The 53039-nt window shown below is 69.6% G+C and carries 53 protein-coding genes and 2 riboswitches; of the genes, 22 read left to right on the forward strand and 31 right to left on the reverse strand.

The annotated features are described in order from the left end of the window. From BM140_RS22405 to BM140_RS22450, 10 genes are all read right to left on the reverse strand, one after another. A partial coding sequence (locus tag BM140_RS22405; RefSeq protein ID WP_165616522.1) for a transposase occupies nucleotides 1-269 on the reverse strand: 269 nt, incomplete at its 3' end. Nucleotides 270-564: 295 nt separating this feature from the next. Next, nucleotides 565-1530 (reverse strand): quinoprotein relay system zinc metallohydrolase 1, encoded by a 966-nt coding sequence (locus BM140_RS22410; RefSeq protein WP_091951305.1) that lies wholly within the window; start codon nucleotides 1528-1530, stop codon nucleotides 565-567. Beyond that, complete coding sequence (locus tag BM140_RS22415; RefSeq protein ID WP_091951307.1) at nucleotides 1527-2324, reverse strand: quinoprotein dehydrogenase-associated SoxYZ-like carrier; 798 nt, start codon at nucleotides 2322-2324, stop codon at nucleotides 1527-1529. The genes BM140_RS22410 and BM140_RS22415 overlap by 4 nt, the downstream gene beginning before the upstream one ends. A gap of 14 nt (nucleotides 2325-2338) precedes the next feature. Next, entirely contained in the window at nucleotides 2339-2923 is a 585-nt protein-coding gene (locus BM140_RS22420) for a rhodanese-like domain-containing protein (protein WP_091951309.1), read from the reverse strand. Beyond that, on the reverse strand, nucleotides 2920-3477 hold the full coding sequence (locus BM140_RS22425; protein WP_091951311.1) for a cytochrome b: 558 nt from the start codon (nucleotides 3475-3477) through the stop codon (nucleotides 2920-2922). The genes BM140_RS22420 and BM140_RS22425 overlap by 4 nt, the downstream gene beginning before the upstream one ends. Next, entirely contained in the window at nucleotides 3474-3788 is a 315-nt protein-coding gene (locus BM140_RS22430; protein WP_131803934.1) for a hypothetical protein, read from the reverse strand. Before BM140_RS22430 ends, BM140_RS22425 begins: the two co-directional genes overlap by 4 nt. 8 nt (nucleotides 3789-3796) lie before the next feature. After that, the gene (gene pedF, locus BM140_RS22435; RefSeq protein ID WP_091951315.1) at nucleotides 3797-4258 is read right to left on the reverse strand and encodes a cytochrome c-550 PedF; all 462 of its coding nucleotides are present in this window, start codon (nucleotides 4256-4258) and stop codon (nucleotides 3797-3799) included. 61 nt (nucleotides 4259-4319) lie between these two features. Further along, complete coding sequence (locus BM140_RS22440; protein WP_091951317.1) at nucleotides 4320-4727, reverse strand: hypothetical protein; 408 nt, start codon at nucleotides 4725-4727, stop codon at nucleotides 4320-4322. An 11-nt stretch (nucleotides 4728-4738) separates the two neighbouring features. After that, a complete protein-coding gene (locus BM140_RS22445; RefSeq protein WP_091951319.1) occupies nucleotides 4739-5428 on the reverse strand; it encodes a pentapeptide repeat-containing protein in 690 nt (229 codons plus the stop codon). A 116-nt stretch (nucleotides 5429-5544) separates the two neighbouring features. After that, on the reverse strand, nucleotides 5545-7485 hold the full coding sequence (locus BM140_RS22450) for a PQQ-dependent methanol/ethanol family dehydrogenase (RefSeq protein ID WP_244535580.1): 1941 nt from the start codon (nucleotides 7483-7485) through the stop codon (nucleotides 5545-5547). A gap of 391 nt (nucleotides 7486-7876) precedes the next feature. Between BM140_RS22450 and BM140_RS22455 the strand changes: the two genes are divergently transcribed. After that, nucleotides 7877-8518 (forward strand): response regulator, encoded by a 642-nt coding sequence (locus tag BM140_RS22455; protein ID WP_091951323.1) that lies wholly within the window; start codon nucleotides 7877-7879, stop codon nucleotides 8516-8518. A 64-nt stretch (nucleotides 8519-8582) separates the two neighbouring features. Here the strand turns inward: BM140_RS22455 and BM140_RS22460 are convergent, their stop codons facing one another. From BM140_RS22460 to BM140_RS22485, 6 genes are all read right to left on the reverse strand, one after another. Continuing rightward, complete coding sequence (locus BM140_RS22460) at nucleotides 8583-8930, reverse strand: DUF3325 domain-containing protein (RefSeq protein ID WP_091951325.1); 348 nt, start codon at nucleotides 8928-8930, stop codon at nucleotides 8583-8585. Continuing rightward, a complete protein-coding gene (locus BM140_RS22465; RefSeq protein WP_091951326.1) occupies nucleotides 8927-10504 on the reverse strand; it encodes a PepSY-associated TM helix domain-containing protein in 1578 nt (525 codons plus the stop codon). The genes BM140_RS22460 and BM140_RS22465 overlap by 4 nt, the downstream gene beginning before the upstream one ends. Further along, nucleotides 10501-10803, reverse strand: a complete 303-nt coding sequence (locus BM140_RS22470) for an iron transporter (protein ID WP_091951328.1) — start codon at nucleotides 10801-10803, stop codon at nucleotides 10501-10503. The genes BM140_RS22465 and BM140_RS22470 overlap by 4 nt, the downstream gene beginning before the upstream one ends. 6 nt (nucleotides 10804-10809) lie before the next feature. Next, nucleotides 10810-13368 carry a TonB-dependent receptor gene (locus BM140_RS22475; protein WP_244535581.1) on the reverse strand — a complete coding sequence of 853 codons (2559 nt, stop codon included), beginning with the start codon at nucleotides 13366-13368 and terminating at the stop codon, nucleotides 10810-10812. 119 nt (nucleotides 13369-13487) lie between these two features. Then, nucleotides 13488-14438 carry a FecR family protein gene (locus tag BM140_RS22480; protein ID WP_091951330.1) on the reverse strand — a complete coding sequence of 317 codons (951 nt, stop codon included), beginning with the start codon at nucleotides 14436-14438 and terminating at the stop codon, nucleotides 13488-13490. A gap of 86 nt (nucleotides 14439-14524) precedes the next feature. Further along, nucleotides 14525-15031 carry an RNA polymerase sigma factor gene (locus BM140_RS22485; protein ID WP_091951332.1) on the reverse strand — a complete coding sequence of 169 codons (507 nt, stop codon included), beginning with the start codon at nucleotides 15029-15031 and terminating at the stop codon, nucleotides 14525-14527. A gap of 363 nt (nucleotides 15032-15394) precedes the next feature. Next, nucleotides 15395-15601: riboswitch (cobalamin riboswitch) on the forward strand. A gap of 178 nt (nucleotides 15602-15779) precedes the next feature. Here BM140_RS22485 and BM140_RS22490 point away from each other — a divergent pair. The 11 genes from BM140_RS22490 (at nucleotide 15780) to BM140_RS22540 (ending at nucleotide 29386) form a co-directional block, all read left to right on the forward strand. Beyond that, nucleotides 15780-17930 carry a TonB-dependent siderophore receptor gene (locus BM140_RS22490; protein ID WP_244535592.1) on the forward strand — a complete coding sequence of 717 codons (2151 nt, stop codon included), beginning with the start codon at nucleotides 15780-15782 and terminating at the stop codon, nucleotides 17928-17930. After that, nucleotides 17930-18673 (forward strand): ABC transporter ATP-binding protein, encoded by a 744-nt coding sequence (locus tag BM140_RS22495; protein WP_091951334.1) that lies wholly within the window; start codon nucleotides 17930-17932, stop codon nucleotides 18671-18673. The genes BM140_RS22490 and BM140_RS22495 overlap by 1 nt, the downstream gene beginning before the upstream one ends. Beyond that, nucleotides 18670-20064: a DUF3526 domain-containing protein gene (locus tag BM140_RS22500; protein WP_091951336.1), complete on the forward strand. Its 1395-nt coding sequence runs from the start codon at nucleotides 18670-18672 to the stop codon at nucleotides 20062-20064. Before BM140_RS22495 ends, BM140_RS22500 begins: the two co-directional genes overlap by 4 nt. Further along, nucleotides 20061-21548, forward strand: coding sequence for an ABC transporter permease subunit (locus tag BM140_RS22505; RefSeq protein WP_165616529.1), 1488 nt, complete (start codon nucleotides 20061-20063; stop codon nucleotides 21546-21548). Before BM140_RS22500 ends, BM140_RS22505 begins: the two co-directional genes overlap by 4 nt. 56 nt (nucleotides 21549-21604) lie before the next feature. Further along, nucleotides 21605-22738, forward strand: coding sequence for an acetyltransferase domain-containing protein (locus tag BM140_RS22510; protein WP_244535584.1), 1134 nt, complete (start codon nucleotides 21605-21607; stop codon nucleotides 22736-22738). A 101-nt stretch (nucleotides 22739-22839) separates the two neighbouring features. Further along, a riboswitch (cobalamin riboswitch) is annotated at nucleotides 22840-23037 on the forward strand. 123 nt (nucleotides 23038-23160) lie between these two features. Then, entirely contained in the window at nucleotides 23161-25161 is a 2001-nt protein-coding gene (locus BM140_RS22515; protein WP_244535585.1) for a TonB-dependent receptor plug domain-containing protein, read from the forward strand. Between the two features lie 7 nt (nucleotides 25162-25168). Beyond that, complete coding sequence (locus tag BM140_RS22520) at nucleotides 25169-26011, forward strand: ABC transporter substrate-binding protein (protein ID WP_091951388.1); 843 nt, start codon at nucleotides 25169-25171, stop codon at nucleotides 26009-26011. Next, nucleotides 26008-27054: a FecCD family ABC transporter permease gene (locus BM140_RS22525; protein ID WP_091951342.1), complete on the forward strand. Its 1047-nt coding sequence runs from the start codon at nucleotides 26008-26010 to the stop codon at nucleotides 27052-27054. The genes BM140_RS22520 and BM140_RS22525 overlap by 4 nt, the downstream gene beginning before the upstream one ends. Further along, nucleotides 27051-27866 carry an ABC transporter ATP-binding protein gene (locus BM140_RS22530; protein ID WP_091951344.1) on the forward strand — a complete coding sequence of 272 codons (816 nt, stop codon included), beginning with the start codon at nucleotides 27051-27053 and terminating at the stop codon, nucleotides 27864-27866. Before BM140_RS22525 ends, BM140_RS22530 begins: the two co-directional genes overlap by 4 nt. After that, nucleotides 27844-28809: a DUF6925 family protein gene (locus tag BM140_RS22535; protein ID WP_091951346.1), complete on the forward strand. Its 966-nt coding sequence runs from the start codon at nucleotides 27844-27846 to the stop codon at nucleotides 28807-28809. The genes BM140_RS22530 and BM140_RS22535 overlap by 23 nt, the downstream gene beginning before the upstream one ends. Continuing rightward, nucleotides 28802-29386: an AAA family ATPase gene (locus tag BM140_RS22540; protein ID WP_091951348.1), complete on the forward strand. Its 585-nt coding sequence runs from the start codon at nucleotides 28802-28804 to the stop codon at nucleotides 29384-29386. Before BM140_RS22535 ends, BM140_RS22540 begins: the two co-directional genes overlap by 8 nt. Nucleotides 29387-29833: 447 nt before the next feature. Here BM140_RS22540 and tehA read toward each other — a convergent pair whose 3' ends face one another. Next, on the reverse strand, nucleotides 29834-30862 hold the full coding sequence (tehA, locus tag BM140_RS22545; protein ID WP_091951350.1) for a dicarboxylate transporter/tellurite-resistance protein TehA: 1029 nt from the start codon (nucleotides 30860-30862) through the stop codon (nucleotides 29834-29836). A gap of 195 nt (nucleotides 30863-31057) precedes the next feature. On the opposite strand from tehA, the gene BM140_RS22550 reads away from it, so the two are divergent. Beyond that, nucleotides 31058-31888: an oxidoreductase gene (locus BM140_RS22550; protein WP_091951391.1), complete on the forward strand. Its 831-nt coding sequence runs from the start codon at nucleotides 31058-31060 to the stop codon at nucleotides 31886-31888. Nucleotides 31889-32015: 127 nt separating this feature from the next. Here BM140_RS22550 and BM140_RS22555 read toward each other — a convergent pair whose 3' ends face one another. From BM140_RS22555 to BM140_RS22590, 8 genes are all read right to left on the reverse strand, one after another. Next, nucleotides 32016-32981: an alpha/beta fold hydrolase gene (locus BM140_RS22555; protein WP_017482939.1), complete on the reverse strand. Its 966-nt coding sequence runs from the start codon at nucleotides 32979-32981 to the stop codon at nucleotides 32016-32018. Between the two features lie 198 nt (nucleotides 32982-33179). Next, a complete protein-coding gene (locus BM140_RS22560; RefSeq protein ID WP_017482940.1) occupies nucleotides 33180-34070 on the reverse strand; it encodes a LysR family transcriptional regulator in 891 nt (296 codons plus the stop codon). A gap of 118 nt (nucleotides 34071-34188) precedes the next feature. Then, nucleotides 34189-34551, reverse strand: a complete 363-nt coding sequence (locus BM140_RS22565) for a hypothetical protein (RefSeq protein WP_091951352.1) — start codon at nucleotides 34549-34551, stop codon at nucleotides 34189-34191. Nucleotides 34552-34580: 29 nt separating this feature from the next. Further along, nucleotides 34581-35045, reverse strand: coding sequence for a nuclear transport factor 2 family protein (locus BM140_RS22570; protein WP_091951355.1), 465 nt, complete (start codon nucleotides 35043-35045; stop codon nucleotides 34581-34583). Between the two features lie 85 nt (nucleotides 35046-35130). Further along, entirely contained in the window at nucleotides 35131-37194 is a 2064-nt protein-coding gene (locus BM140_RS22575) for a 2Fe-2S iron-sulfur cluster-binding protein (protein WP_017482943.1), read from the reverse strand. Between the two features lie 58 nt (nucleotides 37195-37252). Next, complete coding sequence (locus BM140_RS22580; RefSeq protein ID WP_091951357.1) at nucleotides 37253-37870, reverse strand: glutathione S-transferase family protein; 618 nt, start codon at nucleotides 37868-37870, stop codon at nucleotides 37253-37255. 174 nt (nucleotides 37871-38044) lie between these two features. Next, on the reverse strand, nucleotides 38045-38668 hold the full coding sequence (locus tag BM140_RS22585) for an isochorismatase family protein (RefSeq protein ID WP_012321606.1): 624 nt from the start codon (nucleotides 38666-38668) through the stop codon (nucleotides 38045-38047). A 167-nt stretch (nucleotides 38669-38835) separates the two neighbouring features. Then, the gene (locus tag BM140_RS22590) at nucleotides 38836-39702 is read right to left on the reverse strand and encodes a LysR family transcriptional regulator (protein WP_091951360.1); all 867 of its coding nucleotides are present in this window, start codon (nucleotides 39700-39702) and stop codon (nucleotides 38836-38838) included. 108 nt (nucleotides 39703-39810) lie between these two features. On the opposite strand from BM140_RS22590, the gene BM140_RS22595 reads away from it, so the two are divergent. Continuing rightward, the gene (locus tag BM140_RS22595) at nucleotides 39811-40557 is read left to right on the forward strand and encodes a pirin family protein (protein WP_091951362.1); all 747 of its coding nucleotides are present in this window, start codon (nucleotides 39811-39813) and stop codon (nucleotides 40555-40557) included. 274 nt (nucleotides 40558-40831) lie between these two features. On the opposite strand, the gene BM140_RS22600 is transcribed toward BM140_RS22595, so the two are convergent. Next, the gene (locus tag BM140_RS22600) at nucleotides 40832-41722 is read right to left on the reverse strand and encodes a LysR family transcriptional regulator (protein ID WP_091951364.1); all 891 of its coding nucleotides are present in this window, start codon (nucleotides 41720-41722) and stop codon (nucleotides 40832-40834) included. 102 nt (nucleotides 41723-41824) lie between these two features. Here BM140_RS22600 and BM140_RS22605 point away from each other — a divergent pair, with 102 nt between their 5' ends. Together BM140_RS22605 and BM140_RS22610 are read left to right on the forward strand one after the other, a co-directional pair. Next, entirely contained in the window at nucleotides 41825-42694 is an 870-nt protein-coding gene (locus tag BM140_RS22605; RefSeq protein WP_091951366.1) for an NmrA/HSCARG family protein, read from the forward strand. 41 nt (nucleotides 42695-42735) lie between these two features. Continuing rightward, nucleotides 42736-43209, forward strand: coding sequence for an AtaL-like protein (locus tag BM140_RS22610; RefSeq protein ID WP_091951368.1), 474 nt, complete (start codon nucleotides 42736-42738; stop codon nucleotides 43207-43209). Between the two features lie 196 nt (nucleotides 43210-43405). On the opposite strand, the gene BM140_RS26445 is transcribed toward BM140_RS22610, so the two are convergent. Together BM140_RS26445 and BM140_RS26450 are read right to left on the reverse strand one after the other, a co-directional pair. Further along, complete coding sequence (locus BM140_RS26445; protein ID WP_244535587.1) at nucleotides 43406-43729, reverse strand: helix-turn-helix domain-containing protein; 324 nt, start codon at nucleotides 43727-43729, stop codon at nucleotides 43406-43408. A gap of 63 nt (nucleotides 43730-43792) precedes the next feature. Further along, nucleotides 43793-44476 carry a GlxA family transcriptional regulator gene (locus BM140_RS26450; RefSeq protein WP_244535589.1) on the reverse strand — a complete coding sequence of 228 codons (684 nt, stop codon included), beginning with the start codon at nucleotides 44474-44476 and terminating at the stop codon, nucleotides 43793-43795. Nucleotides 44477-44574: 98 nt separating this feature from the next. On the opposite strand from BM140_RS26450, the gene BM140_RS22620 reads away from it, so the two are divergent. From BM140_RS22620 to BM140_RS22630, 3 genes are read left to right on the forward strand one after another with little or no spacing between them, the layout of a single operon-like run. Then, nucleotides 44575-44925 (forward strand): DUF3817 domain-containing protein, encoded by a 351-nt coding sequence (locus tag BM140_RS22620; RefSeq protein ID WP_091951393.1) that lies wholly within the window; start codon nucleotides 44575-44577, stop codon nucleotides 44923-44925. Beyond that, complete coding sequence (locus BM140_RS22625) at nucleotides 44922-45350, forward strand: CopD family protein (protein ID WP_165616530.1); 429 nt, start codon at nucleotides 44922-44924, stop codon at nucleotides 45348-45350. The genes BM140_RS22620 and BM140_RS22625 overlap by 4 nt, the downstream gene beginning before the upstream one ends. Nucleotides 45351-45363: 13 nt before the next feature. Next, nucleotides 45364-45594, forward strand: a complete 231-nt coding sequence (locus BM140_RS22630) for a hypothetical protein (RefSeq protein ID WP_091951372.1) — start codon at nucleotides 45364-45366, stop codon at nucleotides 45592-45594. Nucleotides 45595-45636: 42 nt separating this feature from the next. Here the strand turns inward: BM140_RS22630 and BM140_RS22635 are convergent, their stop codons facing one another. From BM140_RS22635 to BM140_RS22645, 3 genes are all read right to left on the reverse strand, one after another. Continuing rightward, nucleotides 45637-45882 (reverse strand): hypothetical protein, encoded by a 246-nt coding sequence (locus BM140_RS22635; protein WP_091951374.1) that lies wholly within the window; start codon nucleotides 45880-45882, stop codon nucleotides 45637-45639. Between the two features lie 205 nt (nucleotides 45883-46087). After that, a complete protein-coding gene (locus BM140_RS22640) occupies nucleotides 46088-47785 on the reverse strand; it encodes an FAD-dependent monooxygenase (protein WP_091951376.1) in 1698 nt (565 codons plus the stop codon). Further along, a complete protein-coding gene (locus BM140_RS22645) occupies nucleotides 47782-48294 on the reverse strand; it encodes a MarR family winged helix-turn-helix transcriptional regulator (RefSeq protein WP_244535590.1) in 513 nt (170 codons plus the stop codon). The genes BM140_RS22640 and BM140_RS22645 overlap by 4 nt, the downstream gene beginning before the upstream one ends. A gap of 383 nt (nucleotides 48295-48677) precedes the next feature. On the opposite strand from BM140_RS22645, the gene BM140_RS22650 reads away from it, so the two are divergent. The 3 genes from BM140_RS22650 to BM140_RS22660 all read left to right on the forward strand — a co-directional run. Then, nucleotides 48678-49877: a M24 family metallopeptidase gene (locus tag BM140_RS22650; protein ID WP_280142624.1), complete on the forward strand. Its 1200-nt coding sequence runs from the start codon at nucleotides 48678-48680 to the stop codon at nucleotides 49875-49877. Between the two features lie 256 nt (nucleotides 49878-50133). Next, a complete protein-coding gene (locus BM140_RS22655) occupies nucleotides 50134-52758 on the forward strand; it encodes a PAS domain S-box protein (RefSeq protein WP_244535591.1) in 2625 nt (874 codons plus the stop codon). A gap of 11 nt (nucleotides 52759-52769) precedes the next feature. Next, a partial coding sequence (locus BM140_RS22660) for a transposase (protein ID WP_165616522.1) occupies nucleotides 52770-53039 on the forward strand: 270 nt, incomplete at its 3' end.

A 53039-nucleotide genomic window follows, 5' to 3' on the forward strand; every position in this document is an offset into this window, starting at 1 on the left:
GAGGCGACGTCCGCCAGCACCTGCTTCTCCAGGGATAGATCCGCCACGAGGCGGCGCAACCGAGCATTCTCGCGCTCAAGATCCTTCATCTTCCTGGCTTGATCGACCTGCAGGCCGCCGTACTCCTTGCGCCAGCGGTAATAGCTCTGCTCGGAGATCTCTGCCTCCTTGCACGCCAACGCCAAGCTCTTGCCCTGGGCGGTCTGCACCTCGATCTGGCGCAGCTTCAGCACAACCTGCTCCGCGCTCGTCTTCTGACCTCGCCGCATGTCCGACTCCTTCAGTCCTGGCTGATCCTCTCAATCAGCCCGGTCCAAAGCCAGCCGGTCAGGTCAGAGTCTTGGCGGCCACAACATTCTGATGGTGGTTCGCATTAGCGAGGTCCCCTGGGCGATGTCGCTGCCCAGGGATGCCGGAAGCATCCGTGTCGGACTGGCACCAGATCGTTTCCAACATCGCGCATATGAGCCACTCCCAGGGTGGCCGCGGCTCGTGGGAATGGCTACGGACGCGCCCGAAGCCAACCTTGGACATGCTGGCTTTGAACTGCTGATTGGTCTCGGATCAAGCTTGAGTGCATCGCGGCAGGTCGCGACGCTCCAGGGCCGGCAGCAGGTGCATCACCGAGCGGGCGAACTCGTAGCGCACCACAGCGAGGCCGGTGGTCCAGTCCGGAAGCGGCTCGGCCATCAACTCGGTCACATCGAGCCCGCGGGAGAAGCCGTCGCCGATGCGTGCCTCGACCGTGTCGAGCCAGCGCCGCGTCTGATCGATGCCGCGGCGTCCGGCCTCGACCGGGCCATGGCCGGGGATCAGCAGGCGGTGATCGATCTCACTGAGCGTCGTGAGCGCGCCGCGCCAGCGCTCGGGATCGGCGTCGGGGGTGGTGGCGGCGCGGTCGAGGAAGACGAGGTCGCCGGGAAACAGCAGGCCGGAGGATTCCTCGAACAGGCAGAGATCCTCGCGGGTGTGGCCGGCAAGCGGCAGGATGCGGAAGCGGCGCTCGCCGATGGTCTCGACGCCCGCTTCCGCGACGCGGCCGGGCTCGGGCACGCCGGTGCCGCGCATCCAGTCGCCCGCGACCCGGTACATGCCGTTGGTAAGGTCGGTGCCGGCCCGCTTCAGGTCGCCGCGCAGAGCCGGTCCGCCGCTGACCGCGCCGGGATCGAAGGCGGTCGCGCCAAGCACGTGGTCGGCGTGGATATGGGTGAGGTAGACCTGCACCACTGGTTTGCCGGTCAGGCGCTCGGCCAGCGCCTTGAGCGCCGTGCCGTAGCGGTGCGAGGGGCCGGCATCGATCAGCACCGCGCCGTCGCTGGTGTCGAGCACGGTGATGTTGGCGATCGCCCCGCCATTGGCGCGGGTGATGGGTTCGGGAGCGCCGTAGATCGTCCAGACGCGGGGGGCGATCTCGACGGGGGCGAGGGGATAGGCGAGCGGCGCGGCCTCGGCCGGGAGCCAGGGCAGGGCGGCGGCGCAGAGCCCGAGGGCGAGGCCGGCGCGGCGGGTGAACGTGGTCTCCTGGCTCACAGCCGTCCCTCCTGGCCGGCGGACGCGCCTCGCGGGATCGGCACCCGCACCGTGAAGGTCGTGCCGTTGGTGTTGCGCGCGTTGAGCGTCAGGGCCTCGCCGGTCGCCGGGCGGTCCGGCAGGAGCGTCAGCGTCGGGTTGTCGGCCACCGGCTCCTGCAGGGTGAGGCGGGCCAGCACGGTGCCAGCGGCGTCGGACACGCTCAGTTCCTCGATCAGGAAGAGCGGGATGTTGGCGAGCATGCCGGTGTCCATCGGGTGGGTCATGCGCAGCCGAAGGCGAAGGCCGTCCACCTCGCTCCAGACCCGGGCGCGGGTCTCGCCGAGGCTCTTCCAATCGACCTTCTTCTCCACAACCGGCGGCACCGAGCAGCCGCCGCCTGCGGCGTCGAGATAGCGCCCACCGACATGCCAGACTTCGCCCCGGCGGACCGCGGCGCGGATCGGCGTGCCCTGCTCGATCTTCATGCGGAAGGCCACGAAGGGTTTGGCCGCCACCGGCTCCAGCCGCAGGGTCAGCGGAAATGGATTGAGGTCGGCGATGACGAGCACCTCGTCGGCGGACCCGAGCGCGCGGGCATCGACGGTCACCGGCACCTGGGTCTGATCCTCGGTGACGGGGGGCAGCACCACCTGCACCGCGTCGTCGAACACGGCGCTGCGCCCGCCAAGATAGCGCTCGGCCATGGTCGGCCAGAGCGGCGAATCGAGCGGGTCGCGGCTGCCGCTGGATCGGGCCGCCGTGCGGGCGAACGGCCGGTCGATCAGGGGCCTGAAGGGGGACAGGAAGGGCATCGCGGGGCCTCGGCTCAGCGGTCTTCGAGGGTCGGCATGGTGGGCGGAACGGGCGGTGGGACGGCCTCGACCAGCGGGCGCTCGGCCTCCGTCCAGCCGTCGGTGCCGTCGGCGAACCAGTAGAGGCGGGTGTAGCCCAGCGCGGCGGCGCGCTTGACCGCGTTCCACGACATCCAGCAATCGGCGAGGCAGAAGAACACGATCGCGCGCGCCCAGTCGCCCCCCGTGAGCCTAGCGAGATGACGGGCGAAGTAGGCGGCGAGCCGCGGTTCGAGCTGGCCGCGGCCGGTCTCGGGCAGCCACGTCGCGCCGGGAATGGTCTCGCGGCGATCGACGAGGCGCCACGCGCCGGTGGCCGGATCGGTGCCGCCGCGCTGGGGCATGGTGTCGATCAGCACCGCGCCCTCGTCCCGCAGGCGGTCGAGGGCGGGAAGATCGATCCGCGTCCCGCCCTCGACCGGGCGAGTCACCGGGGCGCGGTAGTTCTGCACCCGGTAGCCGGTGGCCTCGTCGCTGTCGAAGTCGGACGCCGGATCGGCCCGGGCGGCGCCCGCGAGGACGGCGAGAGCGAAGGCTGCGGCGAGGGCGGCGCGCCTCATCGCCCGCTCCTCCGGGTGAGGCCGAGGATGCGGGTGAGCGTGGCGTCGCGGTCGATCCAGTGGTGCTTGAGGGCCGCCGCCACGTGGAGCGCGAGCGCCGCGCTCAAAAGGAGCGCCAGCCCGTCGTGGAGGTTGGAGGCGACGGCGTAGAGCGTCTCGTGCTTGGCCTCGAACAGCTTCGGGATCAGCGGCAGCCCGAACACCGAGACCGGCCGGGCATAGGCGAGCGAGCGCAGGATGCCGGAGAGCGGCATCAGCAGCGTCGCCGCGATGAGGAAGACGTGGAGGAGAATCGCGCCGCGCCGCTCCCAGGGCGCGTGCGGCCCGGCGGGCACGGGAAAACCCTCGCGCATCCGCCACGCCACGCGGGCGAGCGCGGCGGCGAAGACGATGACGCCGACGGATTTGTGAATCTGGACGAGCGCGGTCTTGTCCGGCCCGCCCGGCACGGTGCGCAGCCAGAAGCCGAAGGCGAGCAGCCCGAGCACGCCCGCGCCGACGCCCCAATGCAGGCCGAGCGAGAGGCGGCCGGGCCAGGGCGCGGGGGCCGTCATCGCGCGAGCAGCCTCAGGTGGGGGAACTCGCGCTTGGCGGTGAGCAGGGTGCAGTCGCGCTCGTCCTCCGTGTCGGGGCAGACGATCTCGACCCCGTCGGGATAGTGGCTGACGTTCTCGCAGGTCGCGAGGAAGCGCTCGCGCAGGCGCGGATCGTCGGCGATCCGGGCGATGTCGAGCCCGGTCACCGTGCACTCCGTCTTCAGCATCAGCATGCGCCGGATCTGGTATTCCTTGACCTCGGCGCGCGCGGGCGCGGGCAGGAGCAGTCCTCCCGCCAGCGCGAGCGCCGAGGCCGAATGCGCGAGCATCCGCGCGATCAATTGATCTTGGCCGCGATGGCCGGGTCCTTGTCGGCCTCGCTTTCGATGTAGGTGCGGATCGCCCAGATCGCCTCCTGGCTCAGGATGTCGGCGAAGGGGGGCATGCGGTAGCGGCCGTCGCGCTGAGCGCCGCCGCGCACGCGGGTCAGGAAGTAGATGTCGGAGGCTTCGGTCTTGTCGAGTTCGCGCAGGTCCGGGGCCATGCCGCCGGACTTGGCGTCGATGCCGTGGCAGCGGGCGCAGTTCTTGTTGTAGCCGGACGCGCCGATCTCGACCGCCTTGGCATTGCCGACATAGGGGTTCTTGTCGCGGTCGTTTTCGCCGAGCGGCTCCAGGCCGGTTGTGTCGATGGCCGAGGGGGCGCCGTCGCCGTGGGCGTGGACGAGGGCGGTCGTGGCGAGGGCGAGCGGGATCGCGAGCGGAAGGGCGAGGGCGGCGGCCCGGAGCGTGCGGATCATAGGCTGTGCCTTTTCTTCTCGGAGGGGAATGCGTCGTGACGGACGGAGGGGCGGGCGCGGCTCACGGGGCCGGGTCCACCCAGATGCGCCACGTCTCCGACCCGCTGACCTGCAGCGAATAGGTTCCAGGCGTGTCGATGCGGTGGGTGGCGCTGCCGCCGCCGCCGATGTGCAGGTTCTGGACGATGCCGCCGGCCGCATCCTTGAGGTACAGGACGAAGATCGGGCCATCGCTCTCGTAGCGCAGCAGCGTCGGCGCCGTGATCTCGAACGGGTCGGTCTGCGCAGTTAGACGGCCGTGGAATCGGGGCGGCGCGAGCTGTGCGGCGAGCCGGTCGTAGCAGGCCAGCCGCTCGCCCTTGTCCTCGGCGGCGCGGCACTTGGCGAAGGCGGCGCGCATCCCGGCTTCCGCTTCGCCCGCGGCGAGCGCCGGAAGCGAGAGCATCGTGCCGAGCATTGCCAGCGCCATCGGCCGCGCCGTCACTTGCCCGCCTGCGGTTCGTCCTCGTGCTTCGGGGCGGTGGCGGCTGGGTAGGCCTCCCAGACGGGCTTGTCGGTCTGCCAGTGGACCGGGCAGCCCTTGCAATCCTGCATCCAGGCATCCTGGAAGATCGCGAAGCGGATCTTGGCGCCGTCCATCACCGCGCCGGTGAGATTCACCTCGTAGAACTTCGCTTCCTGCAGGTCGGTGTCGATGAAGCGGGCGCCGACGAACTGGGCGCGCTTGGCCTGGACCATTTCGAGGTCGGCCACCGTGAAGTCGCCGCCGCTGAAATCGCCGCCGACGATGCGGGCATGGTCGAGATTGGCCCCGACGAAGCGGGCGTCCTTCGCCTTCACGCCCTGCATGAAAGCGATCTGGAGCTGGGCCCCGCTGAGATTGGCCTTTTCCAGGATGGCGCCGCGCAGGTTCGCTCCGCGCAGGTCGGCGCGGGCGAGGTTGGCGCCGGTGAGGTCGGCCCCGCCGAGGTCGGCGTTCTTCAGGTCGGCATGGCGCAGGTCCGCGCCCGCGCATTTCGCACCGGGGGCGATGGTGCAGCCGCCGACCACCCAGGGGTCGGGCCGCTCCTCGCGATTAAGGACCACCGTCTGGGCCGCCGCCGGCAGGGCGTATGCGAAAAGGCCGGCGATCAGGAGGGCGCGCCGGGCGCCGCAGGTCCGGGCCGACATCGGGTCAGCTCCTTTTTCGGGATTCTCTCGGATGTCTCGGCAACGGGCCGGCGCGTCGCGGCGCCAGCCCGGCCGTGGCGGCGGGAGGATCGAAAAAGACCCTCCCGCGGGTCGGATCACTGCGCCGAGGCGGTGTCGGTCGGCAGCTCGAACACCCAGAACGAGCCGCCCTGCGAGACGAGCTTGGTCTGGTCGGCCATGTCGCCGCCCCACAGCGGCACCGCGCCGCCGTAGCCCGAGGAGATGCCGATGTACTGCTTGCCGTCCATTTCCCAGGTGCTCGGCACCGAGACCACGCCCGAGCCTGTCTGGAACGCCCAGAGCTGCTTGCCGGTCTTGGCGTCGAAGGCCTTCACGAAGCCGTCCGAGGTGCCGGTGAAGACGAGCCCGCCCTTGGTCGTCATGGTGCCGGCCCAGAGCGGCATCGCTTCCAGGTGCTCCCAGACGATCTTGCCGGTCTTCGGGTCGAGGGCGCGCAGCGCGCCGACATGGGTGTCGAACTTGCGCTGGATGCGGAAGCCCTGGCCGAGATAGGCCGATCCTGCCTTGTAGGTGACGTTCTCGGTCCAGTAATCCTCGGTCCAGTCGTTCGACGGGATGTAGAACAGCCCCGTCTGCTGCGAGTAGGACATCGGGTTCCAGTTCTTGCCGCCGAGGAAGTTCGGCGTCACCTTGATCGACTTGCCCTTGGACTGGCCCTCCTCCGGGGCCGGCGGGCGCTGGCCCTCGACCTCGATCGGACGACCGGTCTTCAGGTCCCAGCCGGTGGCCCAGGTGATGTCCTTCACGAAGGGATAGGCGGCGACCAAGGCGGTCTGCTTGCTGATCTGGCCGTCACGCGCCGTGAGCTTGTCGGTGTCGGTGAGGAAGAAGAAGCCGTTGCGGTCGGCATGCGCGCCGAGGCGCATGGTCTTGCCGTCCTTCTCCATGTCGAACAGGATGACCTCGTTGTTGCCCGAGTAATCCCACGCATCGTTCGGGGTGTGCTGGAAGAAGCCCACCGGCTCGCCGTTCGACGGGTCGATGTAGATCTGGCCCGAGGTGTAGAGGCTGTCGTAGGGCTTCCAGTCGCCGCCGGGGCCGGAGCGGTAATGGTGGTTCCACGGGGCCGGGTTGCCGGTGCCGATGACGAAGGTGTTGGTCTTCTCGTCGTAGACACCGGTCTGCCAGGGGGCGCCGCCGCCGTGGTTCCACGCCTCGACCTTCTTGCCGTCCTTGTCGTTGGGCCAGGACGGCGCCTTGGCGTCGCCGGTCGGGGTCGAGTCCTTGCCGTTGAGGCGGCCCATATGGCCCTCGACCAGGGGCCGCATCCAGATCTCCTCGCCGGTCTCGGGATCGCGGCCGTAGAGCTTGCCCTGCGCGCCGAACTCGTCGCCCGAGTTGCCGTGGATCAGGACGACCTTGCCGGTCTTCTTGTCCTTGATGATGTTCGGCGCGCCCGTATAGGCGTAGCCGGCGGCGTGGTCGTCGAACTTCTTGCTCCAGACGACCTTACCGGTCTTGGCGTCCAGCGCGTACATCGAGGCGTCGAGCGCGCCGAAATAGATCTTGCCGTTGTAGATCGCCGCACCCCGGCTCACCACGTCGCAGCAGGGGCGGATGTCGTCGGGCAGGCGGGCCGAGAACGACCACATCTTCTTGCCGGTTTTGGCGTCGAGCGCGAAGATGCGCGAGTAGGAGGCGGTGATGTAGATCACGCCGTCATGCACCAGCGCCTGGCCTTCCTGGCCGCGCTGCTTCTCGTCGCCGAAGGAGAACGACCAGCGCGGCTTCAACAGGCTGACGTTCTTGGTGTTGATCTTGTCGAGCCCCGAATAGCGCTGAGCCTTGATGCCCATGCCGTACATGAGCACGTCCTTGTCGGTGTTCTGGTCGTTGAGGATGTCCTCCCAGGTCACCGCGGCGCCGGTCGAGGCCTTCTCAGCCTTGGGGGCATCCTTGGTCTCCGTTTTCTGGGCCGAGGCGGGCGCCGCCATAAGCAGGCCGGACAGGATCAGCGACGAAGCGGTGGCGAGCATCAGCGTGCGGGGGCCGTGCCCCGCTGTCTTCCTGGCCATGCGTCTCTCCCTTGCGGTCGCGTGGGCCGCGCCGCGTCTTTCGATTCTGATGGGGAGCCGGTCAGCGGGAGCCTCACGGCAAGCATCCGACGATCCGCCGCGGCGAGCGGCTGGCCCGAATACTACGTGAGAGCTTGGCGTCCCGAGACCGGGCTCGAATGGAGATATGACGGGAAAGAGTGCCCGCCGCACGCTAACTTTCGTCCATGCTTCATAGGGAAGTCTTAGAATTGCAAGTTTATCCCGGCCTGATTTGCCAAAATAGAATTGCGATCCGGCCCGATGACCATAATGAATTTGTTTGAAACTGCCCCCTTGACGCTCGTCCGGCGGCGCGAGCATCACTTTTACAGTCCAGGCGCCGCGGGTTGCGCCCGAACGAGTGGACGCGATGCACATCATCCTGGTGGACGACCATCCGCTGTTCCGCGAGGCTTTGCGCAGCACGATCCGCCTCGGGCTGCCGCATGCCCGCATCGAGGAGGCGGACTCGATCGGGGCGACGAAGGCCGTGCTGGCCGAGCGGCCCGGCATCGACGTGATCGTGCTCGACCTGTCGATGAAGGGCGTGACCGGCTTCGACGGGATGATGTCCCTGCGCATCCGCTTCCCCCGCATCCCGATCCTCGTCTGCTCGGGGCTGGAGGAAGGGCGGATCGTGCGCGAGGCGCTGCGGCTCGGGGCGGCGGGCTTCGTGCCGAAATCGGCGACGCGGGCGACCTACATGGAGGCGCTCGACAGCATCATGCGCGGCTCGATCTACGTGCCCGACCTCGCGCAGGTCCACGAGCCCGAGGCGAGCGAGACGGCCGACGCCTCCGCGCGCATCGCCGCATTGACGCCCGCGCAGATGAACGTGCTGTCGATGATCAAGCGGGGCAAGCTCAACAAGCAGATCGCGTTCGAACTCGGCATCGGCGATTCGATGGTGAAGGCCCACGTCTCCGAAATCATGCGCAAGCTCGGCGTGCGCAACCGGACCCAGGTGGCGCTCTGCGCCTCGGCGCTGGACTTCGACCGCGTCGGGATGTGATCCGCCATCGGTGAAGAGCAACTGTCACGCTTGTGAAGGCGGGACGCCGCCGCGAGACTCGCGGTCAAGTGACGTGCAGGAGCGCGCCCCCCGCCAGTGCAAGGCCAAGGGCGGCGGCGCCGGCCGGGGCGACGAGGCGGGGGCGGTAGGACAAGAGAAGGACGAGGCCGACACCGGCGCCCGACAGCGCGCCGACCCACCGCACCGGCCGGAAGCCCCAACCCTCCGCCTCCCCGGCGACGAGCAGGCCGAGCGCGATGCCGGCCCAGCCGAGAACGCGCAGCAACACGACCCGCCGCCCGCTCGGTTTGGTCCCGAAGATCTCCGCATGGTGCCGGTTCAGGCTGAGGCAGAGTGCGGCGAGCGCGGCGAAGCTCAGGCCGAGATTGAGCGCGAGGATCGCGGGCGTCATGCGCGGACCCGCTCCGCCGGGGCCGCGAGCACCGGCTCGCGCCGAGGCTCGACACGGGACGGGCCCCGGTGGCGCGCGACCTTCCGGGCGGCGAACGCGAACAGGGCGGCAAGCGCCAGCATCGCCCCGTCGAACCACAGGAACAGGGCCTCGCCCTCACCGAGCCGGCGCAAGGGATGCGCCTCGATCGTGGCGATGTCGGCCGCCACGACGGCGAGGCAGAGGCCGCAGACCAGCATCGACATCTCGCTCCAGGCCCGGCGGTGTGGCCGGGCCAGCGGGATCAGGGCCGCCACGATCCAGGCGGCGAAGAAGGCACGGATTTCCCACTCCCCACGGTCTGCGAGCCCGACGGGCAGCAGCCGGTTGGCGAGAAAGTAGACCGCGACCGCCGCGGGCAGGCCGATGATGCTGCCGATGTTGAGCGCCTGGACGAGGCGCAGGCCGAGGGCGGCTTCCGCCTCCACCTTCGGCAGCCGGGCGAGGGACCACAGCACGAGGCCGGTCGCCACCATGGCGGAACCCATCACCCCGCAGAGGAAGAACAGCAGCCGCAAGCCGGTATCGGCGAAATGCGCCACGTGCAGGCCGATCAGGGTCGAGATGGTCCTTGCCGCAGGCTTGAGATCGCCGCCGCGGATCTCCAGCAGCGCACCGCTCGTCCCGTCGAAGGCGATGTGGGTCGGGGTGTGGGCGAGGCCGTGCGGCTCCTCGAACATCGCGACGATGGTGGCTCCGGCGTCGCCGAAATTCGTGACGGTCAGCCGTTCGAGCCGCTCCGGTACGCTCGCCAGGGCCTGCGCGATCATCGGCCCGACCGGGGCCAGCGGGGCGGGTCGCCCGACGGGCGGACGCGGCGCGGTGATCCAGCCGGCCTCTGCGAAGAAGGCACGGGTGTCGCCCTTGTAGGCGGTCGTGACGCCCCAGGGCATGTAGAACGTCGCGAGCGCGACGATCCCCGTATAGGTGATCATCAGGTGGAACGGCAGCGCCAGCACGCCGGTGACGTTGTGCGCGTCGAGGAAGCTGCGGCGGGCCGCCTTGTCCCGGCGGAAGGTGAAGAAATCCGAAAAAATCCGCTTGTGGGTGACGATGCCGGTGATCAGCGCCACCAGCATGATCATCGCGCAGGCGCCGACGATCCAGCGCCCCCAGAGCGGCGGCATGTGCAGCTCGTAGTGGAAGCGGTAGAGGAAGTCGCCGCCTTCGGTGTCGCGCACCATCGCCTCTGCACCGGTCGCGGGGTCGAGCAGCACATGGCCCGGCGGCGTGCCGGGGCGGGTGCGCCAGAACAGGTCGAGGAGCGGCCGGTCGGGCCGCGGCATCCCGATGAACCACGTCTTCGCCGTCGAGGCGTGCGTCTCCAGATAGGCGAACGCCCGCTCGGCCGCCTTCGGCAGGTCGGTCGCTGCGACGGGCGCGGCCTGCACCAGCTCGGGCCGCATCCAGTGGGTGATGTCGGCGCGGTAGTAGCTCGCGGTGCCGGTGACGAAGATCCCAAACAGCACCCAGCCGACGACGAGGCCGGACCACGTGTGCAGCCACGCCATCGACGGGCGGAAGCGGCCCTTCACGGCGCGCCCCGCATCGCGAGCCAGAGCCCGCCGCCGAGCACGAGAGCTATGCCCGCCAGCGTGAGCGCCGCCCGCCGGAGCGAGCGCATCGCGAAGACGACGATGGCGATCACCGGCATCAGGACGAAACTCGAAAGCGTCGCGGCGGCCACCGCCTCGGGTCGCGCCAGCGGCAGCGCGAGCGACAGGAGCGCGGCACTGAGCGCCGCGATCCCGTAGCCGCCGCCCGCCGCCAGCACGACCCGACCGGCGACGGAGGCCCGCTCGCGCAGGGTGATCGATGGGCCTCGCGCCGCCATCGGGCCTCAGAAATCGACCGATGCGGACAGGATGAAGGTGCGCGGCGCGCCGATACCGAGGAAGCCCCGCGCGGCCGAGGCATAATACGCCTCGTCGAACAGGTTCTGAACGGTGGCCCTGAGCAGGACGGGCCTGCCGGCATAGCCCTCGAAGGCATAGCGCAGCCCCGCGTCGAACCGGGTCCAGCCCGGCACGACCTGCGTGTTCCCCTGATCGTAGAACACGCTGCTGGAATAGAGGACGCGGCCGGTCAGGGTCAGTCCCGGAAGCATCCATGGCGGTAGATCGACCTCGCCATAGAGGCTGACCGAGGTGTCCGGCACTCCGGGCACGTCGTTGCCGTCGAAGGTGCCGCCCGCCGTCTTGGCGAGCTTCGCGTCGATGAAGGAGACGCCGCCGAGCAGGCGCACGCCTTCCACGGGTTCGCCGTAGACGTTGACCTCGACGCCACGGTTGCGCTGCAGGCCGTTCAACCCGAAGGTCGGCAGCCCCCCGGGAACGGCGGAGGGGGCAGCGAAGGCATTGGGCAGCTCGATCTCGAACAGACCGGTCGTGAGCATAGCCGTACCGAAATCGATCTTGACGCCGACCTCCTTCTGCTTGCTCACGATCGGGGCGAAGACCGCGCCGGGGTTGCTCACACCGATGCCGGGCGCGGTCGGCCCCTCGAGAAGCGCCTCGATGTAGTTGCCGTAGAGCGTGAGGTTGTCGATCGGCTGCACCGCTAGTGCGACGGCGGGGCTGAAGCGGCCCTCGGCGTAGCCATACGTCTCCGTCCCCACGGGGGACACACCACCCGGCCGGGTCTGGAATGCCTTCGAGACGACTTCCTGGAAGCGACCGCCGAGCGTCAGCAGGATGCGGTCGTCCATGACGGACAGGGTGTCGGAAATGCCCACGCTGCGGTACAGGCCGTCGGCCTGAAGCGGCTGCGCGCCGGCGCGCGGGAAGACGTTCGGAATACTGCCGAACGGCAGGTAGACCGGGTCGTAGATGTTGGTCGGCACATTCTGCGGCAAGCCCAAGGCTCCCGGGATGAAGCCGTTCCGGAAGATCTTGTTGTTGGCTTCGACGGCCGAGACCGTGAGGTAATGCCCGATGAAGCCGGTCTCGAAGCGGCTGCGGAAGCCGACATCGCCGGTATAGCCCTCGATCCCGGTCGGCGCGATCGCGTAGGAGTTGAGAGCGCTGCCGTTCGGGTCGGTGATCGTGAAGAACGAGGACAGCGAGTTCTCGCGGAAGCGGCTGACGCCGCCCGCGACGTAGACCGTCGTCTCGGGCAGGATGTCGTACTCCACCCGGCCGGCGACCATGTCGTAGACGCTGTCGTTGTACTCGAACCGGCTCGCCGTGTTGATCCGGCCGTTCGGGGCGCGGGGGATGGCGATGCCGGGCGCGACCGCGCTGAACAGCGAGGCCGGCGCGGTGACGTTCTGCCGTTGATGGCTCATGTCGAGCGAGGCACGGAAGCGCTCACCGCGATAATCGAGCCCGAGCGTCGCGTTACTCACTTCGAGGGCATGGTTGTCCAGCGCCGTGTTGCCCGCGCGATAGGCGCCGTTGAAGCGCACGCCCCATTCCTTGGCGTCGCCGTAGCGACGGCCGAGGTCGAGATGCGTCCCGAAATTGGCGTTGCTGAAGTAGGAGTTGGTGATCCGCGTCAGCGGCTCGTCGTAGGCGCGCTTGGGGATGAGGTTGATCGTGCCGCCGACGCGGCCGACGCCGCCGGTGAGCAGCGCCGTCGGCCCCTTGAGCAGTTCGACGCGCTCGATGCCGTCGAGCTGCATCCGGCGTGGGTTCGCGAGGTAGAACAGGCCGTCGAAAGCGGTGTCGACGCTGGTGACCGAGAAGCCGCGGATGAAGAACGAGTCGCGGTCGCTGAAGACGGGCGCGTCCGAACGCACGGAGGGGTCGTTGGTGACGATGTCGGCTGCCGAGCGCCCCTCTTGGTTGCGGATGAGCTTTTCGGTGAAGCCGGTGGTGCTGAACGGCGTCTTCATGACGGAGCGGTTGCCGAGAAGGCCGATCCGGCTTCCGGTCGCGACCTGCCCGCCGGCATAGGGCACCGGGGGCTGTCCGACGGTGCCGGAGCGGGGCGGCAGGCCGGCGGCGGCGATCGCCGTTCCCCGGCCTTCGCCCGCGACGCTCAACTCGTCGAGATACACGGCCGTCGTCGGCTCCGGGCCGAGCTGGACGTAGCGCGGGTTGATCAGCGTGATCGTCGAGGCGCCCGCCGGCCGGTGGATCAGGCCGGTACCCTCCAGGAGCCGGGTCAGGGCGTCGAGCGGGGAGAACTCGCCCTCGACGCCGCCGGTCTCCAGCGTCGCGGTCAGCTCGGTCGGATAGACCAGCTTGACCCCGGCCTGCTCGGTGAAGGCGACGAGGCCGCTCTCCAGCGGGCCCTTCGGGATGGCGAGTCGGACGCTGGTCCCCGCCTTCACGGAGCGCAGGGCCGGCGCGGTCGTCTGCGCGGCGGCGGCCTGCACCATCACCCCGAGCGACACGCCCGCCAGCGCGATCCCCGCGATCCGACCCCGTGAAACCCTGCCGACCCGAAATGTCATGTCCGTGCCCCATCGATCCGTCGAGGGGCGGCGCGCTTCGCGTTCTCTCGCTCCTCACCGATCAAGATCAACGGGGGCACGATCTCCTGACGTCGGGCCGCGACTTTTTTTGCCTTTCTTCAGAAGGGCGATCCGACGAGGACCAGCAGGGGCGAGACGCGCCAAACCCGCGCGCCCATCGTGGCGGCGATGACGTCGAGGGCCTCGTCGGTGTCGCGGGCATCGAACGCGCCGGTCACGCGCCGCTCGCCGAGGCGGCGGTCGAGGAGGAGGATGCGGCCGTGGCGGTAGCGGCCGAGTTCGGTCAACACCGTCGCCAGCGTCTGTCCGGCGAAGAGCAGGCGGCCCTCGCGCCACGCCATGTCGCGCTCCACGTTCGCCGCCGTCGCGGTCAGCGAGGAATCTCCGCCGCGCTGGACGGCTTGCCCGGCCGAGACCAGGGCCCGGCGGCCGGCCTCGACGACATCGACGCGGCCTTCCGCGACGCCGACCGGGCTGTCGCTCCCGTCGGCGCGCACGAAGAAGCGGGTTCCGACCGCCCGCGCGCTCAAGCCCCCGGCCACGACGGTGAACGGCCGGCTCGGGTCCGGCACCACGTCGAAGCTCGCCTCGCCGCGCAGCAATTCGATCCGGCGCTCCCCCGCGGTGAAGCGCAGCACCAGGGCGGTGTCGGTGTTGAGATCGACGCGACTGCCGTCGGGCAGCGTCGCATGGGTGATGTCGCCGACGCCGCTCCACAGGTCCGCCCGCAGGCGATCCGTCAGGCCGTACCGGTCGGACAGGACGCCCGCGAGAAGGGCCGCGGCGGCGAGGCCCGGCACGATCTTGGAGGCCCGCCCGCGCCGCGTCCCGGACGGCGCCGGTCGGCGGTCGGGCAACTGCCCGAGCCGGCACCACAGGCTCTCCATCTCGGCATGGGCTCTGGCATGGGCCGGGTCGGCGGCCCGCCAAGCCTCGAACGCGGCCCGGTCGGCCTCGGTGGCGTCGGCGGAGGACAGGCGGGCGACCCAGCCCGCGGCGGCCTCGATGATCGGGTCGTCGCCCGCGTCGGTCTGTTCGCTGCCGGCCACGCCGTCTCCCCCGGACCTCGCCGTGTGACCGGCGATGTTCTCCGTCCTTTAGATCAACGAGGCGCCGATCTCCTGAGGTCGTGGTCTCAAAAATCGCCGAGTCGGCGGCGGCAATGCAGCAGCGCCTTGATGATGTGCTTCTCGACCATGTTGCGCGAGATGCCGAGGCGCGTCGCGATCTCGCCGTTCGCGATGTGATCGAACCGGCTCAGCAGAAAGACCTTGCGGCAGCGCGGCGGCAGTTCATCGACGGCTGCGGCGAGGCGCTTCAGCTCCTGCCGCGCGATGAGCTGCCGCTCGGGCAGCGCGAAGCCGTCGATGGCCTCCGCCAAGTCCACCTCGCCCTCGTCGGCGAACAGCCTGTGCTCGAGCCGGCGGCGGTTGCGGGTGCGCAGGGCAACGTTGTGGGCGATCCGGAACAGCAGCGCGGGCGGGTGCTCGACCCGCGTGCGCGACAGGGCCGCGAGCATGCGCAGATAGGTCTCCTGCGTCGCGTCGGCGGCGTCGGTCGGGTTGCCGAGCCTGCGCAGGAGGAAGCGCTGCAGCTTCGATCCCTCGCGGCGATGAAGCGCATCGACCGATATGCCGTCCATTCCCCGAGTCCTGTCGCCCACGGCCCCTCGCGTCGCCGTCGTTCTCCTGCGGTCGCGTGAGCGATGAAGCAAGACTTGTGCGGATGCTCTGATAGTTTGAATTCCTTCCAAACTGATCTTTTTATCTGGCCAAGACGCTGGTATTTCGAATTAAAACCTTGGGGGACGAAGAGGTATGATTTGGAATAATTAAAACGATGGATTCATTTTGCGTCCCTGTTGCGTCGATGTGACAGGCGGAGCAGGCCATCGAACGACGCCGGGCCGACCGGCGGGCCGAGCCACCTGTGTCCCGATGGCCACAAAAGATGTAACATTGTTGCATTGTGCGCCGCAGTGCATTGACCGGGCCGGTCCCATCGGCGAAGTTTGCAGGGCCAAGGTTCCCGCGGGTTTCGGTCCGTGGGCGAAGAGGGAATTCGGTGGGCTCTCCGGAGCGAGGCCGAGGCTGCCCCCGCAACTGTAAGCGGCGAGCCCCTGCCGTCCGGGTCACTGGTGTCACGCACCGGGAAGGCCAGGCGGGGGCCCCGACCCGCGAGCCAGGAGACCTGCCTTGGACAACGATACGTCTCTCGGGCGGGGTGCCCCGGCGGAGCGCAGGCGCGGGCCCGGCTGATTAGGCCGGTTCCCGCGAGGGCACCCGCACGGCCGCCGCTCGACAACCTTGAGCGTTTTGGTGATCGTTCGTCGAAGCCCGATTCCCCCGATCTCTGCGCCTGCGACCGCCTCAGCCGGAGCGCGCCTCGCCCTGGCCGCGATCCTCTCGGCCGGCGCCTCGGGCTTCGAGGCCCGCGCGCAGGAGAGCACGACGCTCGACGAGATCTCGGTCGAGGGTGAGGGCACGGGTCGCGCCGCCGGCAACGCGCCGCCCTCCGGACGGACGGCGGTCTCCGGCGCGATCGGCCTGATCGGGCCGAGCCCGGGCTACCGGGCCGACCGGGCGGTCAGTTCGACCAAGACCGACACGCCCCAGCGCGACGTGCCGCAGGTCGTCACCGTGGCCCCGCGCGAAGTCATCACCGATCTGGCCGCCACCCGCGTCGATCGCGTCTTCAACTACACGCCGGGCGTCGCCCAGCAGAACAATTTCGGCGGCCTGTCGATCTTCAGCTACGCGATTCGCGGCACCACCACCTCGGAGATCTACAAGAACGGCTTTCCGCTCAACCGCGGCACGCCGCCCCCGCCCGACGCCCAGAACGTCGAGCGGATCGAGGTGCTCAAAGGCCCCGGCGGCGGCCTGTTCGGCCGCAGCGATCCGGGCGGGCTCGTCAACATCATCACCAAGCAGCCCACGCGCGAGCGCTTCGTCGAGATGGGCGGCCTGTGGGGCTCGTTCGAGCAGTTCCGCGGCACGCTCGATTCCGGCGGCGCCCTGAACGAGGACGGCACGCTGCTCTACCGCTTCAACCTCGCGGCGGGCCGCCAGAACAGTTTTCGCGATTTCGTGGACGGCGACCGGCTGCTCGTCGCGCCGGTGATCTCCTGGCAAGTCACGCCCGACACAAGAATCACCGTCGAGACCGAGTTCCTGCGCAATCGGATCGTGTTCGACCGCGGCGTCGTCGCGGTGAACGGACGGCTCGGAATCATCCCGATCTCGCGCTTCCTCGGCGAGCCGGGGCAGAGCACCTACCAGACCAACAACTCGATGCAGGTGCGGGTCGATCACCGCTTCGACGCCGACTGGCAGATGCGGCTCGCCACCTACTTCAACACCGGCTCGCTGGAGGGCGAATCCGCTGAGATCCGCGCCATCACCGACAAGGGCATCGCCTCGCGCGACCGCAACGTGCGCGACTACCGCTGGGACGTGGCGATCGGGCAGGCGGAACTCGTCGGCCGCTTCGAGACGGCGGGGATCGGCCACACCCTGCTCCTCGGGTTCGAGCGCGAGAGCACCGACAGCCGGACGGTCTACAACCGTTCCACGATCCGGCCGGGTTCTACCTACGAAATCGACATCTACAATCCGCAATACGGGCAGGCACTGCCGCCGATCGACCGCTTCCGCAACAACATCGAGCGGATCACCAACACCGCACTCTACGTGCAGGACCAGATCGCGCTGAGCCCGGAATGGAAGGCGCTGGTCGGCGCGCGCTTCGATTTCTTCGAGCAGTCGTTCCGCGAGCGCACGCCCCGCTCCCAGGTCGACCAGACCTATTTCGCGGCCACGCCGCGGGCCGGCCTCGTCTACCAGCCGACACCCGAACTCGCCCTCTACGCCAATGTCGGCACGAGCTTCCGGCCGAATATCGGCCCGGACGCGGCCGCCTCGCTGCGCCCCGGTTCCGCCCCCTTCGCTCCGGAGACCGGCATCGGTGCCGATGTCGGCGCCAAGCTCGACCTGTTCGGCGGGGCGCTGGGCCTGACCGCGGCCCTGTTCCGAGTCGATCGGCGGAACGTGCTGACGCCGGAAGCCAGTGGCAGCGGCATTTCCATCGCGGCGGGCGAAGTGCGCAGCCAGGGCGTCGAACTGACGGCGGCGGGCCAACTCACGCCCGAGGTCAAGATCCTGGCGGGCTACGTCTACGCCGACGCCGTCGTGACGAAGGACAGGACGATTCCGATTGGCACGCCGCTCATCAACGTGCCGCGTCATTCGGGCAGCCTGCTCGCGGTCCACGAGGTCCAAGCCGGTCCGTGGAAGGGTTTTGGGCTCGGCGGCGGCATCCGCGGCGTCGGCGAGCGGGCGGCGGATTCCACCAACAGCTTCAGCCTGCCGGCCTACGTCGCCGTCGATGCCCTGGCCTATTGGCGCTACGAGAACTTCCGCTTCGGGCTGAACGTCGAGAACATCTTCGACAGCGAGTATTACGAGAGTTCGCTCAACCGCTTCCGGGTCTATCCGGGCGCGCCGCGCCGCTTCACCGGCACGATGACGGTGCGGTTCTGATGGGCGCGTCCGCTCTTCCGGCCGACGCGTCGGTTCTGGCGATCGACGGCGCGGTCAAGCGCTTCGGGAGCCGCACGGCGCTCGCCGGGCTCGACCTGCGCCTCGGTGACGGCGAGGTCTTCGCGCTGCTCGGCCCCAACGGAGCGGGCAAGACCACGACGATCAACCTGATCCTCGGCTTCCTCCGGGCGGAAGCCGGCACGATCCGGGTCTGCGGGATCGAGGCCGGGGAAGACCCCGTCGGCGCGCGCCGCCACGTGGCCTACATCCCCGAGCAGGTCGCGCTCTATCCCGGCCTCTCGGGCGTGGAGAACCTGCGCTACTTCGCGACGCTCGCCGGCCTCGACCCGTCGAAGGACGAGGCGCGCGCCCTGCTCGCCGAGGCCGGACTCGCCCCGGAGGCCCATGGGCGGAAGGCCGGCGCCTACTCCAAGGGCATGCGCCAGAAGGTCGGCATCGCGGTGGCGCTGGCGCGCCGGGCGCGGCTGCTGCTCCTCGACGAGCCGACCTCCGGCCTCGATCCGAGCGCGGCGGCGGACTTTTCCGCCACCGTCCGCGCGGCGGCCGAACGGGGCACCGCGGTCCTGATGGCGACCCACGACCTCTACCGGGTGCGCGAGATGGCCGGTCGCGTCGGCGTGCTGAGCGGCGGGCGGATCGTCGAGGAGATCGACCCCACGGCCCTCGACCACGCCGCCCTGGAGCGCCTCTACATCGAGCGCCTCGCGGAGGTCGCGTCGTGAGGCGGATCGGGGCGGAACTCGCCTTGTGCCTGCAGGACGCGCGGCTGCGCTGGGTCGGCGCGGTGCTCGCCCTGCTGCTCGCCGTGGCCGGGCTCGGGGCGTGGCGCGACGCCGTCCGATACGGGCAGGACGTTGATGCGGTCACCGCCGCCGAGCGCGCGCGCTGGCTCGGGCAGGATGCCAAGAACCCGCATTCGGCCGACCATTTCGGCCTGTGGGTGTTCAAGCCCTCCGCGCCGCTCGCCGTGCTCGATCCCGGCAGCGAGCCCTATACCGGCCGGATGGTACGGGTGGAGGCCCACGTCTTCAACGACGCGGTCTACCGCGCCGTGCAGGAGGCCGGCCCGCTCGCCCGCGCCGGCCTCGGCAGCGTCGCCGACATCGTCGGGCTCGTGGTGCCGCTCGGCGCAATCCTGCTCGGTTTCTCCGCCTTCGCGGCCGACCGGGAGCGCGGCACCCTGCGGCTGGCGCTCGGCAACGGCATCGCGCCGGGCCGCCTCTTCGCCGGCCGGTTCGCGGCGCTGCTCATCGCCCTCGTGCTCGTCGTCGGCCTGCCGCTCCTCGGGATCGGTGCGCTGGCGGCCATGAGCCGGGACGCCGGCGGCTGGCAGCTCTGGCCGCGGCTGCTGGCCTGGATCGCGGCGCAGCTCGCCTACGCCGCCCTGTTCCTGCTCGTCGCAATGCTCGTCTCGCTCCGCGCCCGCACGGCCGGCCATGCACTCGCCGCCGCGCTCGCGATCTGGGTCGGCCTCTGCATCGCCGCGCCCCGCCTCGCCACTACCGCGGTCGAGGCATTCGTGCCGGCCGTGTCCTACCGCGAGGTCCGCGCCCGCCTCGACGCAGAGATGCGCCCGCACCGGACGGCGGAGGCCAATGACGGCCGCACCCGCGAGATCCTGGCCCGCTATGGCGTGAGCGAGGCCGACGAACTGCCCGTCGATCTGCGCGGCCTGATGATGGTCGAGAACGACGACCACCACTTCGCCCTCTACGACCGCGAGTTCGGCGCCTTCTTCGAGGGCATCGCGGCCCGGGAGCGGGCCTTCGCCTGGGCCGGCCTCCTCTCCCCGCGCATCGCCCTGCAGGCCCTGTCGCAGACGCTCGCCGGCACCGACTTCGCCCAGCACGCCCATTTCGTCTGGACGGTGGAGGCCTATCGCCGCTCGATCTCGGAGCGGATGAACACCGAGATCCGAGACCGCCCCCAGCGCGGCGGCACGACCCTCGTGGCCGGGCCCGAGTTGTGGCGGGAAATCCCGCCCTTCGCTCACGCGCCGCTGCCGTTGGCCCGCGCGCTGGCGGACGCCGCCGTTCCGGCCCTCGTGCTCGCCCTGTGGCTCGCGGGCGTCGGCGGCCTGTGCGTCCCCCTGGTCCGGAGGCTGAAGCCGTGAGCGCCGTCCGCTTTCCCCGGCTGCTCGCGGCCGAACTGCGCCTGATCCTGCGCGAGCGCCTCACCTGGGCGATCCTGGCCGCCCTCGTTGCGGCGCTCGCCCTCGCCGCTTGGACCGGCGCCGGGCGGGTCGATGCCGCACGCACCGCCCTGGCGGCGGCCACCGCCGACAGCGAACGTGCCGTCCGAGAGGCGAAGGCCGCACACCTCCGCTACAGCCAGCCCGCCGCGATCAATGTGAACTACTGGCAGGACCCGACCGACGCCTTCGGCTATCGGACCTACTTCATGGCGGCCTACGCGGTGAAGCCGCCGACGCCGCTCTCCGTACTCGCCGCTGGTCAATCCGACGTGCAGCCGGCGGTGACGAAGATCGATTTCGGCTTCAGCACGGTCTTCGATGACACCGCCACCGAGATCGGTTCCGCCGCCGCCCTGCGGCTCGGCCCGTTCGATCTCGCCTTCGTCCTCGTCGTCCTCGTTCCGCTCGCGATCATCGCGCTCGCCGGCACGCGGCTCTCCTCCGAGCACGACAGCGGCATCCTGCGGATGATCGCGGCGCAGCCCACGGGTCCGCGCCGCGTGGCCGGCGCCAAGTTCGGGGCCGCCGCCCTCGTCGCCCTCACTGCGACGCTCGGCGGGACGGCGCTCGCCCTGCTGCTCTCGGGCGGCCTCGGCGACCTCGCCGGCTGGTCGGGAACGGCGGCGCTGCTCGCGGCGGCGCTTGCGGCCTACGTCGTCTTCTGGGTCGCGGCCTGCGCGCTGGCGGCGAGCCTGTGGCGCGGGGCGGTGGCGGCGCTGGCCGTCCTCGTGCTGGCCTGGGCCTTCCTGACGGTCGCCCTGCCGACCGCGCTGAGCCTCGCGGTCGATGCCCTGGCGCCGGTCCCGTCGCGCATCGCCGCGATCGACGCGAGCCGGCAGGCGCAGGCTCACTTCTACGCAGGAAACGAGGCCGCGGCGGTCACGGCCGGATGGCTCGAAGCAAGGCTCCCCAAGGACGCGCGCCGGCCCGGCCTCGCCGACGCGCCCGAACTGAAGCGCCTCGCCCGCGACGCCCATTACGACGAGGCCCTGGCCGACCATCACCGGGCGGCGCGCGCGCAGGCGCTCGCGGCCTCGGCCTGGAGCCAGAAACTCGCGCTGCTCTCGCCCGCCACCGCCCTCGCGCTCGCGCTTGAGACCGCCTCCGGCACCGATGCCGGGCGGCACGCGGCCTTTCTCTCTGAAGCCGCCACTTACCGGCGAAGCCTGCGCGCCTTCTTCGAGCCGCGCATCCTCGCTCAAGTCCTCGACCCGGTGCCCGTCTGCGCGGGGTGCCCGGCCCGCCTCGATTTCGACGCCTACGACGCGGTGCCGGCCTTCGCGCCAGCCGACGCGCGTGGGTCCGCCGAGCGTCAGGCGCTCCTGACCCTGGTCTGCCTCGCAGCCGCGGCTCTCCTCCTCGCGGCGCTCGCGGCGCGGCGCCTCAAGCAATGGCCGGCATGATCGCCCCGCACGCCGCCCCGATACCCGGACCGTCGCCCATCGCAGGATCGCCGGTCGTGCCCGCCCGCATCGTCTCGATCGATGCGCTACGCGGGCTGGTGATGGTGCTGATGCTCCTCGACCACCTGCGCGAGACGTGGTTCCTGCACGTCCCGGTCGCCGATCCGATCGACGCGCGGACCGCCCTGCCGGCCCTGTATCTGGCCCGGCTCGCGGTCAGCCTGTGCGCGCCGATCTTCATCGTGCTGACGGGCGTGGCCGCCTACCTGTTCGGCACACGGCATACGCTGGCGGAAACCCGCGCCTATCTGGTGAAGCGCGGTCTCGTGCTGATGGCCTTCGAGGTCCTCTACCTCTCCGAACTGTACTGGGGCGTGGCCAGCCCGACGCTCTGGCTCCAAGTGATCTGGTGCATCGGCGTGTGCATGATCGTCCTGGCGGCGCTGATCGGCCTGCCGCGCCAAGTTCTGTTCGCGGTCGGGCTCGTGATCGTGTGCGGGCACAACCTCCTCGACCCGATTCGCCTCCAGCCCGGCCAGCCGCTGTTTCCCGTCTGGGCCCTGCTGCACCAGCGCGACGTCATCGCGCTGCCGTTCGGGCTGGTCGCCAAGACGACCTATCCGGTGCTGCCGTGGATCGGCGTCATCGTGCTCGGCTACGCCATCGGCCCGTGGTTCCGGCCCGGCATCGCCCCGCGCATGCGGGCGCGCCGTTTCGCGGCGCTCGGCGGCGCGATGCTGATCGCCTTCGCGCTGCTGCGCCTGACGAACGGCTACGGCGACACGCCCTGGTTCATCGTCGAAGGCAGCGGCCTGCGGACCGTCATGAGCTTCTTCGCGCTCACGAAGTATCCGCCTTCGCTGCTGTTCCTGCTGCTGACCCTCGGGACCGGGGCGCTGCTGCTCGCCGCGCTGGAGCGGATCGGCGACCGCCCGCCCGTCGCGGCGCTGGCGGTGTTCGGCGGCGCGCCGATGTTCTTCTACCTGCTCCACCTGACGGTGCTGCGGCTGCTTTACCACGGCGCGTCCGCGATCTGGGGCGCGACCCAGGGCAGCGTGTTCGGCGTCGCCGATTACGGGTGGGTGCTCGTGTGGTACGCCGGGCTGATCGTGCCCCTCTACGGGCCGACGGCGTGGTTCGCGCGCTTCAAGGCGTCGAGGCGCGACATCGCTTGGCTCAAGTACCTATAGCTCGGCTTGCGCGACAGGCGACGATGCCTCGTCGTCGGCGCCTCGGCACGAAATCAGAGGAAGTCCAGGCTTCGATTTCGTTGACTCGGCGCGCGGCGCTGAAATAACACAAGCTCGACGGTTCCTTTCGGGGATCAAAAGGGAACGCGGTGAGGGCGAAAGCCCGATGCCGCGGCTGCCCCCGCAACTGTAAGCGGCGAGCCTTCCGCCACCTGTGTCACTGGGCAGCCTCGCCCGGGAAGACGGTGAGAGGGCAGCGACCCGCGAGCCAGGAGACCTGCCGTCAGTCGTGGTCACACGCGAAACGCGTCGGGCGGGGTGTCCTGGCGGGTGTCGAAGCGCTGCGATCTCCCATGAGGAATCGCGCGCCCAGGCCTCGTTCGCGGTGACGTGCCACTGCCGTTGCCCGAGGCTCTTTCACCGTGCCCCATTCCCCTGGTTCCGCTCTCCGGAGCGTGCTGGCGCTATCCTGCGCCGGATCGGCCCTGTTTGCCGCACCCTTGGCCAACGCCCAACAGGCCGCGGCGCCCTTCGCCGCCGCCCCGGCCGGCGTCGAGACCACCCTCGACGAGATCTCGGTCGCGGCGACCGGCGTGCCGACGCCGACCGCCCAGGTCGGATCGAGCGTGACCGTCCTGTCCGAGCGGACGCTCGAACAGCAGCAGCGCCGCACCGTCCCGGACGCGCTCCAGCAGGTGCCGGGCCTCAACGTCGTGCAGACGGGTGGCCCCGGCGGCCAGACCTCCGTCTTCATCCGCGGCGCCAACTCCAACCACACCAAGGTGCTGATCGACGGCATCGACGCCACCGACCCGTCGAACCCCAACGGCTCGTTCGATTTCGGCCAGCTCCTCACCGAAGACCTGTCGCGCATCGAGGTGCTGCGCGGTCCCCAGAGCGGCCTCTACGGCTCGGACGCCATCGGCGGCGTGATCGCCTTCACCACCCGCCGCGGCGAGGGGCCGGCCCGCGCCGTCGCCAAGGTCGAGGGCGGCTCGTTCGGTACCTTCAACCAGTACGGCCGCATTGCGGGCGCGGAGGGCGGGTTCGACTACGCCGTTTCGGTCTCGCACCTGCGGGCCGCCGCGACCCCGGTGACGCCGCCCGACCTCGTGCGGCCCGGAAACCCGATCTACCCGAACTTCTACGACAACGAGACGGTCTCGGCCCGCTTCGGCTACCGGTTCACCGACACGTTCCGGGTCAACTCGATCACCCGCTTCATCGGCTCGAAGCTTCGCTTCAGCAACGACCGCTACGTCAACGATGAATTCCTTCCGGATTTCGCCGTCGGCATCCTGCGCAATCAGGCGGACGTGCAGCAGATCTTCACCCGCAACGAGGCCGAATGGACGCCGCTGCCGGGCTTCCACAACGTCTTCGCCGTCAATTACTCGAACCTATACAACCGACAGTTCCAGAATATCTACAATCCGCTGGGGACGCCGGCCGACTCCAACAATCTCGGCGAGCGGCTGCGATACGAGTATCGCGGCGATTACGCGTTCTCGCCGGGCAACCTCGTCCTGTTCGGGGCCCAGCGCGACGAGGAGCGCCTGTTCACGAACAATCCGAACAGCGTCATCACCGCCCGCAACGGCAACAGTGCCGGCTACGGTGAGGTGCAACTGACGCCGTTCGACGGCGCCTTCCTCGTGGCCAACCTCCGCCACGACGAGAACGACGCCTTCGGCCCGGCCACGACCTACCGCGTGGCGCCGAGCTACATCGTGCCCGGTACGGGCACGCGCCTGAAGGGCAGCGTCGGCACCGGCTTCAAGGCCCCGACCCTCAACCAACTCTTCGTCGACATCCCGGCCTTCGGCCAGAAGGGCAACCCGACCCTGCGCCCCGAGGAGAGCTTCGGCTACGATGCCGGCTTCGAGCAGCCGTTCGGTGAGCGTGTGCTCGCGGGCGCGACCTACTACGCCAACGATTTTCGGAATTTGATCCAGGGCACGTTCGACCCGGAAACCTTCCTCTTCACCAACGTGAATATCGGTCGTGCCGAGACCTACGGGGCGGAGGCGTTCCTGGCGGTGCAGTTCACCGACACGCTGTCGGGCCGGATCGACTACACCAACACGGTCTCGAAGGATGAGGTGAACAACCGCGAGCTGTTGCGCCGCCCCCGCCACAAGGCGAGCGCCACGGCGATCTGGACCCCGATGCCGGGCCTCACCTTGAGCGGCACGCTGATCGTGCTCGGCTCCTTCGTCGACGGCGCGCGCGACGAAGCCTTCACGCGCATCCGCAATCCCGGCTTCGCGATCCTCAACCTCGCGGCGAGCTACGACGTGTCCGAGACCGTCAGCGTGTTCGGGCGGATCGATAACCTGTTCGATCAGCGCTACGAGAACCCGACCGGCTTTTTGGGGCCGGGCCTCGCCGTATATGGCGGCGTGCGCCTGACCAGCTTCTGAGGTGACCATGCGGTCGCGGGCCGTCCTCGCACTCTGGGCCCTCCTGGCGACCATGCCGGCGGCCCGTGCCGCCGGTGTGGAAGAGCCCGTGCGTGTGGTCTCGATGAACCTATGCGCGGATGAGCTCGTACTGCGGCTTGCCGACCGTGCTCAGGTGCTGGCCGTCACCTATCTCGCAAGTGACCCTCGCGGATCGACGGTCGCGTCCGCGGCCGCCGGCGTTCCGGTGACGCGCGGACTGACCGAGGAGGTCGTCGCGCTCCGGCCCGGCCTCGTCATCGCGGGCGCCTTCACCACGCGCACGACCGTCGGCATGCTTAGGCGCGTCGGCGCACCCGTGCTCGAACTCGGCGTGCCGGCCGACCTCGACGGCGTGCGTGCCCAGATCCGGCAGGTCGCGGAAGCACTCGGGCACCCCGAGCGGGGGGAAGCCTTGGTCGCGGACCTCGACGCCAAGCTCGCATCGGTCACCCCGTCGACCCGGCCGTTGCGGGCCCTCGTCATGCGCCCGAACGCCTTCACGGTCGCACCCGGCGGCCTCGGCGACGCGCTCATCCGGGCCGCCGGTCTCGTCAACGTCGCGGCCGAGATCGGACGCGACCGGTTCGGGCAGGTGCCGCTCGAAGCCGCCGCGCTCGCGGACGCGGACCTGATCGTGACCGACGAAGGGACGCCGGGCATGCCCTCGCTCGCCGACACCCTCCTGCACCATCCCGTCTTTCGGGCGCTCGCGGATCAAGGCCGGACGGTCGCGATCCCGAACCGCTTCTGGACCTGCCCCGGCCCCCAGGTCGCCGAGGTCGTGGCCCGGCTGGCGGCCGCCGCGAACGCGCGGGCGCCTCGGCCATGAACGCACCGGTTCGAGCCATCGCCGATCCCATCTCGCGGCGCCCGGACACGCCGCGCGTCCATCGTGCCGTCGTCGCCGTCCTCGGCGTCGCGGTCCTCGCCCTGACGTTCGCGTCGGTCGCCATCGGCTACGCGCCCTTCGACGTGCCGGCCGCCTTCGCGGACATCGTCGCGGGCCGGACCACGCTGCCCGCGATGGTGCTGTGGGAGTTGCGCATCCCGCGGGCGCTCCTCGGCGGCCTCGTCGGGTTCAGCCTCGGCCTGACCGGGGCTGCGATGCAGGGCTACCTCCGCAACCCGCTGGCCGATCCCGGCGTCCTCGGCATCTCCTCGGCTGCGGCCCTGGGCGCCGTGCTGGTCTTCTACGGTGGGCTCTCCGCCGGCTTCAGCCTCGCTCTGCCGCTCGGCGGCATCGCCGGCGCAGGCGTGGCGGCGCTGCTCCTCAACGCGCTCGCCGCCCGCGGCACCTCCACGCTCGGATTGATCCTGGCCGGCGTCGCTCTGTCGAGCCTTGCTGGCGCGCTGACCGCCCTGGCCCTCAACCTCTCGCCCAACCCCTACGCGGCCCTGGAGATCGTGTTCTGGCTGATGGGGTCGCTCAGCGACCGCAGCATGGATCACGTGCTCCTCTGCCTGCCGCTGATGGTGTTGGGCTGGGGCCTGATGCTCTCGACCGGTTCCGCGCTCGACGCCCTGACGCTCGGCGAGGACACCGCCGCGAGCCTCGGGGTCAATCTTGTCTCCGTGCGGCTACGGCTCGTCACCGGCGCGGCGCTCGCGGTCGGAAGCGGGGTGGCGGTCTCCGGCGCGATCGGTTTCGTCGGCCTCGTGGTGCCGCATCTGATGCGTCCGCTCGTCGGGGCGCGTCCCGGCGCCGTCCTGCTGCCGAGCGGGCTCGCCGGTGCGGTCCTCGTGCTCGCCGCCGACATCGGCGTCCGCCTTCTCGCCACCCGCCCCGAGTTGAAGCTCGGCGTGGTCACCGCGCTCGTCGGAGCGCCGTTCCTGATCGTCCTCCTGCTGCGCAACCGCGGAGGACGGGCATGAGCCTCGCCCTCCACGAGGTCCGGGTAACGCTGGGTGGCCGGACGATCCTGTCGGACATTCACCTCACGCTGGAGCGCGGTCGCCTCATTGGGCTCGTCGGGCCGAACGGAGCCGGAAAGACGTCGCTGCTGCGCGTCCTGGCGGCGTTGGTCGCCCCTGCACGAGGCCGCGTCACCCTCGACGGTCGCGCGCTCGCCGACTTGCACCGCGACGAGCGGGCACGCCGCATCGCCGCCCTGTTCCAGGGCGCCGGGGTCGGGTGGCCGATGACGGTGCGCGAGGTCGTGGCGCTCGGTCGCCTGCCGCACCGTCACGCCTTCGCGGGGCTCTCGGACGCCGATCAGGCCGCGGTCGCGCGGGCGATGGCGCGCACCGATGTCGGGCACCTCGCCGGCCGGACCGAGCCGACCCTGTCCTCGGGCGAGCGCATGCGCGCGCTGCTTGCCCGGGCGCTCGCGGTCGAGGCCGAGTGGCTGCTGGCCGACGAACCCGTCACCGCGCTCGACCCGGCCCACCAACTCGATGCCATGGCGATGTTGCGCGCCGCGTCGCGCGACGGCGCCGGCGTGGTCGCCGTCCTGCACGACCTGGCGCTGGCCGCGCGGTTCTGCGACCGGATCGTCGTGCTGTCCGGCGGCCGGCTCGTCGCGGACGGGCAGCCGGAGGAGGCGCTGACCGATTCCCTGCTCGCCCGGGTGTTCGGCGTGACGGCGGAGCGGGGCGCGGCCGCGGACGGAACCCGATACATCCTGCCCTGGGCGCGTTCAGGGGCGACGAAGGAGAAGAGCGATGGCGTCATCTTCCCAGGCTGATGCGGTCAAGGACCTGCTGCGCGAGGCCCTGGCCGAACCCGGCACCGCTTGGAGCCTCGGCAGCTTCGGCGCCATCGCCGAGTTCATGCGCGACCCGGACGAGGCGGTCTCAGTCCTGCCGGACGACCGCCTCGGCATGGCGACCGAACGCGGCGCCATCGCCCTGACCGCCTGTCCCGACCTGCGCCCCGTCGCCTACGAGACCTCGGTTGCGTCCGGCTGGAACCATGCCGTGGCCCTCTGCCTGCCGGAGCCGACCTGCGCCATGAGCCGACGCGCCGTGGTGACCGAACTCGGCCCGGACCGCGAGGCCGCCCGCGAACGGGACCGGGACGCCATCCTGTTCGACCTCGGTCTCGATCTCCTCGCGGTTGATGCCTGCGTGCGCACCGGCGACCCCGAGGCCATCGCCTGCCTTCGCTCCGGCGTCGGGCGCTCCCTGTTCGACCATGCGAACCCCATCGGTCGCCACCTCGTCGCGATGAGCCCGCATCGCGTGTTCCTGGCGAAGGTCGGCCGCATTGAGGTCTACGCTCCGATCCCGGGGCCGGGGGGCTCCAGTCCGGAGGGACCGCATACCCACGTCCTGCCCAAGCTCATGCGGAGCGGGCGCACGCATGCCGCGACGACGCCGATCCCGGTGGGCTGGGTGCCCTGCGCCGCCCTCCACCCGGCTCACCCCTACAAGGACATGATGGGCCAGCGGATCGCCTTCGACTCTACCCGGTATGTGGCCTTCCAGGAGTTGCTCGACCGCTGGGGCGATCCGGACCTGCTCGCGGTCAAGCGGGGCGGCGAACCGCGCCCGGACAGCCCGGTGTCGAGCCGTCACGCGCAAGGCGCCCGCCGCGTCGCCGAGGTCCAGGCTCGCTACCTCCGGGGCGAGGTCGTCGAGGCCGATCCCGAGGCCAACGAGGACGAGACCGTCGCCGACCATGCCTGAGTTCGGTCGTCAGCGCGTGGTCGGGCTGATCGGCTGTCCCGGAGCGGGCAAGACGACTTACGCGGGTCGGTTCGATCCGCTGGATGGCTGGGTGCACCTGACCCTGGACGATTTCCGGCAGGCGCTCTGGCCGCCGGACCGGCAGGTCTATTGGCAAGTTCGCCACGGGGGCTGGGACCGGCAGGCCCACCATCTTCTGCATGCGGTGAAGGTCGCCGCCCTCGACACCGCCCTCGCTCATGGCTTCAGCGTGGTGATGGCCGACACCCACCTGACCCGCGCCGTGTTCGAGGCCGAGCTCGTTGTCGTCGAACGACACGGCCTTACCGTCGAGTGGAAGGTGTTCGACGTGCCATGGGAGGTGCTTCTTGCTCGAAACGCGGCGCGCGGCGCTGCCGACCCGTCGCACGTCCAGCCCGAGGACGTGCTTAGGTTCACTTACGATGCATTCCATGCTCCGGACGCCTGGTGGCGGACGCTTCCTCCCGCCCAGGTCGAGTACATCGAGCTTCCGCTGCCGGAGGCCGAAGCCAGGCACGGTCTGGTAGGCGGGAGTCGGACGTGTCCCGCAACCTGACCTGTCATGTTCCCTCGGTTTCACTTGGGTAGCCGGCCGCCCGAGCATGCACTGCTTACCTAGCGCCCATGCCCTTAACAACGCCGACGGCCGGTTGGCGGGACAGGCATGCAGCGCATCGGGGCCGCTTCGCCTTCCGAGCGGACATTCGAATAGGCAGGGCGGAAGGTCCGCAAAGGGTCAGGAGTTTGCTCGTCGTTTGTTCGGCTGTGCGCCATCAGCGGACCTCCGACCGAAGAAATCGGAATGGCCGCTTGGAGGCCAACAGCTGTTGTTGAGATGGAATGGTTGCTCCGACCACCATAACCGTCCTCGGCAACGAACCGCTGCCGAAGCAACACGAACAAAAACGCTCCACTGTGATCGGTGGTTGGTCCAACAGCAAGGCACTCAACAACCGCTTGAAAGCAGTCGTCGGATTACTTGGCGAGATGACCGGGGGTACGGTCACGTCCGTGCTTGGCTCGATGCCGTCGGTGCAGCAAACATCTTGCCCTGGAGCAGTAAAGCCACGGTCATGATGGTAAGGCCGACGACGAGGCCGTTCGCTGCCAGGAAAAGCACCGGGGCGAGGACGGCGACCGCTCCGGCATCGCCATGGGCAACCAGGCGAACCGGGGCCGTTGCCATGGCAGTCGCGCCGAAGCTGAAGGCCCAGAGCCCAGGGACAGCGCCGGCCTTCGCGATCCACGGCGAGAGCCGGGCCAAAACCAGAACCTGGAGCAGACCGTAGCCGATCAGGGCATGCGCAAAGAGGTCCGGCGCTCCGCCCCCGACCGAGAGGTAGGCCACGGCCCCCACCGGCGCGGGCGCCAACTGGATGCCCAGGGTCGGGCGCAACGCGACGGGCTTCTCAGGACCGGTCAGCAGGCGGTGGAGCAGAACCGATTCCATCGCGAGCCAGGAGAACAGGCCGGCGCCGAAGGCGAGCTGACCCCAATCCTGGTAGCCCAGGGCCGACGCCCCGGTCGCCGAGACGAAGCTTCCGGCCACGGTCGGCAGGTACAGCACCGCGGTGGTGGTGCCGTGGTCCCGGCCGCCTTGCCAGAGGCCGCCCGTCCGCCAGACCGCGAAGCCGAGCGTAAATAGGAAGCCGAGGCCGAACAGGACGGTTGCGGATCCGGCCGAGTAAGGGATGAGCCCGCTCGCGACGAGCATGGTCGCCACTCCGGCGAGGCCGATGAAGCAGCACTGGACCGCATGGGCCGCCTCGACCGCCAGCTTGTCCGGGGCGAGGACGGCCTTGAGGGCATAGAGGACGACGAGCACGGCCCAGACTACGCCGGCGAGTACGTAGACCGCCTCCCCGACGACCGTGGGCAGGTGCCAGGCGAGCGCGGCCGCGCGCCAGACCCCGCCCAGGCCGGATAGCCCCAGGACGATGCCGAAGTAGGCGGCCGGCGTGTTCGCGGCGACTTCCCTAATGCGCTGCGCGAGGTGGAGGCGTGGGCCGGCGACGATAGAGACCGTGGTCATGACCGTTCTCCTGTGAGGTCGGGATGTTGTCGGGCGGGCGCTGCGCCCACCGCTTCTCGACAAGGATGATAATGGACGACGGCCCCGATCTTTATTCCTCTCTCGGCAATGGAGAGGTTCGCGACGCGATGCTTGAGGGCAGCCGCTCAGCCACCGATCTCGGCGTCTTCGAAACATGAAGATGCGGTGGTGAAGATGGATAGGACCTGGCTCGTCACGGGCTCGTCACGTGGCCTCGGCCGGGCCTTGGCCCAGGCCGTCGTCGCGGCGGGCGAGCGGCTCTGCGCGACGGCGCGCGACCCTGCCGCGCTCGTGGACCTCGTCGAGGCCGGCGGCGAGCGCGTGCTCGCGTTGCCCCTCGACGTCACCGACGAGGAGGCGGCGCATCGGGTAGTCGAGGCTGCCGTAGAGCGGTTCGGACGCGTCGACGTCGTCGTCAACAACGCCGGGTACGGCGACGTCGCGCCCATCGAGGACACCGACCTCGCCTCGTTCCGGGCGCAGGTCGAGACGAACCTGTTCGGGGTCGTCAACGTGACCAAGGCGGCCATTCCCCTCTTTCGGACGCAGCGCCGTGGCCACTTTCTGCAGGTCTCCTCCATCGGGGGGCGAACCGGCGCGACCGGTCGCGGCCCGTACTCGGCCGCGAAGTTCGGCGTGGAGGGGTTCTCCGAGGTTCTCGCCATCGAGATGAAGCCCTTCGGCGTGCACGTCACCATCGTGGAGCCCGGCGGCTTCCGGACGGACTTCGCGGGATCGTCGACGCGCATCGCGGAAGGCAGTCCGGCTTACGCCGAGACCGTCGGCCAGGTCGCCGCCATGCAGCGGGCCTACGACGGCAAACAGCCCGGCGACCCAGAGCGCGCCGCCCGGGCGATGATGACCGTGGTCTCGGCGAAGACCCCGCCGCTGCGTCTGGTGCTGGGTAGCGACGCCTACGCGCGGGCCGAGGCCGGCGACGAGGCGCGGCTGGCCGAGTTGCGTGCCTGGCGCGAGCTCAGCCTCTCGACCGACTTCCAACCTTGACGCCAGGTCTCCCCCGCAGATGCCCCGCTCTCACGGTCACCGAAACGCGGCAGGAATGCCAAGGACCGCACCCCCATGAAGGGGGCGCGGTCCGCGTCGCGCCTACCAGCCAGGCCCCTCAGAAGGGTCAGCGCTTCGCCACCTGCTTGTCGAGGAAGCCGCGGATGAGGGGCGCCATCTCGTCCAGCTTGTCCTCTAGCGCGAAGTGGCCAGTGTCGAGGATGTGCAGCTCCGCGTCCGGCAAGTCCTTCAGGTAGGGGTGCGCCCCTTCCTCGGGGAAGATCTTGTCGTTCTTGCCCCAGACGATCAGCGTCGGCGGCTTGCGCTCGCGGAAGAATGCCTGGAATTGCGGGTAGAGCGGCACGTTCGTGCGGTAATCGTAGAATAGGTCGAGCTGGATGTCCTTGTTGCCGGGCCGGTCGAGCAGGGCCTGGTCGTGGACCCAGTTGTCCGGGCTGATCCTGGAGACGTCCCGCACGCCGTCGGTGTACTGGAAGATCGTCGTGGGGAGGGTGACCAGACCCGACAGTGCCTCGCGGCTCTTGGCCGAGCCGTCGGCCCAGTAGGCCTTGATCGGATCCCAGAACTCGCGCAACCCCTCGTCGTAGGCGTTGCCGTTCTGGACGATCAGGCCGGTCACCCGGTCGGGGTGCTTGAGGGCGAGGCGGTAGCCGACCGGCGCGCCGTAATCCATCACGTACATCGCGTAGGACTTGGCGCCGAGTTGGCCGAGCAGGCCGTCCACAAGGTCGGCGTAGTGGCCGAAGGTGTAGGCGAACTGGGTGTGGTCGGGCGCGTCGCTCTGGCCGAAGCCGGGGTAATCGGGCGCGATGACGTGGTAGCGGTCCGCGAGCGTCGGGATCAGGTTGCGGAACATGTGCGAGGAGGTCGGGAATCCGTGCAGGAGCAGCACGACCGGGCCGTCGGCCGGGCCGGCCTCGCGGTAGAAGACCTTCACGCCGTCGACCGTCGCGGAACGGTAGTGGACCGTCGCCGGTGTCTGGGCGGCGACCAGGGCCTGCTCTGCCTTGGCATGAGGGGGAAGGACGGTGCCGGCCGTCGTGAGCATCAGGGCAAGCAGAAGGTGTTTCATCGGTGTCTCCTTTCGCGGGGGCGTCGAGGACCTCGCCGCCTCATGGAGACATCATCGGTGTTCAGCTTGCAGGCGTTAATCGGCGTCGTGTGGAAGGCATTGTTGTCGCCTGCGGAATAGATAGGATCGCTTGGTGCCGATGACCTCGGCTAGGTCGAACCGACCCGGACCGACGCCTCGCGTCGACCCTGCGCCCGCTCAGTTGAGCAGGCGGTTGGCCCGCAGCCGCGCCACGGCCAGGTCGACGAAGGTCCTCACCTTGGCCGGCGCCTGCCGCCCCTCGGGGTAGACCACATGGATGGGCAGCGGCTCCTCCTCGTAGTCGGCGAGCACGACCTGCAGGCGGCCTCCCAGCAAGGCGGAGCCGATCTGGTAGTGCAGCACCCTGGTCAGGCCCCAGCCCGCGAGCGCCGCGGCGATGCCGGCCTCGTTCGTGTTGCTCATCAGGGCGGGATGGACCGTCACGCGCTGATCCTGCGCGAACCGCCACTCCGTCGAGGCCCAGGCGCCCGTGGACATGGCGACGCGGTGGTCCCTCAGGTCCTGCGGTTTCTGCGGGACGCCGTGCCGCTCGAAGTAAGCCGGTGAGCCGCAGACGACGCGGCGCACCGACCCGACCCGCGCGGCTGTAAGGCCAGAATCCGAGAGGTGGCCGATGCGCACGGCGACGTCGATGCCTTCCTCGACGATGTTCACCTGCCGGTCGACGAACAGCGTCCGTGCCGCCATGGTCGAGTAGGCGTCGAGGTAATCGGTCACGATGGGCAGCACGTGCATGTGGCCGAACAGGACCGATGCTGTCACCGCGAGGGTTCCGGACGGCGTCGCGTAGGAACCTGCGGCGGCGGCCTCGGCCTCGACGATGTCGGAAAGGATTCGCCGGCAATCCTCGTAGTAGCGGCCACCGGCCTCGGTGAGCTTCACCGAGCGCGTGGTGCGCACGAACAGCCGGGCGCCGATGGTCTCTTCCAGCGCGGCGACGGCCCGCGTCACGGCCGGCGGGCTCATGTGCATCAGGCGCGCGGTCTCCGCGAAGCTCGCCGTCTCCGCGACCTTCGCGAAGATCCGCATGGCCTGCCAGCGGTCCATGTCCCTGCTCCCCCGTCCCCAGCGGCCCGGCCATCGTGGCCTTGACGAATACAGCTGTTCGAGCATGCGCGCCGCCAAGCCGTCGCACCATGGTGAACGGCATGCCGGGCCAGGCCGCCTAGCCTTCGCGGGCGACCGTGGGATCCGGGTCCGGCGCCGCTCCGTCGCCAGCGAGCTCTACGGCGAGGCTCTCGATCTCGCGGCAGACCTCGGCGGGGATGCCTGACCAGACCGCCCGCGCACGCGCCTCGTGAAGGCGCCCGCCGTCCCGGGAGGCCGCCGCCAGGGCTAGGACCAGCGCCCGCGACGTGCGCGCGTCGAAGCTCCGGCCGCGACGCGCGGCGTCGACCTCGGCGCCGCACATCCCGAGCCCGCGGGCCTCCGCTTCCCGCCCTGGAGAAACGGGCGGGTCGCGGCCGTCCTCGGCCAGGGCGAGCGCGACGGACAGGCGCACGCGCCCGTCCAGGGTGAAGGAAGACATGGCCGCATTCCCACGCTTCGAGGGTCGGTTCAGAAGCCGAAGTGGCTGAGACCCGGATGGTCGTCGGGCCGGCGCCCCAGCGGCCAGCGGAACCGGCGCTCGGCCTCGCTGATCGGGTGTTCGTTGATGCTGGCGTGGCGGGCCCGCATCAGCCCGTCCTCGGCGAACTCCCAGTTCTCGTTGCCGTAGGCCCGGAACCACTGGCCGCTGTCGTCGCGGTACTCGTAGGCGTAACACACCGCAATGCGGTTGCCGGTGAAGGCCCAGAGCTCCTTGATCAGGCGGTAGTCGAGCTCGCGGTTCCACTTGCGGGTGAGGAAGGCCTGGGCCTCCCCCCGGTTCGTGACGAACTCGGCCCTGTTCCGCCAGCGGGTGTCGGTCGTGTAGGCCAGGGCGACCTTGGCCGGATCACGGCTGTTCCAGCCGTCCTCGGCGAGGCGGACCTTCTCGATGGCGCTCTCCTCGGTGAACGGCGGCAGCGGGGGACGGGACATCGGCTTCTCCTCGGGGTTTTCGGGGTGGACGCGTGTCGGGAGGTCGGCAGGCCGGCGGGACGGGACCCTCGGCCATCGCCCTCGGTCAGAGGGCGAGATGAACGGGGTCGCTCCCCGCGGCCGGGGTGGCCGAGCAGATCAGCACCTCGTCGGCCGCGTGGGGAGCGGTGGGCGCCTTCGCGTAGGTGACGGCACCTTTCAGGAGCTTCGTCCGGCAGGTGCCGCAGGTTCCGGTCCGGCAACTGAACTCCGGGCTGAGGCCGCGGGCCTCGGCGAGTTCGAGCAGCGTTCCGGCGTCAGGCGTCCAGCGCGCCTCCTTCGACGAGTTCAGGAAGGCGACCGGAACCGGCTCCGTCGACGCGGGCGGCAGCGCGGCCGCCCCGGCATCCGCCGGTATGCTCCGGACCAGGGACGAGGGACCGAAGGTCTCGGCGTGGATGCGGTCGTCGGCGACGTTCAGGTCCCGCAGCCCGTCGTAGAGCGCCTGCGTGAAGGCCGCCGGACCGCAGAGGTAGAAGTCGTAATCGCCGAACGGCAGCACGCGGGCGAGCAGCGCCATGTCGATCCGGCCAGCGACATCGTAGTCGACACCCGCCACCGCATCCCCGGGCGCGCTCAGCACCCGCACGACCCTCACCGCGCCCCCGGCCGCGGCGGCGAGCTCGGCCACCTCCCTATCGAAGGGACGCTCCTCCTTGGAGCGGGCCGCCTGGACCAGTGTGGTCGGCCGGATGCCCCGGGTGCGCAGGCCCTCGTAGACGAGGTGGCGCAGCATCGCCAGCAGCGGCGTGATGCCGATGCCGCCGGCGAGCAGCACGGCCGGCCGCTTGGCATGGGCGTCGATGGTGAAGCCGCCGGCCGGCGCCCGCGCCTCGACCAAGTCGCCGACCCGCAGCGTGTCGTGGAGGTGCCCGGACACAGTGCCATCGCGCTTGACGCTGATCCGGTAGACCGCGTCCGAGGGCGCGACCGAGAGCGTGTAGGTGCGGATGACCGGCTTGTCCGCGCCGGGGAGCGGCACACGGATGGGCAGGTGCTGCCCCGCCTGGTGCGGGATCAGCCCGGACCCGTCCGCAGGCTGGAGGTTAAAGGAGCGGATCGTGCGGCTCTCGTCGACGATCTTCGTGACCGTGAACGGGCGCCATTGCGTCGCGAGGTCGGCGGCCCGGAGCCGGTCGGCGGCCGCGTGCCAGTCACCGGTCATCAGGGAGTTCGGCGACCAGCCGTCCGCCTGAAACGTCCAGCGCAGGGGCAGCGCGCCCCGCCGCCGCACGACCCGGCGGGGCCGGAACGTCCACAGCCGTTCAGCGCCCTGGAAGGCGGCGATCTCGGGGGAGGACAGGACGACCTCGGCGTCGCCCGTCATCTGCAGGAGGTCGCCGGTCTCGAAGTCGGCGAAGACGAGGCCGGCCCGGCCGTTCAGGAGGATGTTGCCGAGCGTGGCGAAGAACAGGTTGCCGGCGAAGTCGGGGACCGTGAGCGTCCCGTCCTCGGCGACGCGAACGAAGCCGGCCTTGCCGCCGCGGTGCGAGACGTCGACCTGGCGGCGGCCGTCGCGCTCGGCGTAGGAGGCGACGAAGAACGTGTCGGCACCCTCGACGATGGCGCGCGCGTCCGCGTCGAGGCCGGCGTTCTCCTCGACGGTTCCAGAAAAGGGCTCACGCGGGTCGCGGACGAAGGCGAAGTCGCGCAGCTGGATGTACTGCGGGCAGTTGCCGAAGCTCTGGTCGACGGCGAAGTTCAGAACGCCGTCCGCCGCGGCGCGGATGAGGCCGTTGACGCGGTTGCGTCGGCGGGTGTGCAGCTCGATCCCGAGCAGCCCGATGGCCTCCCCGTCGCGCAAGCCCGCGCTCGCCGGGTCGCTCGGATCCGGCCGCACCGCGATGTCGAGTGTCGTCGGCGTCGGCGAGGCGATGAACCCGGGACCGCCGGCGACCAGCGTCGCCCAGGCGTCGCCCCGACCGTCGACGCTGCCGGCCACGATGAACGGGATCTGTTCGTAGAACGCGCGGTGTTGGTCGGGCATGAAGTCCCGCACCACGCGGCGCCCGACCTGCTCCATCCGCTCGGCCACGCCGACCTGCTGCTGGATGGCCTTCTCGCCCGGATGCCAGGGCGAGGACTTCGTGATGGTCGGACCGTCGCTCATGATACTCTCCCGTCCGGTTCGGTCGGGCGCGCGCACCGGCGCGCCCGAACAAGCGGGGTCACGCCGCGGCCGTGAGGCCGGCCGGCGTCTGGACGAAGGGGACGAAGCCCGGCAAGGCCTCGATGCGGCGGAGGAAGGCGTTGACGTTGACGTAGCTTGAGAGGTCGACGTTGCCCTCGGGTGCACGCGCCAGGTAGCTGTAGAGCGCCACGTCCGCGACGGTGGGCCGCTCGCCAACCAGCCATTCCCGGCCCGTCAGATGCGCCTCCAGGCGGCCCAGCAGCGTGTGCGCCCGCCCGATCACCTCCTCGGGCCGGAAATTGGCACCGAAAACGGTGACGAGGCGCGCGGCGGCCGGGCCGTAGGCCAGTTCGCCGGCCGCCACCGACAGCCAACGCTGCACGGCGGCCTCACCCTCGGCATTCTCCGGCAGCCAATCGGTCCGCCCCAGCTTGCGCGCCACGTAGACGAGGATGGCGTTCGAGTCGGAGACGACGGTTCCGTCGTCGTCGAGGACCGGCACCTGGCCGAACGGATTGAGGGCGAGGAACTCGGGCCGCTTGTGGGCGCCTCCCTTGAGGTCGACCTCAATCGCCTCGTGCGGCACGCCGAGCAACGAGAGGAACAGGCGGGCCCGATGCGCGTGTCCCGAGAGGGGATGATGGTAGAGCTTCATGACCGCGTTCCCTGCTTTCTGTCCGGGTGAAGCCCGAACCACATTGGCAAGGTGACGCGATCAGGGGGTCGGGAGAATGCTCGACCTCCGCAGTTCATTGTTGTCGCGAGCGGAACAATCCATCCTGACGGGCCCGGCCGGTGCGGGATGCACGGCCGGGTCCCTCGAAACGGGTCACGCCTGACCTTTGGCGGCCAGAAAGCTCGCGTAGATATTGCCGGCGAAGGGCAGGTGGTCGCCCATCAGCCTGGCGTGCGCCTCGCCGGTGGCCGATTGCCAGTGGCCAAGAAGCTCGGCGCCGACCGCGACCCAGGTGATCGGCACGACGCCTGCCTGCACCATGCGGGCGACGGCCGCTTCCTCGACGAGCTTGCTCCAGGTGCCCGATGCATCCAGCACCGCGTAGACGTCGTAGCCCGCCTCGCGGGCCGCGAGCGCGGCGAAGGCCACGCAAACCTCCGTCGAAATGCCGGCGATCAGGAGCTTCTTCCGACCGGTCGCCTTCACGGCGGCGGCGAAGTCGGCGTTGTCGAAGGCGTTGATCTCGCCCGGCCGGTGCACGACGGTCGCGTCGGGCAGGCCCTGGGCGACGACCGGCAAGACCGGCCCGTTCGGGCCGTCGGCCGCGCTGGTGGTGACGATGGCCGGCAGCTTGTAGATCTGGGCGATGGTGACGAGCGCCTTCACGTTGTTCAGGAAGTCCGCGGGCGTCTGGGTCTGCACGCCGTTGGCAAGACCGGTCTGGTGGTCGACGAACAGGACGGCGGCGTTCTCGGCGGTCAATCTCTCGTAGGACATGGTGCTCTCCTTCGGTGGGGATGGTCCCGCTTCGGAGCCACCCGGCACAATGAAGATGCCGCTCCATGAGAAGGGCCACTAGCCGCCACTTCCGGCACTCTGCGTCCCTGAAACCGGAACGCCGCCGGAACGCTTGCCAGGGCGGCACCTGTCGCTGCAAGGGGGCCTTATCGGCCGAACCGCTCGATCAGCAGGTCGGTGAGCGCCTGAACCTTGCGCGAGGAGTGCTGCCCCGGTGGGCGCACGACGAACATCCCGATGGAGGGAAGCGCATAGCGCGCCATGACCGGTATCAGGGTCCCGGCTGCGACGTAGGGTTCCGCGATGACATCGGGCAGCGCGGCGATACCCGCACCCGCGGCCGTCGCCTCCGCGATGGCCACCGCGCTGTCGGCCCGGAAGCGGCCCGTCGGGCGGACCGGGAACGGCTTGCCCCCGGCGCTGAACGTCCAGGTTTCCGTCGCGATCATCACGGCGGGATGGCCGGGCACGTCCTCGGGCGTCTCGGGGGCGCCGTACGTGGCGACATAGTCCGGGCTTGCGAACAGCCGCACGGAGAAGGATCCGATGCGGCGCGCGACCAGGTTCGAATCCGCCAGGTAGCCGACCCGGATGCCGCAATCGAAGCCCTCGGTGACGAGATCGACGTAGCGGTCGCTGTAGCGGCAGTTGATATGCAGTTGGGGATGGCGACGGGTCAGCTCCGCGATGGCCGGCGCGAAGTGCGTCGGGCCGAACGTGGAGGGTACGGCAACCCGCAGGAGGCCGCGGAGCTCGCCGCCAACCGCGACCGCCTCCAGCGCGGCGTCTACCTCCGTGCAGATCCGTGCCGCATGTTCCCGGAACGTCGTGCCCGCCTCGGTCAGGGCCGCGCCCCGGGTAGTACGGGCGAGGAGTTGTGTTCCGAGCTCGGCCTCCAGCCGCAGAAGCCGCCGGCTGACAATCGACTTCGCCAAGTTGAGGCGGCGTGAGGCGGCCGAGACCCCTCCCGCGTCGGCGACTTCCACGAAGGTCCTCAGGTCGTCCACGTCCATCGCGTTCCGCTTCCCGGGACGGAGCTTGCCCGGATCGGACGATACCGTCCCTGGTACGACGACGCTACGGTCCAAGGAGGAGACGCCCACCGAGAAAGGACGACAACCATGGACGTGACCAAGCTCAGACGCGGCGACCGCATGGGTGACCCAACCCGTGGCTTCGCCGTCGAGATCATCCGTCCCGGGCTGAGCCTCGGCGGCGGAGATAGCGGCCTAGGCGCCATCGGCCGGATCGACCGCGCCACCGTGGCGCCCGGGCACGTCATCAGGATGCACCCGCACCGCGACGACGAAATCCTGACCTACGTCCGGGCCGGACGGATGCTCCACCGGGACACGGTCGGAAACGCGGAGGAGATCACGGCGACGCGCCTGATGATGATGAACGCCGGCCACACCTTCCAGCACGAGGAGCGCATGCTGGACCACGGCCCGGTCGAGGCACTGCAGATCTTCCTGCGGCCGCGGGCGGCCGACCTCGGACCCAAGGTCCAGTTCCACGACTTCGGGGAGGTGTTGAGCCACGGCAAGTGGCGCCTCATCGCCGGGCCCGAGGGCGCGCCGCTGGAGGTCCGAGCCCAGGCATGGGTCTCCGACGCGCATGTTGCGGCCAGGGCAGCGTTGTCCCTGCCGCCGCTTCCGGCGCCCGATGCGGTTCGCCTGCTCCACGTCTTCGGCGGCGACGTCGAGGTCGGCGGCTTGACGCTGCGGGCGGGTAATACGGCGTACCTCAAGGGGGACGGCGGGAGGGTGCTGGCCGGCTCCGACGCCGACCTCGTCCTCTTCCTGACCGATCAGGGCGCACCGGTTTTCCGCGGTGGCATGTTCAGCGGGAACGTACTCGCTGATTAATCGCGCGTTCCGCGCGCCGGTCGTGTCCCTCGATGGAATTATCGAACTCGACCGGGGCGCGCAGCGGAAGGTGCAACGGTGGAGGTCGGTTGCGAGGCCGGTGCGCGTCGAGAGCCGGACCCATAGTCTTCCACCACGTAGTGAACCGCACTGACATGCCTGCTACCCGTCGGTCGCTAATATGCCCGTAGCTGCTGATGTTCGGGCACATTGGCGACCTGTCGGAATGCCCTCAGCTCGGCTTGGCGGGAGACCGGTTTCGGCCGCTCGCACCTCACGTGCCGACATAGGCCGCCAGCTCGTCCGGCGTGCCTTGCGGGAATGCCTGCTTCAGGTGGTCGAGGAACGCCGAGACCCGCGCACTGAGCAGCCGGCGTGAAGGATAGAGCACCCAGAGCGCGATCTCGGGTCCGTCGATGTCGCCCCAGTGGACCAGGGTGCCGGCGGCAAGGTCGTGACTAACGAGCGAGATGGGCAACGACGCGGCCCCGGCGCCGGCACGCACCGCGTCGCGAACCATGATGACCGACGACAGCCGCAGGGTCGGCTCGAAGGGTATGCGCGACCTCGCCCCCGGCTCCCTCACCTGCCAAGCGTCGCCGCCGCCCGCACCGCGCACCACGGCCGGCACGGCGCTGTCGGTCGCGGGCCTGGCCATGCCCGAGCTCGCCACCACGATCATCCGGTCCCGCAGGAAGACACGTCCGACCAAGCCCTCGTTCGCTTCCGGGTTGACCCGGATCACGAGGTCGTAGCCCTCCTCGACCATGTCGACGGCCCGGTCTTCCGTCGTGACCTCAAGCCTAACCTCGGGATGCCTCAGCGCGAACTCAGCCGCCAGCCTCCCCATGGCGACCTGCGAGAACAAGAGCGGCGCGCTGACCCTCAGCCGTCCCCGCGGCCTCGCCCCGCCGGACGAGATGGCCGCCGCGGTCTCGTCGAGCTCGGCCAGCAGCATGCCCGTCCGCTCGTGCAGCGCCCGTCCTTCCTCGGTGAGCTTCAGCGTGCGCGCCCCACGCTCAAACAGGCGCAGGGCGAGCGCGCCCTCCAATTCCGCGACACGGCGCGACAGCGTTGCCTTCGGTCGCCCTGCCGCCCGGGCGGCGCGGCCGAACCCGCCGTGCCGGGCGACGAGATTGAAGTCAGCGAGGGCGAGGAGGTCCATGCGTTCCACCAGCGAGACGGACCGTCCATAGATAGCGGCTTTTGGCGCAAGCGTGGATCACTAGTTTCCGGATTGTCACCAACAGCAACCCGGAGACACACCATGACCATCCTCGTGACGGGCGCCACCGGCACCATTGGCCGCCAAGTCGTCGACAACCTCGTGCGGCGCGGTGCCAACGTGCGCGCCTTGGTCCGCGATGCAGCCAATGCCGGCTTGCCGGCCGGCGTCGCCATCGTCCCCGGCGACCTGCTCGACGTCGAGTCCGTGCGGAACGCGTTCACGGGTGTCTCCACCCTGTTCCTGCTCAACGCCGTGGTGCCCGACGAATTCACGCAGGCGCTCATCGCGCTCAACGTTGCCCGGGAGGCAGGGGTCAGGCGGGTGGTCTACCTGTCGGTGATCCACAGCGACCTCTACGTGAACGTGCCGCACTTCGCGGGCAAGTTCGGGGTCGAGCGAATGATCGAGGCCATGGGCTTCGAGGCCACCATCCTGCGCCCGGCCTACTTCATGAGCAACGAATACACGGTCAAGGACGTCGTCCTGCAGCACGGCGTCTACCCGATGCCCATCGGGGCCAAGGGGCTCGCGATGATCGACGTCCGCGACCTTGGCGAGGTCGCCGCCCTCGCGCTGATCCGGCGCGAGAAGGCCGACGGGCCGCTCCCCCTCGACCGGATCAACGTCGTCGGTCCCGAGACCCTGACCGGCGCGACCGTGGCCGCGGTCTGGTCGGAGGTGCTCGGCCGACCGGTCGCCTATGGCGGCGACGATACCGCCGGGTTCGAGCGGAGCCTCCGGCAGTTCATGCCCGGCTGGATGGCCTACGACATGCGCCTGATGGCCGAGCGCTTCCTGACCGACGGCATGGTCCCCGAGGCCGGGGACGTCGAGGGCCTGACCACGCTGCTCGGCCGCCCCCTGCGTCGGTATCGCAACCTCGTCGCCGAGATCGCCGCCTCGGCCTGACGGCCTGGCGCCTCGCAGCCAACCTAGGAAGGACCATCGTCATGATCTATTCGACCGCGACCGTCCCGGTGAACCCGGAGGGCGAGATCCCGCTGAGCCGCGCCCAGGTGTGGCAGGGCTTGGTTCTGAAAGCCCGCGACGCCCGCCAGTTCCTGCCCCCTGGTCTCTGCACGCGTTGCGACGTGGTGGAGGAGAGCGCCACACACCTCGTGCGCGAGGCCACCATCGGGGGTGTCGACCTGCGCGAGATCATCGCCTTCGAGCCTGAGGGCAAGGTGACCTTCTTTCAGGCCACCGGTCCGCGAGAGGGCGCCATCGTGAACGAACTCTCCGCGGATGAAGCCGGTGAGCTTCGGCTTCGGTTCTACTGCTACCTCGGCCTGCGTGGGAAAACGCCGGACGGCCCCGAGGAGCATGACGAGCAGGCGCAGTTTGACGGCGACAGGGGCTACAAGGCCGCCCTCCTGGCGACCCTGAGGCGCACCCGTGAGCTGGTCGCGGAAGGCAGGATCTGACCCTCCCCGGACGGCGAACGGTGCTGGGTTCGGAGCCTGGAAGCACCTCCGCGCCGTGCCGCGTCCGGCCATTGGGAGCGGTGGAGCCGCTCTCGATGCCATAGCGGCGGCCATCCGTCTCGCCGGGTACTCGACGGCGGTCGTTTCGCCGCCCACCGGGGCCCGGAAGCGGTACGCTGGACCAGAAGGAGGCCACCTATGGGCTTTCCGCGGGGGCGTCCTCGACCCGACCTCCCGCGAAGGCTTGACGGTACCCGGCAGGACTTATGCCGACCATGCGGCGGAAGCGGGCGCGAAAATTGGCCGGCGCCTCGAAACCCGTGGCGGCGGCGATGGACTCCACGCTCTGGCCCGTCGTTTCCAGTAGCTCCTGGGCCCGTCGCACGCGCGCATCGAGCAGCCACTGGATCGGGCTCGTGCCGGTCTGCTCCCGGAAGCGGCGGTTGAAGGTCCGGACGCTCATGCCGGACCGCTGAGCAATCTCGGCCACGTTGAGGTCGAGAGCAAGGTTCTCGGCCATCCAGTCAAGCAGGGGGGCCAGGCTAGTGCCTGCGCGAGGTCGTCCCTGACGGATGAACTGCGCCTAGCCGCCCGCGCGGTCGAGCGGCGCGACGGCCAAGCGCGCGGCGTCCGCCGCGACCGCTTGGCCGTGGTCGCGACGCACCATGTGGAGGCACAGGTCGAGCCCCGCGGAGGCCCCGGCCGAGGTCAGCACTGGGCCCTCGTCGACGAAGAGGACGTTGGCGTCGACGGTGATTTGCGGATAGCGCGCTGCGAGCAGTTGGGCGGCCCGCCAGTGCGTCGTTGCGCGCCGGCCGTCCAGCAGGCCGGCGGCGGCTAGGACGAAGGCTCCCGTACAGATCGAGGCTACGCGCGCCCCCTCCTTCGCCGCGGCTCGGACGACCTCGATTGCCGCGTCCGGGACCGGCAGGCTCGGATCTTCGATGCCGGCTACGATCACGGTGTCTGCGTCAACGGCCTCGGCCAGCGTCCACGGCGTGCGGATCGTGAAGGCCGAGGAGCGAACCTCTGGGCCCTCGCCGCAGACCCGCACGCGATAGCCGTCCGGCAGGGACAGTCGGCCGAACGTCTCGCAAGGGATGGTGAGGTCGAAGGCGATGACCCCGTGCAGCGCGAGAACCGCAACCTCATGCATGGCCGAAAAGCCGTCTTGGAGCGATTTACGGCCATTGCCTTGTCCGCGCCCGCCACGCAAGCCAGCGATGTCGTTTGGCTGGAAAGCGGCGATGGTTGTCTGTCCAGACACTCTCGGATCAGTTCGCGGTGGGGTACACCAAGCCGAGGCGTCAAGCGCCCGGAGAGTCCCTCATGTTACGCTTCGTACCCCGGACGGCCGACACCTCGATGGAGGCGCCTCCTTCCCCGTCGACGCAGGCTGTCCTCGAACTCCGCCAACTCCGGAGGCTTGAGATCGCCTCCACGCTGGAGGCGTCGACGCTTCTGCTGCTCGTGTGCCTCGCGGTTCCGCTCAAGCATTTGGCAGACCAACCGGGAATGGTTCGCGCCTTGGGCCCTGTCCACGGCCTGGCCTTCGCGCTCTACGCATGGACCGTAGTCGAGACCGTAGCCGGCGGGGGATGGAGCCGACGGGAGGTCTCGCGGCTTGCGCTTGCAGCATTCGTTCCCTTTGGCGGCTTCGCCAACCTGGGCTGGCTCCGACGGCGTGCCGATGCTCTTCGGCAGGCCGCAGTATGAGCGTGCCGGACGGCTACGGCCTCCTGAAAGGTGCGCACGTGGCGGCAGCCATGACCTTCGTCGGAGGCTTGCTCGTAACCGCGGTGCTATTGCCCGCATCGGGACGCATGTCGTCGGCGGCGCGACCGGTGTCTCATCTGGCCCTACGCTGGTCGCGGTGGGTGACGACGCCGGCCATGTTGCTGGTCTGGGCGTTCGGCTTGGCGCTCGCGACCGAGGGTGGGTGGTTCGCAGACTTATGGCTGCAGGCGAAGCTCGCCTTCGTCGTGTTCCTCTCAGCGCTGCACGGGCTGCAGTCGGGTGCCTTGAGACGCTGGGCCGGCGGCCGGCAGCCCGCTCCATTGACCGCGACGGCCGGGACCGCGCCGCTCGTCCTCGCATGCCTGACCGTCATTGCGTTCCTTGCGGTCACAAAACTCGCCTGACTTTCCCTGAGGCTTGCAGTCAGCCGGCGTCCGGCAAACAAGCTCGGATGACATCCAGGACGAGGACGAGGCGTTCGACCTCGTCGAGAGCGACGGCGACGAGCTTTCACCGGACGAGGACGGCAAGACGCTGCTGCTGCCGGAGCCGGCCGTGCCGGAGCATCACGTCGCCACGCTCCTGTTCGGTCGGCTCAAGGCCACCAACGGCCAGCGGCCCGTCGAGGGCGGGACGCAGTGGGTTTAGGAGAAGGCCGCCGTCCCGGTCGCGATGCCGGGTCGGTGCCGTTCAGGCCATGAGGCGGCGCGTGTTGTCGGCGACCAGCTCACGATAGCGCGCGACTACCTCGCCATGGGTGCCGCCGGCCATCAAGGTGGTCGTCGCCTCCATCGCGGCCACGACCTTCTCGCCGACCATCGACACCAACTCGGCCTGCGCCTCGGCCCCGCCCCAGGCGATCCGAACCAGCCGCAACTCGATGACCCTCTGCGCCTCGAAGGCGAGCAGGAACGCGGCAGAGAAGGGGTTCAGCATGTAGGCTCCGGTCGGTCGATCTCGTCGGACAACTCCGGAGCCGGCCGAATGTCCGCGGAAGGCCGCGCAGCCCAGCCATCGGCCGGGCGCACGGCCATCGCCTTCGCACGCCCGAAACTGCCCCTTGAGCGGTGACCATGGACCTGCTGAGGGCCGCCACCCGCACGTCGCTTCCCTGACTCGAACGCCACGTGCGCAACCTCTCTCATTGCGCAGCGACGAGCGCGCTCGTCGACCGTGCGAACTCGTCGCCGAATGCCTTCTGGCAATAGGCGACCAATCTGTCGGCCCGGTCAGCGTCGCCGCGGAAGGCGATGTGGCCGTCCGGTCGGACGAGGACCAAGGCCGGCCGACCTTCAAGTCCGTAGGCCCCGTGCGCCTTGCCGTCCATGTCGGAGAGGACGGGGACGCCCGCGCCATCGACCGTCGGACCCGCAAGCACGAGGCGTGGCCTGACCCAGGGCCAGGGCGTCACGGCGTCGACGGCGTCGCGCAGCGAGGCACCCGCGTCCGAGGACCGACCGTCGAAGCACAGCAGCGCCCAGCCCGTCGTATGGTCGTCCGGGTTGTAGAGGAACCGGAACAGGTTGGTGGTCTCGCCGTGATGCGTGACCTCCGCGTCCGGCGCCCGCTCGCCCGGTTTGGGCCCCGAGCGCAGGACGGTCGCCAAGCCCGACAGACGGTCCTCGTTCAGCGCGCTCTTCGGGTACTCCACCCCGATCTGCTGCATGTCGTCGGTGCCCTGCAGCAGCGAGCCGAGGTTTGGCAGCGCCTTGGCGGCCAGCCCCAGCACCGTGTCGGTGACGGGACCGCGGTAGACGGTCCACCGGAAGCCGCGCGCCTGCTGGGCGCTCAATCGCGCATGCTCCTTGCCGCGCTCCTCGCCGTAGGAATCGAGGATCACCGGCGCCGCCTCGCCCCGCAGGGTCATGGCGAGCCGCCACGCGACCTCGACCGCGTCGTGCAGGCCCGCATTCATGCCCTGCCCGCCGATGGGAAGGGACAGGTGGCCGGCGTCACCAGCCAGGAAGACGCGACCGCGGGCGTAGTCGGGCGAGACCCCGTAGTGGAAACGGCTGTGGATCAGCCATTGCGGGTCGCTCAAGGTGAGGGTCTCGTCGCCTGTCACCTCGCGCGCGACCGCCTGCATCTCGTCGAGCGTCGGGTCACGGTCCGGCACGCCGGTGTCGTCGGCCAGGAAGAACAGCCGGTGGTAGCCGCCCCAGACCGGAAGGATGCCCGCGAAGCCACGCTCGTAGTAGAAGAACCAGAGCTGGTCCGGCTCACGCGAGCGGCGCCAGGACAGCTTCGCGTCGATCTGCCGGTTCATGCAGTCCGGCAGCCGTACCGGCTCGAAGTCCAGGTCGAGCATCGGCCGAATGGTGCTCTTGGCGCCGTCGGCGGCCACGACGTAGCGGCAGCGGCGTCGCTCCTCCGGCCCGTCGTTGCCCCGCCGAAGCACCACCGTGACGCCCTCGTCGTCCTGTTCGACACCGGTCACGGTACAGCCCCGATCGAGCCGGCCGCCCCGTGCCTCGAACTCGCCGATCAGGGTCCGCTCGATCACGTCCTGCCCGCTGTAGAGTACTTTCGGGTAAGGGCTGGCGACGTCGGCGATGGGGATGGGCGTCGTCGGCGTGCCGTTGACGAAGAAGTTGATGGTGTGGATCGCGTAGCTGTTCTCGGCGAGCGCGTCGCGCAGGCCGACGCCGGCGAGCAGTTCCTGAGGGCGGGCCCAGAGGTTGTTGGCCCGGGAGTAGGCCTTCACGTCGGTGCGTTCCTCCAGGAGCAGGCACGACACGCCGTGGTGGCGCAGGGCGTTGCCCGTCGTCAGGCCGATGGGGCCTGCGCCGACCACGATCACGTCGGCATCGTACTCCTGCGTGGCTTCGGCGCGGTTCATTCCTGTGTCTCCTTTCGTGTGGCGGCTATGGAAGCGATGTGGCCGTGGGAGGCGGCGATCCGCTGCTGCAGCGTGCGCAGGAGCGTGCCTGCCGCCTCGATGGTCTCCGCCGACAGACCTTCGGTGAGGACGTCAGCCCAGAGGTCCTTGCGCGCCGTGGCCTGTTCGTAGGCGGCCTCGCCCTGCGGGGTCATGGCCACGAGCGGCGCGCGGCGGTGATGGGGGTTGGGTTCGGTTCGGACCAAACCGTCATCGCGCATGTCATCGACGACGCGCTGCACCGACTGGCGGGCGAGGCCCATGTTGCGGGCGATATGGGCGACCGGCAGCGGGACCGGGGACAGGGCGATGGCTCCTAGGACCTGCCAGCGGGCGCTGGTCAGGCCGAGATCCCGCACCAGCGCGTCACCCCCTTCGATCAGGTCGCCGTTGAGGCGAAAGACCTCGATGGCGAGACCGGACCAAGCCCGGCGCAGGCGGTCGGCATCCTTCGAGGGCTTTCTCGGCATGGGACCCATAATGAGCTCCGATTTGCCACCTAACTGCAACAACGACAGTCTGCTGTCGTTGTTGGCATCAACACGGTTCGGTCTGATCGGTTCCGACCCCAACCAACCCTCGCCAGGTGTTGCCGCGCGTGGGTGGCCCAAGCCGGTCGATGACGGTCTCAGCATCGACCGTTGGAACGAAAGGACCTATGTAATGTTTGGTAGTACACTGTCGTAATGACAGTAAATAATCGTTCTGACGGCTGACGGCTTTCTCATGCTCGCGGGACGGAACCGGTCACAGTCCACGGCCGGAGGCATAGGCGGCGCCGGCGTCATGCAACGAGCCGCAAACTGCCGGGCAGCCCGTCATCGGAACAGGCAAGCAGAAGGGTGCGAACATGATGAAAGGCTTGGTGGAGGGTGTGCCGAAGTTTTCGGTGCGGGAGCGTGACTCAAGATGGCGGAAAGTCAGGAGCCTGATGGCCGAGGCACGCCTTGACGCCATCTTCGTTCCGCCCAACACCGGGCTATGGGATCATTTTCAAGCCAATGTCCGCTACCTCACCGGGATAGGCGGCAATTGCTCCCAGGCGGCCTGCGTCTTCCCTTTGACAAACGAGGTGACCGCGATCACGAGCCCGGACGTCCATAGGGATTTCTGGCTACAACGACAGGATTGGGTCACCGACATACGTCCCATCGATACCGGTTGGGGCTACACCCAAATGAGCATCGACCGCTTGAGGGAGCTCGGTCTCGACCAGGGTCGGATCGGCGTCACGGGCCTTGCCGGCAACACCCGCTTCCCAGAAGGGATAACGTCTGCCGGCATCCTCGACGGCTTGATCCGCGCTCTACCCGCTGCCGAGATCGTCGATGCGAACCTGCTGGTGGAGCGGGCGCGTTTCGTGAAGAGCAACGAGGAGCTCGCCTTCCTGCGAAAGGCCGAGGAACTCGTCGAGGCGTCGGTCGATGTCCTCCTCCGCGAAGCGCGTCCGGGTGTGCCGGAAAACGTCGTCTACGCGCGGATGCTGGCGGACATGGTGGAGCGGGGCGGCGAGGTGCCGACCATGATCCTGTGGTCAGCAGGTTGGCCGCAGCCACCTTCGGCGCAGTACATGCCGTCGCTCCGTCCGCTTCGATCTGGAGACCTCATCTCCATCGAGGCCGAGGCGCGTTGGGCTGGCTACGTGGCCCAGAACACGCAACCCGTCTTCCTTGGTCGTGCGCCGGACATCTACAGGGAGCTGTTCCACCGTCAGCGGGAAGCGATTGAACGCTGCTACGAGGCCCTGCGGCCGGGTGCGACAGTCGGTGGGATATCGGACATCGTCGCCGCCATGAGCGACGAGCGCTTCCGGTGCAGTCTCATCATGCACGGCCGGGGCCTCGGTGACGACGCCCCCATCAACATCCACGAACCGCGAGATGCGACCATGCGAGACTGGCGGATCGAGGCCAACGCGACGTTCATCGTCAAGCCGATGATCCAGACGCATGATGGGGCTCAGCGTTTGTATTGGGGCGATACGGTCGTCGCGGGGGAGAACGGCGCCGAACGGCTCGGAAAACGGGCGGCGGAACTCATCGAGATATCGTAGCTATGCCGAGGACTGATGTGTGGGGCACCGCCGTCGCCTGAAGCGGCGCGGTCCAGCATGGGACTGCCGCCCAATGCCCTGAGCGATAGGGTCGGCGAGCACCTCCCAGGCCTTACCCTGTCCATCGGCGCATCGGACCCGGGACATCCATACCGGTATGATGTGCAACCGGTCCCGCCTGAAGTAGGATGCCGGCGGGGAAGGTGCCGTTGGATCAACGACCGCGCCCGGACGGGTAGCCTCAATGCGCGGGTCGATGACACAGGAAATCCAAGCCGGCGTCTGGCTCCCCGTCGGCGGCGGCGATGTGGGCGACCTCGTCCGCGGCCATGACTGGGCGGCCACCCCGCTCGGCCCCATCGCCGGATGGCCGCCCACGGTTCGCGCCATCGTCCAGACGGTGCTGCTCTCGCCCATCCCCATGGTGGCGATCTGGGGAGAGGACGGCATCCTCGTCTACAACCGGGGCTATGCCGAGGTCTGCGGCCCGCGCCATCCCGAAGCGCTCGGGGGGCGGCTGCTGGAGATCTGGCCGGAGGCGCGCGCCTTCAACGCCCGCGTCGTCGGGAGTGGCCTCGCCGGGCAAGCCCTCAGCTTCAAGGCCCAGGAACTCGAACTCTGGCGGCTCGGTCGTCCCGAGAAGGTCTGGATGGACCTCGACTACACGCCCATCCTCGACGAGGCCGGCCGGCCCATCGGTACGCTCGCAACGGTGCTCGACATCACCGAGCGCGTGCTGGCCGAACGCCGCCTCGCCGATAGCGAGGACCGATTCCGCTTCCTCGACGGCTTGGCACGGGCGACCGCGGACGCCCGTGACGCCGCCGCGTTGCTGCAGACCACGACGCGCCTCCTTGGCAGTCACCTGGGCCTGTCGAATTGCGCCTACGCCGACATGGACCCGGACGGCGACGGCTTCACCATCCGCGGCAACTGGCACGCGCCGGACGCACCCTCGATCCTCGGGCACTACAGCCTCGCCGACTTCGGCGAGCTCGCGGTCCGGGAGCTCAATGCCGGCAGGCCCCTCGTCGTCAACGACAACGCCGCCGAGCTCGCCCCGCACGAGGCGCGGACCTTCCAAGCCATCGGCATCGCCGCGACCATCTGCATGCCGCTGATCAAGGAGGGCCGCCTGACGGCCCTCATGGCCATCCACCATGCCGTGCCGCACCGCTGGTCCGACGCCGAGCTGCTGATGCTGCGCGAGGTGACGGAACGCTGCTGGGCCTACATCGAGCGCGTCGGCGCCGAGGCCAACCTGCGCGTGAGCGAGGGACGGCTGCGGGCCCTGGTCAACGCGACGTCCGACGCGGTGTACCGGATGGGCGCGGACTGGCGCAGGATGATCCGGCTCGACGGTCGCGGCCTCATGGCCGACGCCACGGAGCCGAGCGAGCGCTGGCTCGACCGCAACATCGAGCCGGAGGACCGGGCCGAGGTCCTCACCGCCATCGCCGACGCCGTCCAGCGCAAGGGGCTGTTCGAGCTGGAGCACCGGGTGCGGCGGGCCGACGGCACGGTCGGCTGGATGTTCTCCCGTGCCGTCCCGTTGCTCGACCAGGCGGGCGAGATCGTCGAGTGGTTCGGCACGGCAAGCGACGTGACCTTCCGGCATGAGGCGGAGGCGCGCCTGCGGGAGAGCGAGGCCCGCTTCCGCACGATGGCCGACGACGCCCCGGTGATGACCTGGATCACCGACGAGGACGGCGCCTGCATCTACCTGAACCGGCGCTGGTACGAGTTCACCGGCCAGACCGAGGCGGAGGGGCTCGGCCTCGGCTGGCTCGACGCCATCCATCCCGACGACCGCCATCCCTCGGAGCAGACCTTCCTGGCCGCCAACGCCGAGCGGAAGCCCTTCCGCCTGGAGTACCGGCTGCGCGGCCGGGACGGCACCTACCGCTGGGCCATCGACGCCGCCTCACCGCGGATCGCGGCGAACGGGGCCTTCCTCGGCTACTTCGGCTCGGTCATCGACATCGATGAGCGCCGGCAGGCCGAGGCGCGGCTACGCACCCTGACCGACGTCGTTCCCGCCTTCGTCTGGTTCGCCTCCCCGGACGGGCACCTGCATTTCCTCAACGACCGCTGGTGCGAGTTCACCGGCCAGTCCCTTGAGGCGGCGCTGCCCGACGGGTGGATCGAGGCCGTCCACCCGGACGACCGGGCCCGTACCGCCGCGGTCTGGGCGGACGCGCTTGCGCGCGAGATCTCCTACGATATCGAGATACGCTACCGGCGACACGACGGCGCCTTTCGCTGGTACCTGGCCAGGGCCGAACCCCTGCGGGACGCCGGCGGGACGGTGACGGCCTGGTTCGGCACCTCGACCGACATCCACGACCGCAAGCTCGCCGAGGACCGCCTGCGGGAGTTGAACGAGAAGCTGGAGAACCGCGTCGCCGAACGCACCGACGAACTGCTGAAGGCCGAGGAAGCGCTGCGGCAGTCGCAGAAGCTGGAGGCCATCGGGCAGCTGACGGGCGGCGTGGCGCACGACTTCAACAACCTGCTGACCATCATCCGCTCGTCGGTCGACTTCCTGCGGCGCCCGGACCTGCCCGAGGCGCGCAAGGCCCGTTACCTCGACGCGGTCTCCGAGACCGTGGAGCGTGCGGCCAAGCTCACCGGGCAGCTCCTCGCCTTCGCCCGTCGGCAGACCCTCGACCCGCAGGTGTTCGCCCTCGACGAGCGGCTGCGTGCCATGGCGGACCTCCTCGACACGGTCACGGGGGCCCGCATCCGGGTGGTGCTGGATATCGCGGGGGCGCCCTGCCACGTGCACGCCGACCTCAGCCAGTTCGAGACCGCGCTGGTCAACATTGACCTGACCGGCTGGCTTTGGACCGGGCTGATTGAGAGGATCAGCCAGGACTGAAGGAGTCGGACATGCGGCGAGGTCAGAAGACGAGCGCGGAGCAGGTTGTGCTGAAGCTGCGCCAGATCGAGGTGCAGACCGCCCAGGGCAAGAGCTTGGCGTTGGCGTGCAAGGAGGCAGAGATCTCCGAGCAGAGCTATTACCGCTGGCGCAAGGAGTACGGCGGCCTGCAGGTCGATCAAGCCAGGAAGATGAAGGATCTTGAGCGCGAGAATGCTCGGTTGCGCCGCCTCGTGGCGGATCTATCCCTGGAGAAGCAGGTGCTGGCGGACGTCGCCTCG

The organism is Methylorubrum salsuginis (genome assembly GCF_900114375.1).
Classification (GTDB): Bacteria; Pseudomonadota; Alphaproteobacteria; order Rhizobiales; family Beijerinckiaceae; genus Methylobacterium; species Methylobacterium salsuginis.

What these genes read in the sequence shown, in the direction of transcription:
- BM140_RS22575 (WP_017482943.1), bottom strand. Translation starts at nt 37,194, where the DNA reads ATGAGCGACGGTCCGACCATCACGAAGTCCTCGCCCTGGCATCCGGGC.
- BM140_RS22600 (WP_091951364.1), bottom strand. Translation starts at nt 41,722, where the DNA reads ATGGACCTCCTCGCCCTCGCTGACTTCAATCTCGTCGCCCGGCACGGC.
- tehA (WP_091951350.1), bottom strand. Translation starts at nt 30,862, where the DNA reads ATGACCACGGTCTCTATCGTCGCCGGCCCACGCCTCCACCTCGCGCAG.
- BM140_RS22555 (WP_017482939.1), bottom strand. Translation starts at nt 32,981, where the DNA reads ATGAAACACCTTCTGCTTGCCCTGATGCTCACGACGGCCGGCACCGTC.
- BM140_RS22620 (WP_091951393.1), top strand. Translation starts at nt 44,575, where the DNA reads ATGGAGGCGCCTCCTTCCCCGTCGACGCAGGCTGTCCTCGAACTCCGC.
- BM140_RS22535 (WP_091951346.1), top strand. Translation starts at nt 27,844, where the DNA reads ATGGCGTCATCTTCCCAGGCTGATGCGGTCAAGGACCTGCTGCGCGAG.
- BM140_RS22585 (WP_012321606.1), bottom strand. Translation starts at nt 38,668, where the DNA reads ATGTCCTACGAGAGATTGACCGCCGAGAACGCCGCCGTCCTGTTCGTC.
- BM140_RS22495 (WP_091951334.1), top strand. Translation starts at nt 17,930, where the DNA reads ATGGGCGCGTCCGCTCTTCCGGCCGACGCGTCGGTTCTGGCGATCGAC.
- BM140_RS22475 (WP_244535581.1), bottom strand. Translation starts at nt 13,368, where the DNA reads ATGACATTTCGGGTCGGCAGGGTTTCACGGGGTCGGATCGCGGGGATC.
- BM140_RS22415 (WP_091951307.1), bottom strand. Translation starts at nt 2,324, where the DNA reads ATGCCCTTCCTGTCCCCCTTCAGGCCCCTGATCGACCGGCCGTTCGCC.
- BM140_RS26445 (WP_244535587.1), bottom strand. Translation starts at nt 43,729, where the DNA reads ATGGCCGAGAACCTTGCTCTCGACCTCAACGTGGCCGAGATTGCTCAG.
- BM140_RS22540 (WP_091951348.1), top strand. Translation starts at nt 28,802, where the DNA reads ATGCCTGAGTTCGGTCGTCAGCGCGTGGTCGGGCTGATCGGCTGTCCC.
- BM140_RS22625 (WP_165616530.1), top strand. Translation starts at nt 44,922, where the DNA reads ATGAGCGTGCCGGACGGCTACGGCCTCCTGAAAGGTGCGCACGTGGCG.
- BM140_RS22485 (WP_091951332.1), bottom strand. Translation starts at nt 15,031, where the DNA reads ATGGACGGCATATCGGTCGATGCGCTTCATCGCCGCGAGGGATCGAAG.
- BM140_RS22445 (WP_091951319.1), bottom strand. Translation starts at nt 5,428, where the DNA reads ATGTCGGCCCGGACCTGCGGCGCCCGGCGCGCCCTCCTGATCGCCGGC.
- BM140_RS22460 (WP_091951325.1), bottom strand. Translation starts at nt 8,930, where the DNA reads ATGACGCCCGCGATCCTCGCGCTCAATCTCGGCCTGAGCTTCGCCGCG.
- BM140_RS22645 (WP_244535590.1), bottom strand. Translation starts at nt 48,294, where the DNA reads ATGCCGAGAAAGCCCTCGAAGGATGCCGACCGCCTGCGCCGGGCTTGG.
- BM140_RS22470 (WP_091951328.1), bottom strand. Translation starts at nt 10,803, where the DNA reads ATGGCGGCGCGAGGCCCATCGATCACCCTGCGCGAGCGGGCCTCCGTC.
- BM140_RS22450 (WP_244535580.1), bottom strand. Translation starts at nt 7,485, where the DNA reads ATGGCCAGGAAGACAGCGGGGCACGGCCCCCGCACGCTGATGCTCGCC.
- BM140_RS22610 (WP_091951368.1), top strand. Translation starts at nt 42,736, where the DNA reads ATGATCTATTCGACCGCGACCGTCCCGGTGAACCCGGAGGGCGAGATC.
- BM140_RS22430 (WP_131803934.1), bottom strand. Translation starts at nt 3,788, where the DNA reads ATGCTCGCGCATTCGGCCTCGGCGCTCGCGCTGGCGGGAGGACTGCTC.
- BM140_RS22550 (WP_091951391.1), top strand. Translation starts at nt 31,058, where the DNA reads ATGGATAGGACCTGGCTCGTCACGGGCTCGTCACGTGGCCTCGGCCGG.
- BM140_RS22440 (WP_091951317.1), bottom strand. Translation starts at nt 4,727, where the DNA reads ATGGCGCTGGCAATGCTCGGCACGATGCTCTCGCTTCCGGCGCTCGCC.
- BM140_RS22455 (WP_091951323.1), top strand. Translation starts at nt 7,877, where the DNA reads ATGCACATCATCCTGGTGGACGACCATCCGCTGTTCCGCGAGGCTTTG.
- BM140_RS22420 (WP_091951309.1), bottom strand. Translation starts at nt 2,923, where the DNA reads ATGAGGCGCGCCGCCCTCGCCGCAGCCTTCGCTCTCGCCGTCCTCGCG.
- BM140_RS22640 (WP_091951376.1), bottom strand. Translation starts at nt 47,785, where the DNA reads ATGAACCGCGCCGAAGCCACGCAGGAGTACGATGCCGACGTGATCGTG.
- BM140_RS22635 (WP_091951374.1), bottom strand. Translation starts at nt 45,882, where the DNA reads ATGCTGAACCCCTTCTCTGCCGCGTTCCTGCTCGCCTTCGAGGCGCAG.
- BM140_RS22560 (WP_017482940.1), bottom strand. Translation starts at nt 34,070, where the DNA reads ATGGACCGCTGGCAGGCCATGCGGATCTTCGCGAAGGTCGCGGAGACG.
- BM140_RS22605 (WP_091951366.1), top strand. Translation starts at nt 41,825, where the DNA reads ATGACCATCCTCGTGACGGGCGCCACCGGCACCATTGGCCGCCAAGTC.
- BM140_RS22650 (WP_280142624.1), top strand. Translation starts at nt 48,678, where the DNA reads ATGAAAGGCTTGGTGGAGGGTGTGCCGAAGTTTTCGGTGCGGGAGCGT.
- BM140_RS22590 (WP_091951360.1), bottom strand. Translation starts at nt 39,702, where the DNA reads ATGGACGTGGACGACCTGAGGACCTTCGTGGAAGTCGCCGACGCGGGA.
- BM140_RS22565 (WP_091951352.1), bottom strand. Translation starts at nt 34,551, where the DNA reads ATGTCTTCCTTCACCCTGGACGGGCGCGTGCGCCTGTCCGTCGCGCTC.
- BM140_RS22570 (WP_091951355.1), bottom strand. Translation starts at nt 35,045, where the DNA reads ATGTCCCGTCCCCCGCTGCCGCCGTTCACCGAGGAGAGCGCCATCGAG.
- BM140_RS22530 (WP_091951344.1), top strand. Translation starts at nt 27,051, where the DNA reads ATGAGCCTCGCCCTCCACGAGGTCCGGGTAACGCTGGGTGGCCGGACG.
- BM140_RS22595 (WP_091951362.1), top strand. Translation starts at nt 39,811, where the DNA reads ATGGACGTGACCAAGCTCAGACGCGGCGACCGCATGGGTGACCCAACC.
- pedF (WP_091951315.1), bottom strand. Translation starts at nt 4,258, where the DNA reads ATGATCCGCACGCTCCGGGCCGCCGCCCTCGCCCTTCCGCTCGCGATC.
- BM140_RS22425 (WP_091951311.1), bottom strand. Translation starts at nt 3,477, where the DNA reads ATGACGGCCCCCGCGCCCTGGCCCGGCCGCCTCTCGCTCGGCCTGCAT.
- BM140_RS22580 (WP_091951357.1), bottom strand. Translation starts at nt 37,870, where the DNA reads ATGAAGCTCTACCATCATCCCCTCTCGGGACACGCGCATCGGGCCCGC.
- BM140_RS22525 (WP_091951342.1), top strand. Translation starts at nt 26,008, where the DNA reads ATGAACGCACCGGTTCGAGCCATCGCCGATCCCATCTCGCGGCGCCCG.
- BM140_RS22655 (WP_244535591.1), top strand. Translation starts at nt 50,134, where the DNA reads ATGACACAGGAAATCCAAGCCGGCGTCTGGCTCCCCGTCGGCGGCGGC.
- BM140_RS22520 (WP_091951388.1), top strand. Translation starts at nt 25,169, where the DNA reads ATGCGGTCGCGGGCCGTCCTCGCACTCTGGGCCCTCCTGGCGACCATG.